Source organism: Pedobacter sp. ISL-64, from assembly GCF_018613605.1.
Classification (GTDB): domain Bacteria; phylum Bacteroidota; class Bacteroidia; order Sphingobacteriales; family Sphingobacteriaceae; genus Pedobacter.
The window spans coordinates 57672-115342 of record NZ_JAGGPU010000007.1; the positions used below are offsets into that span (position 1 = coordinate 57672).

Sequence of the window (57671 nt, forward strand, 5' to 3'; positions counted from 1 at the left end):
GAAAATTAAAAGACTAGGTTCATTAGGTCAGTTTAATGGCGAAGTTGGTCAACCATTGGTAGAAGTTGCGGTTGATAAAGAGGCAAAAACCATTACCATTAGCGATAATGGTTTGGGTATGACTGCCGAAGAGATAAAAAAATACATTAACCAGGTTGCATTTTCTGGCGCAAGTGAGTTTGTAGAGAAATTTAAAGATGCTAAAGATGCCAATGAAATCATTGGTAAATTCGGTTTAGGTTTCTACTCGGCATTTATGGTTGCAGATTTAGTTGAAATTCAAACTTTATCATATCAGGATGGCGCTGAACCTGCACGTTGGGTTTGCGATGGCAGTACAGAATTTGAAATTACTGAAGGTACTAAAACTACACGTGGTACTGATATTATCCTCCATGTAAACAAAGATTCGGAAGAGTTTTTGGAAGAAAGTAAACTGCAGGAAATTCTTGATAAATACGCTAAATTTTTACCGGTTCCAATTAAGTTTGGTACTAAAACAGAATCCGTTGAGGATGGCGTAGATGAAGAAGGTAAAGCGAAGTATAACGATGTTGAAGTTGAGAACATTATCAACACCACCAACCCGATCTGGACAAAAGCTCCTGCAGATTTGTCAGACGAGGATTATTTAAGCTTTTACCGCGAATTATATCCATTTAGTGAAGAGCCATTATTCTGGATCCACTTAAATGTTGATTATCCTTTTAATTTAACAGGCGTACTGTATTTCCCTAAATTGAAAAACGATTTCGAAATGCAGCGCAACAAAATTAAATTATACTCTCGTCAGGTATTTATTACCGATGAGGTTAAAGATATCGTTCCTGAATTTTTGATGTTATTGCACGGTGTAATCGACTCTCCGGATATTCCTTTAAATGTATCGCGTAGTTTCTTACAGGCCGACAGCAACGTTAAAAAGATCAACAACTACATTACTAAAAAGGTTGCTGATAAATTAGGGGAGTTATTTGCTAAAGACCGTAAAGCTTACGAAGATAAATGGAAAGATATTGGTCTTTTTGTAAAATACGGAATGATCAGTGAAGAGAAGTTTTATGATAAAGCCAAAGATTTTGCTTTAGTTGGAAACACTAAAAATGAGCTTTTCACACTTCCTGAGTATAAGGAGAAGGTAACCGCATTACAGACCGATAAAAACGGCACAGTGGTTTATTTATATACCAATGATGCTGCTAAACAAGATGCATTTATCCAATCGGCCAACAAAAAAGATTACGATGTTTTAGTATTGGATTCGCCGATCGACAATCACTTTGTTAATCAATTGGAGCAAAAACTAGAGAAAACATCAATCAAACGTGTTGACTCGAGTGTTGCAGATAAATTAATTGAGAAAAATGAGCAGAATGAGCATGTTTTAACTGAAGATCAGGTAAAAGAAGTAACTGCTATTTTTGAAAAAGCCATTACCAAACCGGGTATGCATGTAGAAATTGTGGCTTTACACCCTGAAGAATTACCAGTTACCATTACCATGGATGAATTTATGCGCAGAATGAAAGATATGGCTGCAATGGGTGGCGGAATGGGCTTTTATGGCCAGATGCCAGACAACTATAAGGTTGCCATTAATGGAAACCATAAATTGGTAAGTAAAATTTTAAAAGCTGAAGGAGAAGAGCAGCGCAACCTGGCTAAACAAGCGGTAGATTTAGCGCTTTTAGCACAGGGTATGTTAACTGGTGCAGAATTAACAGCTTTTGTAAGCAGAAGTGTAGAATTAATTTAATCAGGAAATCCTGTTATAGTTTAAAGGGAGAAATCGAATCGGTTTCTCCCTTTTTCTTTTGCGAGAGGACATAAAAAAAGTCCTGATCAGATCAGGACTTTTGGGTAAGAATTTTCGGGAACTCTTAGATTAAAAATTAATATTGTTAGCTTGTTGCTACTACATTGGTTTTATGATCTACATTGAAATAATCTTTGTGATCTTCGATCATTTTAGCAATGATAGCCGCTTTGGTATCGGTTATTTTAAATTCGAATAATGGCTCTTGATTTTTCTTTGATCTCACCATTTTCTCTGTGTAAAAGCGGTACACTAAACCATTGGTGAGCAAGCCATATTTAGCTTTTGTTTTACGGAAGTATTTAGATAAGCGTGAATCATGAATATCTAAATTATCGTCATGGTGTTTACATTCAACAAGAATTGTTGGTTCGCCATCTTTCATAATGGTATAATCAACTTTTTTACTTTTTTTAACACCGAAGTCTAGAACAGCTTCAGATTGAACCTCAGAAGGATCAAATCCTAAGATTTGGATAAAAGGCATAACTAACGCATTCCTTGTTAAATCTTCAGATTGAACTTGTGGAAGCATTTTCTTAATTCTTACGGCAAACTGCCCGATTTCGTCTTTCAATTCCATGATGTTATCTATTATGGGTAGTTAGTTTTTTAAATTGTATTGGTTAAATACCGAATTTGCAGTGATAATAATTTGATCTAAACTTTGTTTATCAAAAAAGTTTCTGTTCAACATATCAATCATATAAGTTAATTTATTGATATCAGTTGCTCGCATGGTAAACTGAAAATTTTTCATGCCATCTTTTATCGCTTGCTGAACGTAGTTACGTACAACCAGAAAAGATTTTCTGAATGCGTATTCGCCATCTAATTGGCCCTTAACAAGGTTTTGTCCATCAAGATTGCTATATTCATTTTGCATTCTCTGGTACATATCTGCGTTGATTCCTTGATTTTTCAGAATCCCCTTGTAGTAGATTTTATTAAGTAAATACTCGTATTCGTTGTGTTTCATGTGGAGGCTTGGTAGATGTAGGGGAATGTTTCTTTTGCTTTCGGTATTTTTGTTTTTTGGTTTTTAATAATCTTTAACCCAGTATTGTATGGCCTGTTTCTAATTTTATTATCTACAGGCTACACAAGATTGGGCAGGCAGATGTTTTTCACAATTAGTAGTTTTCACTGCTAATTATTTTGTTTTTGGCAAACAGTATAAAGATTATAAAAAGAAGGGGTCTAGATAATTTTTTTACATCAACCACCCAGAATATTACACGAAACCTAGGTTTTTTTTAGACGAAACCCTGAGATAAGTTTTTTTGGTGCAATTGTTAATTCAATTCATTTTTATTTAACTTGCATTCAAATCAAATAAAACAAACATATTTATACTCATGAATCTAAAATGCGTTGTTATAGACGACGAGCAACATGCAATTGAAGTGTTAACTGACCACATTGGAGAAATGCCTGGTTTAACAGTTTTTAAAACTTTTACCAGCCCTGTCCAAGCACTTACTGAGATCAGTATTGAGGACGAAATTGATTTATTGTTTATGGATATTGATATGCCAGGAATCAATGGATTGGAACTGGCTAAAAATATCAGAGAAAAAGCAAAATATTTGATTTTCACTACTGCTCATCCTGATTATGCCCTGCAGGCATTTGATGTACAATCAGATCAGTACTTATTAAAGCCTATTTCGTTTGCAAAATTTGCACTAGGTATTGATAGGATTTTAAAAAAGGAAGCAAATAATACCAAGGTTAGTACGAAAGAAGCTGATCAGGTAGCAGCCCTTTATATTAAAGGCGACCATAAATATGCTTTTTCTAACATCGCTATCGATGAAATACTTTACATCAAAGCGCTACAGAATTATATACAGATTATTACTAAATCTGAAACCCACACTACCTACCTTACACTTAAGGAAATTGAAAAGGCCTTAGAAAACCATGCATTTATACGTGTTAATAAATCGAACATTGTTGCTAAAGCGGCAATTAAAAAAGTAGATGGAAATATAATCCGTTTGGTAAATAACGAGATGATCCAAATTGGCGAAGGTTATAAAGAAGCTTTCTTCACCTATGTACAGAGCAGTTTGTTAAAATCTAATCGAAATCAATAGCACATTAAATTACAACTAACCAACTGGTAGTTACTACCGATTGGCCCATATCAGTTGGGTTAGTAGAAAAATTATTTCTTGCTGCTATATTTTTATAAATGAAAACAATTTTTTTGGTGAGTTTAGTGGTTTTCATAAAATATTAAGTTAAAAGTATAAATTATTGTTAATTAAATCGCATTAATCCAGCTAGTAGTTACTACTGATTGACCCATGTCTGTTGGATTAGTAGAAAAATTATTCTGACCTTTAATGTTTTTATATACAAAAACAGTTTTTTTAGCAAGTTTAGCAGTAGTTGTTGTGTGTTGAACTTTCATGGTGTATGTCTTTTATTGTTGTTAATTATTATTGTTATTAATTTCTGTAAAGGTGCAACAGAAAAACAGACAGCACTACTTTTTTACACAAACCCTAGCTTTTAGGAGATAAAAACCCCATTTTAATAGATTTAAGAATAAAAAATGACTCTTTTAAACATCAAAGCATTCTTTAATAAGTACAGATTACACTTCATCATTTGGGGCTTTTATATTATTTATGAGATCTTAAGTCTAGGTTTTTCGACAAAATTTCAGCCTCTAGGAATCTACTTACTGGTGTATATCGCCAATGTAAGTATCTTCTATTCTCAAGCATTTTTACTACAGAAAATTGCAAGCGAGAAAAATGACTACCTCAAATTTGTCAAGATTCCGCTTCTAATTATAATAATGCTTCTGGCGTATATTACTTTAAGTTATATTCTTGTATTAATATTTGGCAACATCGGCTTAATACCCCACGAATCGTGGAATTTTATTAGTGTCAGATTCATATTATCTTGTCTGTACCGGGCAATTTCGTACATAGTATTGGCTACCGGTTATGTTTACATTATCAAATCATTTCAGGATCAAAAGAAAGTAGAAGCATTAGAACGACAGAACCTGGTTACCCAAATAGAAAAACAGGCTTTAGAAAACGATCTTGTGCAATCGCAGAATAATTATCTGCGGAGTCAGATCAATCCACACTTTCTATTTAATACTTTAAACTTTATTTATAACGACGCCCGCAAAAAGGCACCTATGGCAGCAGATGCAATTATGAATCTGGCTGAAATGATGCGTTATGCCCTAAAACGTCCTGAAGCTTCAGAAATGGTTCCACTAAGTGAAGAAATTGAGCAAATTGAACACCTGATCAATCTACATAAACTCCGAACGGCTAACACAATTAATCTGGAACTTGAGGTAACGGGCGATATGTTCGGGTTAAGATTTCCACCGCTTATCTTATTAACTTTGGTAGAAAACATATTTAAGCATGGAAATGTTTCACACTCTACCCAGCAGGCCCTTATTAAAATTGCTTACCAAAATGACGACCTTAATATCAGTACTATAAATATGATTAATGATAATAAGGGCAAACAGACAGAAAGCCATCATGTAGGGATTGACAATATTAGCAAGCGCCTGAGTAATTTTTATGGCAATGATTATGTATTCAGGTATTACAAAGACCCGCTTAACCGGTATATTACTGAAATAAATGTAACTGTTGTTAACCCCTTGGCCAAGTTAAACCGTTAAGCTTTCATTGCATTTTGACGCTGGATATCTTTTAGCAGAAAATAATACATAACCATTTCATGTGTCCGCTGATCTTTGCTGAAAAGTCTGTTTACATGCATATGCATTAAATCAGTTAATAGCTTTAGTGCATTTCCGGGAGCACATTGTTTAAGAATTTTGATAAACGAATCCGAAAACTTATCGAACCCTTGCTCTTGTTCTGTTGTTAATGCCGCCCATTCTGTTTTACGAAACTCCTGATGGTGACTGTTTAATTGTTTAAAATCAGCAGCATCTAATTGATGTTCCTCATTAAAGGAATCAGACATTATTCTTATGGTTTTATCGACGGCCAGCTTATCTATAATTTTAGATTCGATAATCTTAGAAATTAAAAGGCTACACAATTTATATTTTTTGAAATCATCGGTCTGAGTTTCTAAAAGCGATAACACAAATTCACTATCTACAGCAAAATGCTGCTCAACATCTTCGATCATGTTGCTGCCATAACGCTCTAACTCCCGCTTATAGGTTTTAATCTGTAAATCAGACACCAAACCTGAATTTAAAAACAATTCCAGATCATCCATGAGTTTTGATGTTAACAGCTGCCCATCCCTTGGATTGTTTAGCTGAATCCTAAACCTGATGTGGTTTCCATTTTCATTGTAGCGGATAAAAAACCACGATTTGACCTGATCAGTATGAGTGAATATGAAAGGCGCAATTATATCTGTCAAAATCTGATCACCGCGTTGTTGGTGGCAATAAATTTCGAAATACAGCCATTCTTTACCTGGCACGAAAAATCGCGTTACTTCAGCATTTGTGGATGTTTTAGTCAAACCACGATAAATCTGATCGCCATGGCCTATACTTAAAACAAACTGGGCTAAATAGGGCTTATTTGCTTCATCAACCACGATACTGTTTTGAGGCAGTACCACTTCTTCTATATAGGTACTTCCATGTTTTTGCAGGTATTGCAGAAAAGCATTTATATCATCGTCGTTTTGTAGTGCAAAGCATAATGTCTGATCGGATATACCTGCTTTAAAATATTCACTAACACCTAAATTGCTCAAGTATGACCTACAGTTGGCAACGGATAGCGACTTTTGACCGGCACTTAAAAGGGCTTCTTTTTTAATCCTCCATTTATTACTGCTTAAAACTATATTTTGATATTGTAACCTTGGATAATAATCCAAATCAGGGAAAATAGTATCAAGTGGAAAGGAAAGACTTGTTTGTAAGCCTTGATGTTGCAAATCGCACAGTAACCTAAATACAGAAAGATCTGAACGGATGTAGTTGTACGCAGAAGCCATTCTTGGTACGAGCCGTTTATTTAAATGCTTAGAGCGAAGAATAATCTCTGTGCCCCGAATTGAAATCTGTATATCATTTAAGGCAAGTGGCGATGCTGAGGTATCAAAATTTAAGATTGATAATTGATGCCCATAAATCAGTTTTCGCCTGTTTACATTATCTACATTGGCCTCAACCATATAGGCCACATCAAAAAATAAAACCTCGGGGTTTGCTTGTTGTTCGGCGCCCGCAATGTCTTTAGCATATTGTGTTACATGATCGGCCGCCATTGTAAATCTTCCGCTTAATGCATTTGATGTTGCTCCACCTATCTGTTCGATAAAAATCAAATCGTCATGAACAGACATTACCATGCTAAATGAATTAGGTAAGGCTGCTAATTTCTGATTCGGTGTCAAGGTAAGTTTGTTCAGATAAACAGTTTTACCTTTTTCGAAGTTTTGTTCCGTCAGGGAGGTTTTTAAAGCCGTTTTAATATTTTCAGCCTCCGCTTTTTTCGGCGGCTTCGTATTGAAGCGTGTGATAAACTCGCTGTTTTGACCAGCTTGCTCCAGCTCATCGTAGCCTACACCCATTTCTGGATCTAGTGCTAGTAATAATGGTACTTCCTGATCTTCAAATTTCTTTTTAAACCTGATCTGAAACTGGCTAAGGGCATCACGATCTTTTGCGGGCATCACACCATGGAGTATATTGATCAAACCTGGAATAGCCTGAAGCAAACGTTCATTAATACCACCCGATAAAGCAGTGCGTTGCGCGATAAGATATTTTGGCAACTCAGCCGTAGCGGTGAGCCCTAAACGTTCAAAATAGTCATTTCCTATAATATTGGGATCGTAGTTGGTAAAAACAAGCTGTAAATCGTGCATATCCTGCAGCAAACCAAACAGATTTTCGGTTTCAGCATCATTTAAATTTAATTGTTTTACCAGATCGTTAAGCCTAATAGGTGTTAAGCAAGCAGCCAATATTTGCTTTACAAAGTCGTCTTGATCTAACTCAGCAAGTTCAAAAACACCATCGGTACAGGCTATATAACGGATACTGTTCGGCGTTAAATAGTAACTGCTGTTACTAAATATGAGGCAGTTCTTTCGCAGCACTTCTGCCAATGGCAATTGAATATTATTCTTATAAGGCCAATCTACCAGTTCGCGCACCTTTTGAGTTTCTTCAACTACTATTCTGCTTTCTGATGATTTAATAGCATCGTTTAACAAACTAAAACCAGCAAAAGTACCATATGGTGTTGACCGGAATTTCGCACGGTTAAAATATTTCCAGATGGTAAAATAAACTTTAGGTGGAAGATCTTTTAGTTCATTTGCCTTTACTTCTTTTATGGTTTCGTAAAATGTTGCAGAGGATATTGCTATTGCCGCTTTTAATTCCTCCCAACAATCTGCAAGTTCAGATTGATATGAAAATTTAGGTGTTCTAAAAATTACGGTCGGTTGAATATTAAGCTTCATTGAATTTAAATGATGGACGAAAATTACAAAGATTAATTTAAAAAGTTATCAATTGACAGTTTTCAGTTTGCAGTTCCATACTCACAATCCTTTAATAGCGTATTAAAAATTCAGGGGACATAGCTCCTAATTACAAATCCAGACCAACAATGTTAATTAAAAACAGACGATCAGTTTTCAATCGGCAGCTAACTGCGAATTGAAAACTGTTTACTATATAAACTAAAAAGCCATCTTCTTTTTAGGAAGATGGCTTACCGGGATGTTAATTGTAGTTTATTTTTTGGTTACTTTAAATTCTGTTCTTCTGTTTTTCGCTCTTCCTTCCGGATTATCTTTTTTCTTGCGTTTAACAGTAATTTCGTTTGGCGCAATTGGCATTGATTCTCCATAACCTTTTGAAGTTAACCTCGAAGCAGCAATACCTTTACTTTCTAAATAATCGGTACAGGATTTAGCTCTTCTGTTCGATAGATCTAAGTTATACTCATCTGTTCCAATGTTATCGGTATGAGAACCTAATTCGATTTCCATTTCAGGGTTATCTTCCATAATCGGGATCAGGAAGTCTAATACTTTTTTAGAAGGCTCAGTAAGTTCGGCACTGTTAAATTCGTAATAAACGTTATCCAAAGCCATTGGGATACCTAATCTAAAAGGACTTAAGCAATAATCCTTATATATCAAGGTATCTGCTTTTGCCAATTCTTCGTAAGGATAGTTTTTAGTAATTGCGAAATAATTATCTTTCGCAAAAAGCAATTTGATTGGCCTTTTCGAATCTACCTTAAATCTGTATACACCATCGGTACCAGTTGTAATTTTCTGAGCACCTTCTGCATTGGTAAGGGTTACATTTGCACCTGCCAAAGGCAATTTAGTTTTACAGTCAGTTAAAATACCTGCGATTGAGAAGTATTCTTTTTTCACTTCAAATACCTCTAAACAGCATGATGATTCGCGATCAGAACTGATATATCCTTTTGTTCCCTTATCATCTGTTGCAGTGAAATAAAGATCATCTTTTGATGAGTTAAATGGATAACCTGCATTTTTTGGTTTGGTCCAATCTACAAGATCGCCTTCTGACTCAAAGAAATCGAGACCACCAAAACCTATTCTACCATCGGTACTGAACAATAACTTTTTGGTTAATGGATTGTAGTATGGTGCACGTTCATCATCTTCGGTATTAATGGTTGGGCCAAAGTTTACTGCCTGACCTAAAGATCCATCTTCGCGCACAGTACAATACCAAAGATCGTACTTACCATAACCGCCGCTTCTATCAGATGAGAAAAGCAGGAATTTACCATCGCTGGTTACAAATGGTTGAGTTGAATTAAAATCTTTACTATTTACCTGTAAACCAACTGGTAGTGGGTCGGCCCATTTATCACCTGTTTTTTTAGAAGAATAAATGGCATATTTTTCTTTATCCTTCCAGGCTGTAAAGTATACTGTATTTCCATCTGGGGTAAAAGTAGAAGCAGCAACTTCCATGTTTTTAGGGAAACTGATATCGATCTTCCTCACTGCAATATCAGCTGAAGTTAATTCGCCTTTGGCTGCATAAATATTATTAAGGAATGGATTGGTTTTAGTTGATACCTGAACTTCTCCAGCATCTGTTTTAACCATGTCTTTTTTACTACCTACAGCAACCGGACGGGATGAAGTAAAATACAACTCGTTGTTGATTTTAACAGGAGCATAATTAGAGCCTAAACCATTTACATTACCAGGTACTTTTTTAACCTGCACCATGCGTGGAAAACGCATTTCTTCGATCGCAAACTTACACGATTCGATTTCCTTTTGAGCGTCCTTTACCAAAGCATCTCCAGGATTTTTTTGGATAAACTGTTGAAAAGCATCGATAGCCAGGTTAAATTTTTTATTTGCCCTTAAGCTTTCTGCATAATAAAATAGCGCCTTTCTAAAACGTGTATTGGTAAAGGTGATCGCTATTGCATAATACTTTTCAGCTTCGTTAAATTCCCTATACAATCTACTAGATTCTGCAAGGTTATAAATCGATCCTTCATAATCGTCTATCACTTTATCATCAGTCGCTGATTTCCTTTCCATACCGTACGGTAAAATGGCCTGGGTACTGTCTCCAGTAATTTTTAAGGCTTTTTTATAAAAAGTAGATGCTGCGTAGTAATCCTTATTTTCGAAATAAGTATCTGCAACCTTTTTATAATTCACCACATACTGTGCGTTTGCAAAACCGCCAAATGCCACTAACAAAAAGAGTAATATTTTTTTCATTTGATTAATTATAAACGTGGACAAAAGAAGTTTGGACCAATAAGACCGTTACGGCCAATTAAGGAAATTGAAAGCTCTAAACCACCGTTACTGTTAGAAGCACGGTTGAAAGTAGAGGTATTAATATCGTAACTTAACCCGAAAACCATATTCTTTAACTGTAGGCCAACAAAGGCAATTGCTGCATCTTTATTACGGTAGTTACCACCAAACAAAATGTTTGCTGATGGATTAACGTTAAGCTGTGCATAAGCACCTACTGATAGTTCGTTTGTGTTACCCTGGTACATAAACAATGCATTTGGCACAATATCCAATAATTCTGAAGCCTTGATCCGCGCACCGCCATGTGCAGTAAAACGAACAGGGATACGTGAATTTGAACCAGAGAAACGATCCATAGGACGGGTTAAGTGTGCTGCACTTGCGCCTAAGAAAACGTTCACACTTTTGTTGGGGTTACCATCAAAATACATGATACCTGCATTTACATCAGGAACCAAAGAGGATTGAGATGAAAGTGTTTCTCCGCTCATCATACCACCATCATAACCTGAAATTGGGTTAAACTGATTACCAAACCTGGCCTGAGAGAAATCGAAACTGCGGTTAATTACACCGGCCTGTAAACCAAAGCTCACCATCTGTAAACCTTCGGCACCAAACCTTAAACGGTACGAACCTGATACCAGGGCAGATAAGTAGTTAAAATCTAACTCCCCTGCCCTTTGGTTTAAAATGGTTGCGCCAAATGCGAAGTTCTTTTTTGGAGCCATATCGAACGATGCTCCACCTGTTAAGAAAGAACTGTTTAGTGCACTCCATTGTTGTTTAAAGTTTACAGTTGCACGGTAATCGCCGTCTATTACCCCGGTTAAGGCCGGGTTAAGATATAACGGGTTTGCATAATATTGTGAAAAATGCGGATCAGTTTGTGCAAAGGACTTAGCTGTACACAGCAGCAATCCTAGCACTGCAACATATATTTTTAAAGCCGATAGTATTTTCATGGTCTTTGATTTTATCTGTTTATTATTAATCCTCTTCTTATCTAATCAGCGTTACTGTACCTTTTCTTAATGATGTTGTTCCATTGGTGAATGTAATGTCAACCATGTACACATAAACTCCGATCGGTTGATTTACTCCTTTGAAAGTTCCATCCCATCCATTTGCTACGTTATCTGATTGGAATATCAATTGACCCCATTGTGTGAAAATACTCATTTTGGCGCTTGATATGGTATTACCATAGATTAAGAAGGTATCGTTCTTACCGTCGTTATTCGGTGTAAATGCATTTGGTATGTAAACCTGATCTCCAAAAGGATTAGCTGCTTTACCAGTTACAGGAGTAGAATTTGCGCTGGTTTGGCACTCAATCTGACCTCTGGCCCGTACAATAATGGTTACACTTTGATCTGGTTTTAAGCCTGCCACTAAGTAAGTTGTTCCTGTTGATCCGCCTGTTGGGTTTACCCATGTTAAGCCATTATCCTGAGAAACTTCGTAAGCGGTAGCACCTGCAACTGCAGCCCATGCAAAGGTTACACTGTTTGGTGTTGTGCTTTGCACCACTACTACTGGTTTTTCTAATACCGGCAGTACATTAACCGTAACGCCTGTTCTTGTTGGACTAGCACAACCACCCACAGCTATTGCCTCTACGTAGTAGATTGTGGTAGCAGTTAAGTTTGGTGTAGTAAAGGTTATGCCTTCTGCCAGTACAGGACCACCAGAGCTTGCAGCATACCATCTGTAAACCAATCCTGCTAAAGGATTATTAACCGTTAATATGGTTGAGCTACCTGCGCAAAGTGTTCCATTTGCTGCCGTTACCGATGCTGGTGCAACTGGTACTGGTAGTGCAATTACATTTACTGGTGTTCTAGATGATGAGATACAGGTTCCGTTTGCTCCTTCAACATAGTAAGTGATGTTTGCATTAACTGCAGGTGTTGTAAAGTTTACACCTGTTCCTGCTAACGTTCCACCTACTGCTGCAGTGTACCAATTGTATGTTACACCTGTTTGAGGACTTGTTACCGTTAATATAGCTGGACTTCCGGTACAAACATTAACCGATGTTGAAGCTACCGTTGGTACTGTTGGTTTTGCGTTAACAGTAACCGTTACTTTAACACGGCCACCGTTGTTGTTACAACCTCCAGTTCCGATTGCTAAAATATAGTAATCTGTTGTTGCAGCTAAGGCTGTTACATTGAATGTTGTGCCAGTGAATAATAAGTTACCACCAGTCGCTGCAGTGTACCATTCGTAAGTAACACCTGCCTGTGCATTCGTTACTGTTAGGGTGGCTCCATCACCTGCGCATATGCCTCCATTTGGAACAGATACTACCGGGTTGTTTGGTGCTGCATTTACGGTAATGGCTACTGCCCTTGCTGTTGCTGCAGTGTTTTCGCATTTATTATCGCCTTTAACCGTTACATAATAAGTTGCACTTGCAGTTAGTACTGGTGTATTAAACACTGGGCCAGTAAATACTACTGTATTTAAAGTAGCATCACTATACCAGGTAAATATTGGGTTGGTAACCGTTGTGCTTGTTGCTGCTAATGTTGCTGCTGTACTTGCACAAACTGAAGTTGATCCATTTACTGTAATATCTGTCGCCACAGCACTTGGATTAACAGTAACAGTTACTGTTTTTACATTAGCTGCAGTGTTTTCACATTTGTTGGTCCCTTTAACAGTTACATAATAAGTTTTAGTAGCTGTTAATACCGGTGTGGTAAATATTGGTCCGGTAAAGGCAACACTTGTTAATGAAGCATCGTTGTACCAGGTAAATACTGGACTGGTAACCGTTGCTGAACTTGCATTGATTACTGCTGTTCCAGAACCACATATTCTGGCTGGAGTTGATAATGTGATATCAGCAGCTGTTGCACCTGCATTTACATTAACGGTAACTACTTTTGCATTTGCAGCAGAACTTTCACATCTGTTATCACCTTTTACAGTTAGGTAATATTTAGTTGTTGCAGTTAGTGCTGGTGTGTTAAAGGTTGCTCCAGTAAATACCGGTGTTGTTAAAGCAGCATCACTGTACCAGGTAAATATTGGATTGGTTACTGTTGTAGTGCTAGCCACTAAGCTAGCTGACGATCCTGCACAAACGGTGGCATCTGCTGCAGTAACATCAGTTGCCGAAGCTACCGAGTTAACAACAATGTTAACAGATTTAGCTGTAGCAGCACTACTTTCGCACTTGTTATCGCCTTTTACAGTTACATAATAAGTTGTGTTGGTAGTTAATGTTGGTGTGGTAAATACTGCACCTACAAAAGCTACATCAGTTAACGTTGCGTTGGTATACCAGGTAAATACCGGGTTAGTAACTGTTGTGCTACTTGCCGTTAATACTGCTTTAGATCCTCCGCAAATATTTGTTGATCCATTTACAACAATATCACTTGCAACTGCTATCGGGTTAACTTTAATGGTTACTGCTGCTGCATTTGCTGCAGTGTTTTCACATCTGTTATCACCTTTTACAGTTACATAATAAGTAGTGGTGGTGGTTAATACCGGTGTGGTAAATATTGGTCCGGTAAAGGCTACACTTGTTAATGAAGCATCGTTGTACCAGGTAAATACCGGATTGGTTACTATTGTTGAGCTTGCATTGATTACTGCTGTACCCGATCCACATACCAATGTTGGTGTAGATAAGGTAATATCTGCAGCTGTTGCCCCCTGATTAACATTTACAGTTACCACTTTTGCAGTGATACCTGAGTTTTCACATTTGTTATCACCCTTAACCGTAACATAGTATTTAGTTGTTGCCGTTAATACAGGGGTAACGAATGATGTACCTACATACGCTACTGAAGTTAAAGCAGCATCGTTGTACCAGGTAAATGTTGGGTTGGTAACGGTTGTTGTACTTGCTACCAAGGTTGTACCAGAACCTGAGCAGATTGTTGCATCAGTAGCGGTTATATCGGCAGCGGTAGAAACCGGACTAACAGTTATGGCAATTACTCTGGCGGTACCAGGGGCATTCTCACATTTATTATCCCCTTTTACAGTTACATAATAAGTAGTGGTGCTGGTTAAGGCCGGTGTAGTATATGTCGCGCCAATGAAACTTACATTGGTTAATGCCGCATCACTATACCAGGTAAATACTGGATTGGTTACTGTTGGAGATGTTGCAGTTAATACGGCCGACGATCCTGCGCAAGCCACTGTGCTTCCGCTAAGAATAATATCGGTAGTAGTTGCCAAAGGATTAACGGTTATTGTTACCGCTTTGGCATCTGCAGCACTGTTTTCACATTTATTGGCACCTTTAACCGTTACATAATAAGTAGTAGTGGCAGTTAAACCAGTTACTGTGAAAGTTGGACCTGTAAATACAACACTTGTTAATGATGCATCACTATACCAGGTAAATACCGGTTGGGTAACCGTAGTGCTCGAAGCCATTAACATTACGGTAGAACCTGAACAGATTTGAGCATTGCTTACCGCAATATCTGCAGAAGTTGCAAACTCTTTAACTGTTACGGTAACAACCTTAGCATTTGCAGCTAAATTCTCACATTTATTATCGCCTTTAACAGTTACGTAGTAAGTAGTGGTTGCATTAAGTGCAGGTGTAGTAAAGCTGGCACCTACATGGGCCACTGTAGTTAAAGCTGCATTGCTGTACCAGGTAAATACTGGGTTAATTACTGTTGTTGTTGAAGCAGACAGTGCCGCTGTAGATCCTTTACAGATTGATGCAATTCCGTTAATGGCAATGTCTGAATCAGTAGCCGCAGGATTAACCGTAATGGTAATCGATTTTGCAGTAGCTGCTGTATTCTCACATTTATTATCGCCTTTAACCGTTACATAATATGTGGTGGTTGCATTAAGTGCAGGAGTAATAAAGTTAGCTCCTGTAAACGCTACAGTAGTTAAAGCCGCATCACTGTACCAGGTAAATACCGGATTGGTTACGGTTGTACTTGTTGCATTTAAAGTAACTGAAGAGCTTCCGCAAATGGTACTTGTTCCAGCTAAGTTAATATCTGCAGCGGTAGCAACAGGATTTACCGTTACAGTAACCTCTTTTGCATTACCTGCTGTGTTTGCACATTTATTTGTTCCGCTAACGGTAACATAGTATTTGGTAGTTACGGTAATGGCTGGTGTATTAAATACTGCACCAACAAAAGCAACCTGTGTTAAAGCAGCATCAGTGTACCAAGTAAATACCGGACTGGTTACTGTTGTACTGGCAGCAGTAAGCACCGCTGTACCAGAAGCACATAATGATGTTGTTCCGGTTACTGTTAAATCGGCAGCAACTGCTGATGGATTAACAGTGATAGAAACCTTAGTACGTGTTGAGTTTGAACAACCTGTTCCACTTACCGCTTCAACATAATAATCGTATGTTCCTGCTGCAAGTGATGCCGATGTAGTAAAGCTACTGTTGTTGGTTACCAACATATTTCCAGCTATAGCTGCATCGTACCAGTTATAAGTTACTCCTGCAACGGCCTGTACACTTAAAGTAGCAGGTGAGCCGATACAAGTTGTAGCCGGATTGGTAGTTGATGGAATCGGCGCTACTGGCGGAGCTAAAATAGTTACCGTTACTTTGGTTCCTACAGTCTCACAACCGTTAGCCGTAGCTGTTACCGAATAAGTATAAGTTCCAGCAGTTAAAGCTGGGTCTGTTGTGAAAATTGCTCCATCTTTTCCTGCTTGATAGGTGGTGCCTAAATACCATTTGTACACTACACCAGCTTGTGGGTTCTGAACACCTAAGGTTGCAGATGATCCTTGACAAGCGCTTGCTGTAGCTGCGGTAACTGTTGGCGTAGTGATTACCCTTTGAGCATAATCTAAATTAACAGATGTTAATGCCCCTAAAAGGCCCGAACTTAATCTTAACTCTGCTCCATCAAATTTACTGGTTGGTACGAAAGTTAATATGGCTGATGTTCCGCCGGTTAATAGTTTTAAGCTAATTAATGGGTTAGATATAGAAACCGCATCGTTATTGCTGGTTGTACCCTGGAAAGTGGTTACCGTTAAGTTGTTTAACACCCCTACCGAAAGCAATGCACCCGGAGTGGTAATTTTCACTCTTAAAGTATCGCCTACGTTTGATAATCCTGTAAAGCCAACATGGTGATAAACAGATGCGCCAAGTAATCCCACTGGGATAATCAAACTAGATCCTGTGTTGATATCGTTATCAACCGCAAAAGTAGGGTTGAAAACTCCAGCCAATAATGCCACTCCTGTTACACCACTTGCAACTGTTGTTGTAGCTGCTCCACAAGGTGTGGTTATAGGTGTACCGTTAGGAATTACAGTAACGGTTACAGTTGCCCTGCTTGTTGCAGTACAGCCGCCAGGAATAGTAGCTTCTACATAATATGTAGTGGTTGCACTTAATTGCGGTGTTACATAAGTTTCGCCAGTAAATACTGGAACTACACCATTTGCAGTAGTGTACCAGTTAATGGTTGCACCTGCTGTACTCGAAGTTGCTTTTAATACGGCAACCGAACCTTCGCTGATGGTAATTGATGGTGGCGTAATTACCGGAACATCAATGGTTCCTAATATAATTTTGCCCTCTGTTCTGGTTGATGAAGCACCACAGCCATTAACTGCTGCTACAAAATAACTCGTATTTGCAGTAATTAAAGGTGTTGTAAAGTTATCGCCTGTGAATACTAAGTTTCCACCTGTTGCAGCATCATACCAGTTATAGGTTGTGCCAACAATTGGGTTTTTAACTTGGAAAGTAACTGATGTATTCGGACAGGTATTTACAGATGCTGAAAGTAGATCTGGTGTTACCGGTGCAGGGTTTGTAGTTACATTAACTACTGTTTTATAGCTTACACAACCAGTTGCAGAAACTGCTGCAACGTAGAATTTAGTATCGCCTGTTAAAACTGGGGTAGTAAATATGATACCGTCTTTACCGGTTAAGTATGTACCTGTAGCATCGTACCATCTGTAGGTTAAACTTGCCGATGGGTTGCTTACTTCAAGCTGTGTAGTTTGGCCAACACAAGCAGTAACATTTGCTGATGTTACGGTAGGCGCAACCAAAATACGTTGTGCGTAATTTAAATTGATTGATGTTAAAGCACCTAATAAACCTGAGTTTAATCTAACCTCTACTCCGTCGAAAACATTCGTTGGAACAAAAGTGATTAAGGCCTGGGTATTACCGCTTAACAACTGAATATTGATTAGGTTATCATTTAACAATCTAGAATCACCATTGCTATTGGTTCCAACATAGGTAGTAATTGCAGCGTTTCCTAATAACGAAAGTGATAATAGTTTTCCTGGAGATGATACTAAAACGCGTACCGTATCGCCCACTTTAGATAATGATCCAAAACCAACTCTTTGATAAACTGAAGCACCAAGCGCTCCTACTGGCATTACCAATGAAGATGCGGTTTGGGTATCGTTATCAATAGCCAATGCCGGGTTAAACACACCGGATAATAAAGCTACACCGTTAACACCGTTAACTTGTGTTGTTGCCGCCTCGCAAGGAACTGGATTTGGAGATCCATTTCCATCAACTGTAACGGTAATCTGAACGCGGCTTGCTGATGTACAACCATTTGTAGAAACCGATTCTACATAATAAGTTGTAGTTGCCAATAGTGGCGGTGTAACATATGTTGCGCCTACATAAACTGGTGTGGTTGAAGTGTTTGAAGTGTACCAGTTGAAAGTATTGGTTGCATCTGCCGAACTAGCTGTTAAAATTGCAGTCTGACCTGCGCTAACTGTTGATGAACTTGCAGTTACTACTGGTAAAGCCGGACGAGGATTTACTGATACTGCTGCTGCAGCTCGTGTAGTGCTTGTACAGTTTCCTTGAGATGCTTCTACATAATAAGTAGTTGCCGCTGTTAATGCCGGAGTTGGGAATACCGCGCCAGTGAATACTAAGTTTCCACCTGTCGCAGCATCGTACCATTTATAAGTTACAGCAGCATCTGGATTGGCAACCGATAAAGTTGCTGATGATCCTTCACACACATTAGCTATTGTTGCCAATACTGGTGTTGGTAATGCAGGTGTAACCGTTACAGTTACCGGAACTCTTGTTGTGTTCGGACAACCACCTTTGCTTACCTGAATATAATAAGTAGTGGTAGCAGTTAAAGCTGGTGTAGTAAATGTTTCGCCAGTGGCCAATTGTGTACCACCAGTTGCTGCATCGTACCAGGCCAATGTTGTACCACCGTTTGCAGTTGCAGTTAATGTTGCTGTACTTCCGGCGCAAATGGTTTGTGCACCCGCTGTTACCGTTGGGTTAGGATAAATTACCGTTGCACCATAAACATCTAAACTGGTTAAAGCTGTAACTAATGCACCGAAGCTAACCTGTACCCTATCGTAAGCACCACCTGCCAATATAGTTGCAGCGAAGCGGTTACCTGATAACAGCTGGAGATTTAATAGTCCGCCATTTAATTGTACTGTTTTTACAACTGTAGTACCGTTTAATACGGTAACAGTTACATTGTTTAATAAACCAACATCAGCTAAACCGGTTGGTAATGCTAAGTCTAAACGAAGACTATCTGTAGCTGTTCCAACGTTAGGGAAAATTAATTGTTGGTAACCTGAGCCACCTACACCTACCGCAAGAGATATTCTGGTAAAGTTAGAAGGATCTGCATCAGTAGAATTTCCTGCACCAGTTATACCACACAATAAACAAATTCCGTTTATACCAGAGTTTTGTGAGTTAGCAGCGTTACATGCAGTACCACCACCGTTATTTAATACGGTAACAGTTACCGGAACGCGGGTTGCACTTTTACAACCACTGGCATTTGTTGTTTCTACATAATAAGTTGTAGTTGCCGATAATACCGGAGTAACAAATGAAGTACCTGTTCCTACCTGTGTTCCACCTGTTGCAGCATCGTACCATTGAATGGTATTGCCTGCATCAGCCGTTGCTAATAATGTAGTAGATTGGCCAGCATTAATTACCTGGTTATTCGTAGTTACGGTTGCAGCAGTTGCTGGTGGGTTAACTGAAACATTAACCGCAGTTCTCGAACTTACTGCAGTTCCAGATACCGCCTCTACATAAAAAACTGTTGGAGCGGTTACTGTTGGTGTTACAAAAACACCTGTATTATTGGTAACCAATGGTGTACTTCCGGTAGAAGCATACCAGTTATAGGTTACGCCAGCCTGCAAATTGCTTACGCTTAATGTAGCTGGGCTTCCTGAACAAACAGTTGCTGCAGCAACCACTGGCGCATTAACCGTTACGGTTAAGCTATAAGCTGTTGTTGCTTTGTTTCCGTTTGCATCTGTTGCAGTTAAAGAAATCGTAAAGGTTCCTCCTAAAGTTGGTGTTCCTGTAATTTCTCTTGTTGCAGTATTAAAACTTAATCCCGGAGGAAGGTTTGTTGCTAAATAAGTATATGGAGCTGTTCCGCCTGTTACCGCTGGTAAGGTTTGTGTTGGATAAGGTGTACCCACAATACCGTTTGGTAGTGTTGCACCTGGTAATGATAAAACACCAATTACTTTAAGTGCATAAGTATTACTTGCGGTTCTGCCTTCACTATCTGTTGCAGTTACACCGATCGAATAATTTCCGGCCTGTGTAGGTGTTCCTGAAACTTCTCTTGTTGCTGGATTAAAAGTTAATCCGGCCGGAAGGTTACTTGCTACATAAGTATATGGGCCAACACCACCAGTTGCCGATGGTAAGGTTTGCGTAGCGTAAACTGTTCCTTCTGTTCCATCAGGCAAGGTTGCTGCTGGTAACAATAAAGGATCAACCACTACGATTGTATAGTTATTGGTTGCTGTTTTTCCATCAGCATCGGTAACCGTAACCGGTACTGTGAAAGTTCCAGATTGTGTAGGTGTTCCTGTAATTTCCCTTGTTGCCGGATCAAAGGTTAATCCCGGAGGAAGACCCGTTGCCGCATAAGTATAAGGTGTTGATCCGCCTGTTGCAGATGGAATAGTTTGTGTTGGATAAACTGTTCCTGTTGTTCCGTTAGCTAAAGTCGCTGCCGGTAAAACCAATGGATCAGTTACTTTAATTGTATAGTTAGCAGTAATGGTATTGCCATTGGCATCTGTTACTGTAACAGGAATGGTAAAGGTTCCAATTTGAGTTGGTGTACCTGTAATTTCTCTTGTTGCCGGGTTAAAGGTTAATCCCGGAGGAACACCTGTTGCCGAATAAGTATATGGTCCGGTTCCACCTGTTGCGGCTGGAATTCCGTTTGTAGTATAGGCTGTACCTGTTACACCGTTTGGCAATGCTCCCGGAGCCAAAGCCAATGCTGGTGTTACGGTTAAAGTAAAGGTTGAAGTTGTGCTACAACCTTTAGTATCAGTTGCTACAACATCGAATGTTGGGTTACCTGCTGCTGTTGGCGTTCCACTTACCACACCACTTGGCGATAAAGTTAAACCAGCAGGCAAAGTACTACCTGCAGCTAAAGTATAAGTATAACCAGGTGTACCGCCAGTAGCAACCGGAAGTTGTTTACTGTAAGGAGATGCAATTGTTGCATTGGTTAAAGTTGTGCCTGCAAATACAATTGCTGGGTTAACGGTAATAACCACCGGAACTCTTGTTGTATTTGAACAGGTTCCTTTGCTTACCTGAACATAATAAGTAGTTGTTGCATTTAAGGCCGGAGTTGTAAAGTTTGCACCCGTGCCTACTTGGTTTCCGCCTGTTGGTGCATCGAACCAGGCTAAAGTAGTACCGCCATTTGCAGTTGCACTTAATGTTGCAGTGCTACCTGAACAGATAGATTGCGCACCAGCAATAAACGTTGGGTTAGGGTAAACTACGGTTGCACCATAAATATCTAAGCTGGTTAAAGCCGAAACTAATGCGCCAAAACTTACCTGCACCCTATCGTATACGCCACCTGCTAAAACAGTTGCAGCAAAGCGGTTACCCGATAAAAGTTGAAGGTTTAATAATCCACCGTTTAATTGTACTGTTCTTACAACCGTAGTACCATTTAATACGGTAACGGTTACATTGTTTAAAAGACCAACATCAGCTAAACCAGTTGGTAAAGCTAAATCTAAACGGATGCTATCAGTAGCAACACCTGTTGATGGGAAAATTAATTGTTGGTAACCTGTTGCTGCAACGCCCACAGCAAGAGAAATCCTGGTGAAGTTGTTGGCATCGGCATCAGTTGAGTTACCTGCGCCATTTACAGCACATAATAAACAGATACCATTAATACCTGTATTCTGACTATTTGCTGCATTACAAGCTGTTGCACCACCGCCGTTAATTACGGTTACAGTTACCGGAACGCGACTTGCACTTTTACAGCCATTGCTGCTTGTGGTTTCTATGTAATAAATTTTGGTTGCTGTTAAAGCTGGTGTAGTGAACGAAGTTCCGGTTCCAACCTGTGTTCCTGCTGTTGCGGCATCAAACCAGGCGATGGTATTTCCTGCATCAGCAGTAGCAGTTAAAGTTGTGGTTTGTCCAGAGTTGATTACCTGGTTATTAGTAGTAACTGTTGCTAAAGTTGCAGGTGGGTTAACCGAAACAGTAACCGATGTTCTCGAACTGATTGCTGTTCCAGAAACGGCTTCTACATAGAAAACAGTTGCCGAGTTTATTGCTGGCGTTACAAAAGTACCGTTATTGCCAGTTACCAAAGGGGTACTTCCTGTTGATGCATACCAGTTATAAGTTACACCAGCCTGAAGGTTGCTTACTGTTAAAGTAGCAGTGCTTCCCGTACATACTGTAGCGGAAGCCACAACTGGCGCATTTACCGTTACAGTTATTGCGTAAGTGGTAGTTGCTTTATTATTGTTCGCATCTGTAGCGGTTAAAGAAATATTATAGTTACCACCCTGTGTTGGCGTTCCGGTAATCTCTCTTGTAGTTGGGTTGAACGATAATCCCGGAGGAAGATCCGTTGCCACATATGTATATGGAGATGTTCCTCCTGTTACTGCCGGTAAAGTTTGTGGTAAATAAGAAGTACCAACAATTCCGTTAGGTAAAGTTTGTGTTGGTAAGGTTAACGTACCATTTACTTTAATTGGATAGGTGTTGCTTGCCGTTTTACCTTGGCTATCGGTAACTGTAACACCAATTGTATAATTACCTGCTTGGGTTGGCGTACCGGTAACCTCTCTTGTTGTTGGGTTAAATGATAATCCCGCAGGAAGACCAGTTGCAACATAAGTATAAGGACCAACACCACCTGTAGCAGCTGGTAAAGTTTGCGTTGCATAAACCGCACCCTCTGTTCCATCTGGCAAAGTTGCAGCTGGTAACAACAACGGGTCGGTTATGTTAATGGTATAATTGGTTGTTACCGTTTTTCCATCAGCATCTGTAACCGTAACTGGTACGGTATAAGTTCCTGGTGTTGTTGGTGTACCAGTAATGGCTTGGGTTGATGGATTAAAAGTTAAACCCGGAGGAAGACCTGTTGCCGAATAAGTATAAGGCGTAGTTCCACCAGTTGCACCCGGAATAATCTGCGTAGGATAAACTGTTCCTGTAGTACCATCGGCTAAAGTTGCTGTAGGTAATAATAAAGGATCAGTAATTTTTACAGTATAATTCGAAGTAATGGTATTACCGTTCGCATCAACTACCGTAACTGGTATAGTATATATTCCAGGTTGAGTTGGTGTTCCGCTAATTTCTCTGGTTATTGGATTAAAAGTTAAGCCTGGAGGTACACCGGTTGCAGTATAAGTATATGGTCCTGTTCCACCAGTTGCAGCCGGAATAGTCTGCGTTGGATAAACCGTTCCTGTTAAACCATCAGGCAATGCACCTGGAGTAAGTACCAATGCTGCTGTAACATTTAAATTATAAGTTGCAGTTGCTTTACAGCCTTTACTGTCTGTGGCCACAACATCGAAAGTTGAATTACCTGCTACAGTTGGTGTTCCGGTAATTGCACCAGCTGATGATAAAGTTAAACCGGTTGGCAATGTACTTCCTGCTGCTAAAGCATAAGTATAACCCGCTGTACCGCCAGTAGCTGCATCTAATTGTTTAGAATAAGCAAAGCCTGGTGTTGCGTTAGTTAATGTTGATCCGTTAAAAATAATTTGTGGGTTTACTGTAATTACAACAGGAATCCTTGTCGATTCAGCAGTACAACCTAATCTTCTGGCAGCAACATAATAAGTTTTAGTAGCGGTTAATGGAGGTGTAGTAAAAGTACCATTAAAAGCAACGGTGCTTACTGGTGCTCCACCTTCTATAGCCTCATACCATAGCAATTCGTTGGTATTTGGCGTAGTCGCATTTAAAGCAACTATACTATTATAACATGCCGCAACTGCAGTGCTTGCTGGTGTTGGCCTACCTGCTGAGCGGGTTACACCATACACATTAATGGTTTGTGTAAGGTTTACGGTAAGTAACGAACCGAGGGTTACTTTTACCCGATCGAAAGGTACACCAGGAGAGAATGGTATCGACACCGGTTGGCCACTATTTAATAAACCCAGTAAATCTAGATTTAAGGTAGTTGGAACTGATCCGGTATATACCTGAGTACCGCCGTTGTATGCTGTTACCGAAATATTCTGTAAAACACCCGCAGTTAACAATGCTGGGGTAGAACTAAATCTAAGGTTGAAATCATCACCAGCGTTTGATGGTGTTGTAAAATAAAAATTTTGGCTAATGGATGAAGCCACGCCAAGTATACCTAAACTGAGTTGAGAAAAATTATTAGGATCTGAATCAATTGCCCTTTCACTATTGGTTACCCCCGAACTGCCCAATTGCAAGGCATCGAGCGTAATACCAGTTCCTTCATAGCCAGTAGTAAATGCTTGTGCGCAAGGATCAGTACCCGAAGTATAAAATGAATAATAAACCTTTGTACTGTTAGAAGTCCCAAGTAAAAGTGCATTGGTTACATCTTTTACAAACACCCTATCATAAGCCTGTGTAGGTGTTATTGCAATGTAAAAGAAACCATTTGCATCTTTTACCAGTCGTAAATTATCTGAAGAAAACCCGTCTACACTATTCCCACCGGTTGGGGGTACCGCTGAAGCACCGTTTCTGGCCCCCACCTGGAATGAATGGTTTCCAAGAATTACTGTCCCACCTACATTAGCCAGTAAAGTCCCCAAACTTCCGCCTAGTAACCTGTTCAGGATATCTCCATCAAACTCTATTCTGACATAAGATGTTACTCCCGCAGCTACAGAAGCCGGATATTTTAATTCCAGTTCGCCGCTATAGGCACCAATGCCAAGAAGAGCCCCACCATAAGAATTAACGGAGGCAAAAGTGTTGTCGTTTAAAGTTGCATTTGTTGCATTATCAACATGATCCGACTTGGTTACTGTATTTGCAAAAATTTTAGTTTGCGCATACGATTTAGTGGAGAAGAGCGTTAATAGAATGATGATTGCAATTAATGTATTGCTAGTTATCCCTATGCGGGACGAGTAAGTATGAGTTTTCATCATGTCAGGCGTTATTTAGGAGACTTACTATGTACTAATGCTTGTTTGGTAAATGCTTTTTGGTGCATTATTTAATTATGACAAATCTAAATCTAGAATAGCATCCTATCCTATCCATTGCTATTCATTTTTATGCAATCCATTTCATTCATTTTATTCATCCTGGTCATTCTTAGAGAATAGATTTCTTCAGTTGTGAAATTATGATGACATTAGCGCTAGTCATCCCATCTGTTAATTAATGAATGCTAACGATCTCCTTATCGAACTCAGGAAGTTTGTCCTTATAAAATCTGGTTTGAGAAATATCGACCCAGCTCATTGTAAGATTCTTTCCGAGTATGTATTTCAGGAAACCAAAAATTACGTAAGTGAAACAACTATCAAGCGATTCTTTGGCTTTGCGAACACTTTACATAAATTCTCTTTATTTACTTTAAATAGCTTATCACAATATATAGGTTATAACGACTGGGACTCATTTTGTAAAGACAAGGAAAACCAAACTACCTCCGTTCAAAGTATCTGGCAAGATTTAAAGCTAAAAGCACATGCTGTTACAGAGATATCGCTAATTGCAAATAAAAATAACTCGGGCATTCCTTTTAGTGCTACCGCCAACAGAAGTTTTTTTTACCCTGATTTTGATTATTTCTTAAAAAACAACTATCAGTTTACAACCATAAGTGCTCAGCCTGGCCAGGGAAAATCGATACTGCTTGCACACATGATAGAGTATTTTTTCCTGTCAGAAAATGCCCTCTACAAAAACGACATCATTTTATTGGTTAACTCTACCAGTATTAATACCATTATTCAAACTGGAAACACTTTAAAAGACTGGTTTTTAAAAGAATTTAAATTTGGGAGCCTTTCCGAGTTAATCAGTTTTTTTAAAAAAAATCCCGAAAAGAGAGAAGGCCGTTTCATTATTATTGTTGATGGTATTGATGAACATTTAGCAAGAAGTAATTATTTTAAAACGTTTATCGACTTTTTATACAGTATTGAAGAAAACAACTTTGTTAAGCTCGCATTTGGTCTGCGAACGAATAGTTGGATTAATCTTCAACCCGCTATTTACGGTTCTGCATCTTTAACTAAAGCCTGGTATACGGGCTTATTTTATGATGAGGAAACCCTAAGTAATGTACCATCGTTAAATGTTGATGAGGTACTCTACACCTTAAGCAATATAGAAAACAAAATTATCAACCGGGCGGATGTAAGCCTGCCCCTATTAACTCAGTTTAAAACACCATTCTGGTTACAGGTTTATTTTAAGCTCAAAGATGAGAACCACCATCTTGAGCTGAGTAATCCTTTATTACGTTATGAATTAATTAGCTATTTCTTAGAGAAACGCGTATTTCTGGCAAAAAAAAGCACTGAAAAAGTATTTCTCCTTAAAAAAATAAGCGATAGCATTTCAGAAGGAAATAAGAAATTAAGGGTTTCTAAAGAAAAAATCCTGAGTTATATCAATTGTTATCCCGATGCATACGAAGAACTTCTGCATGCTGGGATCATCATCGAAGAAAAAAGATTAAGTACTGCCATCCCTACAGAAATTGTCCGCTTTTTAAACGACGATATTTATACCTATTTCCTATTTATACAGATCACTGATAAGTTTGAATACAAGCCTTGTAAGTCATTTTTCGAGCATATATTAAACAGTTTCCCTGGCCAAACCTCGCTGAGAGACTATATACTTAACTGGGCAATTAGGTTCTGTATCACCAGAAATGAGATTGCAGCCTTAAAAAACATTTTCAGGCTGCCATTTACCAACATTGAAAAAAACAGTGCTTTCGATTTTATCTGTTATGTGTCTAAATACGAACTTGGCAAACCCAATTCTAATTTCAATAAGTTAAGCATTGGCGTCGATTTTATCGACATTATGGCTACAGGGCGAACCATGAGCAACCTGTATAAAGAAACCATCAAAACCATTTCAGAGAACGTACTCAATGAAGACATTCAGATTATACTGCACATAATAGAATGCAACGTTAATCTAATTGATGTGGATAAAGTAGCTTTAGCCAATACCATGCAGCTGCTAAAGCGGAACTACAAGAGATTAAATGAATTGTTCCCAATTAATCCTTATGATTTAATTCTTTATTTCTACAATAACCTGGTTAATAAACCTAACGAGAGTAAAACCCTGGAAGATAAAATAATAAAACTTTGCCAGGAGATAGATCAGAGTAAACCACAGAAAAACGAAGAAATTACTTCTACCGAAATACTCTCTTACCGCTTGGTATTAATTACCTTATTTTCTCAAAAAAGCTATGCAGAATGCCACCGCTTTATTATGGCTATTTTGACTAAGTACCCCAATATCTTTTATGTAAGACATTCCGTTTTCTCTTCTTTTTTACTGCTTCACCTAGGTCAAACCTATATCAAGCTCAACTATTTTAAAAAAGCGCAGCGCATTATACAATTTGTTGATAAAATCATCAGCAGCGATTACACCTATTATACCAATTTTATTTTGGCCAGCTTCAGTATGTTTAAAGCCAACTTTTACAATGCTACACATAATTACGAACAAGCGCTTATAGAAACTAATATCGGCTTGGGCATTACGGGAAAGAATGATTTTAAGATGTTCGAGATTGCCCTGTTATTAAGTAAGATCGATACCCTAAAACATACCGAAGAATCAGAAGAAGTATCAAACGTAATTAAAGAACTGTTAAACTTTTTAACGGTACATAAAATCTCTATGCCCGATTATTCTAACCTAAGTAGTTACGAGTTCGAGCATACCTTTAAAATTTTAAAATCGTACCGCAGGCATCAAAACCTATAAAAAGCCCTGCAATTATCGCAATGCTTTTTCCAAACACATGTCATTCATCTCCTGAGTCTACAATCCCTTTTTTATTGAGCGCAGGGCCTGTATAAAAGATTAAGTTTCTTCCCGTTTTACGCTTCGCTTCCTCCTACCTCGTTGCTCCAGGGTAACGCTGCAACCGGGGCTAATGGCAAAAACAATTTTTCATTTTCGCGGTTGCAGTTTGCACAAACCTTTGTTCTTAAACCCGACAGCAGCGGCAGCCTCCGATTCTTCTATCGGAGCTACAGCGAATGGCGGGGCTGAGCGCCTCCAAGAACCACAAGCCATCCATTTCCTAAGTCTAAAATGCTTTTTTTTATGGAGCGCAGAGCCTGTACAAAATGCTATGTTTCTTCCCGTTTTACGCTTTTACGCTTCGCTGCCTCGTTCCTCGTTGCTGCAGGGTAACGCTTCAACCGGGGCTAAATGGCAAAAAAGTTTTTCATTTTTAGGGTTGCAGGGTGCACAAACTTTGTTCTTAAACCCGACAGCAGCGGCAGCCTCCGATTCGTCTATCGGAACTACAGCGAATGGCGGGCTGAGCGCCTCCAAGAACCACAGGCCATTCGTTTCCTAATTTGAAGAACAGTGAGTATGTTTATTTCGGTCGGTAAGACGCCAACCGATAGCGTAAAATATTTATTTAATCAGGTTATAAAGTTCATCCAGCTTAGGCGAAAGTACAATCTCTATCCTTCTGTTTTTGCTTCTTCCATCTGCATTTGCGTTGGTACCCAACGGTTGGAATTCGCCCTTACCTGTAGCTGTCATCCTTACACTTTCTACCTTCTCGTTCTCTGTTAAATAACGTACTACGGAGGTAGCTCTCAACACACTTAAATCCCAGTTATCTTTAATCTGCCCCAGGTTATTTATTTTCTGGTTATCGGTATGACCTTCAACAGCAATGTTTATCTCCGGTTGTTGTTTTAATACATTGGCCAATTGGGTTAGGGCCTGTTTTCCTTTTTCATCGATAATAATACTTCCCGAAGGGAACAATAGTTTATCTGTTAGCGAAACATAAACTTTACCATTTTTAATCTCTACGGTTAAACCACTTTTGGTAAAGCCTAACAAAGCCTGTTGAAGTTTTTCTTTCAATGCATTGGTTGCCTCATCACGTTTACGCAAAACTTCTTCTACTTCTTTTAAACGTTTTTCGCGGGCAGCTAAGTCTCCCGATAGTTTGGTAATTTCTGATGACGAATTATTTTTAAGCTTTTTATAACTTGCATCCATTTCATTGTAATTGTTCTGCAGATCGCGAAGTTCTTCAGCCATTAAGGTAGTATCCTTTTTAAGCTTACCTGCTTCTTTTTCTAGATTTTCGATTTTAATTAAGCCTTCGTTAAAAGCAGTATATAACGAATCTTTAGTGCCCAATAAGGCTTTGTACTTTTTAGGCGAAAGAACAACACAAGAGCTAATTGAAGAGATAAACAAGAGCAGCGCAAATGCAAAAAAGGTATTTTTCATATTTTATTTTAAAGATTTGAGTATCAAGTATCAAGACCTTACATAGTTTGAACATTGACTATTGGTTATCGGTTATTTCGGGTTATTGTTCATTGAAATTAAACGGTTGATTATTGCTCAATGGCATTCCGTAAAAATGCAACTAATGGTTGTACTGTTTTAAAAGAACTTATCAACTTATTAACGAGGTTTGGTTTTAAAAATTCTTCATTTCCGATTTTTGTGGTGGCCTCGAAGCTTTTCAATTTTAAAAATTCGATATTTGGATCTGCAGGATCATAACCCTTAGGTGCATTTTTAAGTGCATTATCAAAACCCAGTTTAAAGTTTTTCTTAAAGGCTGCGTTGTTAATAATTTCTTTAAAATCGCCTATATTATAATCAATCTCTTGCCTGATCAATTTTAAATGTGGTGCATCTGGCATCCAGTATCCACCGGCAATAAAACTTTTCCCTGGCTGAATATGCAGATAATAACCGGGTTCGTTTCCTCCTTTTTTGGTAGAGAACCATATGCCGAAGTTATTTTTATAAGGATCTTTATTCTTGCTGAAGCGCACATCACGATAAATGCGTAAAAGGCACTTTTTCGGATCCATCTCTGCCGAAAGTGTCGGGTCTACTTTGGCCAGCTCTGGGATGATATTCGCCACAAGTTCGAGTACATCGGCCTTTGCATTTTCATAAACTTCTTTGTTGGCGGCAAACCATTCGCGGTTGTTATTCTCCGCTACGTCTTTTATAAAACTAAGGGTTTCTTTTTTTAACATACGGCATTGGGTTAACTGGTTAATCGGTTAATTGTTCAATCGCAGAATTTAACAATTAACCAGTTTATACGATTTAAACGATTAACCAATACTACTACTTATCGTAATATGGCTTATACTTAATGTTCGGCGACAAAACATGGAGCAGTATAATTCTCGAATATCGATAGTTAAACGGATACAGAATGAAACAACCTGTAAAAATAACGATCAGGTAAGGCCAGAAAGTTGCATCGGTAAGCGGACCAAAAATTAAATAGGTGATGAAACTGGCGAACAGCATTTCGATTACATTCATCGCATAACTTACGTACATGGCTGCATAAAAGTAACCAGGTTCAATTTCTATGCGTTGTGCACAGTGTCCACAGATGTCTTTGGTATGCTGAATGTTCCAGCCATACATACTGCCTGTAAAAATATCTCCCCTACGGCAATGCGGACACTTACAGTGTACAATGGCATAAAGTTTTGAGGTAGTTTGCTCAGACATACTTTTAATTTAAATTAAAAGGTTCCTTTTTCATATTAAGGTGCACATTCTTTTTGCGGTATTTTTTATACCAAACCACACCTACAATAACAGCCATTAAATAAGGAAGAGATAAAAGATACAATACACCCGTATTTAAGCCTGCTGTTTGCGTATTCCCGTTTTTAACACCTTGCTCGGCATTAATGGTACACATAGAACATTGGGCGTTAACATGGGGGCTTACCGCGAATGTAAATACCAATACAAACAGGATAAAAATTGCTTTCTTCTTCATTCGTTACAAATATAAGCATAAAACGGTTGGAGGGGTTTAAAAATTATGTCATAAAAAAACCCTCCGAAAAATTGGCGGGCTTTAAGAGAGTTTTAATTTTAAATGCAATATACCTCATCAATATTGTAAGAATTTAGGCCGTATCTCTTTTCTAATTAACAATCAAAATAGCATCATTTCTCTATTGAGAATTCATTTAGTTCGATCCAAAAACTTACTACATGTGATCTAAGCCTCGTTATATATTTTTTGTTTTTTTTAAGATAAAAACTACATACTTTTCATTCAAAACATATTTTTAATGTAATCTTTTTCATCATAAAACATATTTATATAATACAAAAATTAAATATAACATCTATATAAATAGATTAATAATAATACATTTTTAATTCTTACTAAAGAACACATAATACAAACAATCTGACTAACAGTCAATTAAATATAAATTCAAGTATTTACTACCTTTTCAAAAAAAAATCAACTAATAGTTTGGTTATCATATTTTTTTCTAATAACTTACTCAAAAAAATAAAAATAATTTATGAAAAAACTATCTATTTTAATGCTTGCTCTTATTGCTCTTTTTTCTTGTAAGAAAAGCAACAACAATGTTGCTGATGATTTACAGCAATATAATTACAATCTTAAAAGGCTTACTGGAGTTGTTGGAAAACTTCACAACGAAGGGGTTGCCAGGGCACTCTTAATTAAAAACAAAGGACTAAGTATTCCAAAAATTCAATCGTTGTTCCCAGTATCGCCTGAAACCCCTACAACTCCTCAACCGGTAGGAGCATATAGCGCTCAAGATGTTCGCAACATTATAGCTTCCAGCTATGACTATGTTCTGAGCCAACCTGAGTTCAGTGGATCAGAAAGGGGTATACCTGCTCAAGTTATTCCATCTGTAATTTCTACAATTTACGCCCCTGATCCTGTGACTATAAATCTCAAGGTCGATTCTACAGTAACCTCACTAAGACAACAGAACTTAGTATCTATTAGAGAAGCGGGAATGATCCAAGAGCTCCAAGACATTTTTATTAATGGTTATGCCTTAAACATGACTCAAGCAAATGCTGGTGTATATTTTGCAAATAAGCTCAATGAATTACGTGCAAAATATGTGAATATTGTGTGGGAAATTAACGAGGGAGAAGGTTTCCTTGGAATGCTTGAAATTGCGACAAGTTCCAATCAGTATTGGCACGCTAATACTACACAACCAGCTATAGCATCAATCGGAAAATCTCCTCAAGCGAAATTAATGAGTATAAATAAGACAATGAATTTACTAGTGCCACCTGCTACTCCACTTGAACCCGAAACTCCAATTGTTCAGGTAGATTTAGCTGCATATGCACTTTCGTGGGGGTGGTCAGTTTGGAATGAGTATCAGGCTGGAACTTTAAATTCGAGTGGGCAATGGAACAGAATAAGCAAAGGATTGCAGGTAGCCATATCAGCCAGCACATTACGTTTAGTAAAATCTTCCTCAGCACTGATAACTATTGAACTTTTTCAGGAAGCAGGAGTTACACCTGGAGGAGGGGGCGAAGGGGGGAATGCCCCAGTATTGCTTTTTCCAGAACCATTAACAGAAGCCGTGTACTATACAAATCAATATACACACATTGGATCTAACCATAGGCCTCCTTTTTTAATGACTAGTATTTATAAACAGGGAAACTTATATTATTATGATCCAAATCACATCCACACACTTCCTGATGGATATTATATTCTTCAAGATGATTTATCCGAGAATAAATACTATCAAGTTGCGGGTGGTCGAGTGATAAAAATTGATATAGCGGACAATGATCCGAATGCCCCACTTGCCCCCTATGACACATACAATCCTTTTGGGACAATACTTATTAACTAATAGTTAGTAAATGACTTACATATTGATAACAAAGGCTGTCTAGATCTTAAGGCAGCTTTTGTTTACATAAACATAGGGATTAAATGGCAATAAGTAAAATGATTTGTCGTCTGGAATATTTCATCGAAAATGCCATAGCTTAACCAGATAGTGTGAACAAATTCCACTATTCTATTGTAAAAATACCTAATTCAGGTAGGTACTTTATCACCCCCAAACCTCCCCTTGCTTATATCGTTTGCTGCATCAAAATCGCTTTCAGTATCATTGTTATGTAAGTGTAATCGTGTTACATAAAAAACCCTCACTTTTTAGGGTAAGGGTTACGGGAGAGAAAGATTAAAATTAGATTTTAATTAGTTATAGCGTTCTGTATATAAAAGAACTCAAATCTGCTGTACGGTATAAGCCTCCTTATAATGGGCGATTAATATTGGTACAACTTATCCAAAATCAATTTTGAGATTCGAATTTAAAGTTTTTAAAGAAATCATTGCTATTTATCTTGGCCTCCAGCTAATCCAAGCTTGAGCGTCTGAAACCCTAACCATATCATAGTTTTTTCCAGTATCAGATGTAGGAATTAGATACCAGTCTTGAGCACTACCTACTATTGCTCCACCATACAAAATCGCTCTTGCAGCTGTCATTGCCTGAGCAATTGCATTAGTACCCGTAAACGTGCCTGTGTTGGTACCCAATGTAAATCTAGCTATCCCAGAATTGATACCAAATGGATTTCTTGATAATGTATAAGGAGCTCCTAATGCATTGTTAACAAAAGCAATCAATCCCTCACTTGTTCCGCCAAAAACCGTTGGGCCAGCATACCATAATGTTTGATAACCTGCTACATTTTTGAAATTACAAAAATCATCAACACCGTTTGCATGAAACGCTTTATCAGAAACCCAAGTACCATTAGAATTAGCGAACATCTGATTGTACCACCTTTGCGCGGCACCGATATCAAGCTTCAAAGGAGTTATCGCCTCTTTAATTTGAATAGCACTACCATTAATGTTTCCATTTACAGCTAATGCTGCTGCATCATATACAACATCACTTATTTGTTTAACTGTAGTTGTGCCAATTACTAATGGTTCATATAGCGTAACAAATGAACCGGAAACATAATAGTGTGAAGTTACAGTTTTAAGGTTTCCATTATCCAAATAAGAAAAAGCTAATATTTGCGCTGTGGGGTCCCATTTCACTTCACATTCTATTCCTCCAATAGTCGTCCTTTTAAAATATGTTCTAATTTTAGAAGCGGTAGTTGCAACATTATTAAGTACGGTAAATATTGCATCACTTTCTGCTGCGGATTTGGACCTAATTAGAATGAGTTTACTTTTATTAAATGTTCCTTCTAGCTTTATAGTATCTGTACTTGATGATAAGAAGGCAAATTCGAAATCTGAATAATAACCCGCAGCTGTTGTACCCCCAAAAACGCTCGAAGTTGGGTCAGCAATTAAATGCAAGGTAGAATAGGAATCAAATAATAATGTTGGTTTTTGCAAAGCCTTTAAGCGATACGAACTTTCAGCTGACGTAGTGCGGTAATCTGCAGTCATAGTTATTCTGTTCTTATCATTAAAATTGAATAAAAAGGTAGCTGGCGTTTCATTATCTGTTAATAAATATCCTTTCCAACCAAATTGCGCACTAACTAACTGTGCCTGATATTCTGCTAAGGTTGCAGATAGTCTTTCATCCGTATTTCCAATAAGCGGCTCTGTTGGATCTTTTTTACAAGAGCAGAAGGCTAATGAAAATAAGAGTATATATAATAGATTCTTTTTCATCACTTTAGTTTTAAATTATTATAATGTTCCAAATAAGTAAGAAGTTGGATCTGTAGTTTTTACAAGACCGCCCAATATGCTTTTCGATTGCGGGGTGATATCATCAACCCAACGAATGTTAAATTGTTGATTATTAAAATATGCCAACAAAGTTGGAATATAGGTTTCTATAACTCTTGCATTACCATAGGTTACGGTAGTTGGTTGTGGGTTTGCATAAGTCATTGTTATAGTTCCATTAACATTGTTGATGTTATAATCAAAATCACCATTAAAACCAACACCCAAAGCTGCGGTAGGATCCATAAAGTTGACTCTTAGGGTAACTTTGTTCGCCGTAGTAAAAATCAATGAAATATTATCTATGTAATATCCTTTATTGGTTTGTGGATTACCTGCTTGTAAAGTTGTATTTGCAGTATTATAAGCTGTTAAGAATTTGGCTGACAAACCTGTCAATTTTTGAGGGTTTATGGTAATTGTACCATAAGTTTTTCCTGGCCCTAATAAGCTATTAAAATCTGCGGTTGGAGATTGTGCTTCAATTGCAGCCTGTGTTTTATTCTGTAAATCCGTCAAATCAATACCCCAACTATCTTTCATATAAGAAATTACGATAGCTTTTTTTCTTAGCAACTTAGATCTAGCGTCTGTATTTTGTTCATAAACACCTTTACCATTCCTTTTAATATACAAACCGTCGTAAATAAAAAGATTGTTAATAATATTATCGAAATTAGCCGCACCACCTTCTAATAATGTTGATAGCGTCTCAACAAAATCGTCATCTTTATTTGATCTTGAATATGGTGTTACAAAGCCCTTACCCCAGAAATCATTTTCATACAGTATTTTATCTAATGCAGCTGTAGATGAATAAGCACCTCTAAAAATATTAAACCATGTAGCAGTATAATCTGACGGCGTTATTCTTTGATAATCAGGTGTTACAGCAATGTTCTGATTTAAAATATGCCCAAACTCATGGTGCATAGTATGTAAAATCTGTTTAACCGCAGGTTTATTTGCAGGATTAAAAGTGTTTAAATCAAGTAATACAATTTTTCTGCCTGCTTCCGCTGTTCCCAAAGTGATTGTCCCATTACTATTGTAAGATGGACTCCCCGCTAAATAAAACTGTTTTTGCGTATAAGTTTTCATAAAGTTTGCGCCTTTTACAGCAACATAAGGATCAATCCAGGTTTTCTTTATGATATCCATTATAGGCACTACTAACTCCTCTTTAACTGGAACAACATTTTTATAGATTTCACCCAATTCAGATCGATCCCATTTATACTTAACTTCAATATTATATGGAGTTGTATAATTTGTACTGATCCACTCATCTATTGGGCCCTTTGTCCAGGTATCTCCTCCAAGGCCAACTAGGTTGGCACTTAAATCGTCTTTTTTGCTACATCCTGCTAAAAAGATTGTTGCCAAAGCAACTATGGATAATAATAATTTCTTTTTCATAATATTCTTATATTATAACTAACGCGGATTAGCAGTCAAACCAGCCGCTATAGCATCCTGTGGAATTTGAATTAATCTTTTTGGATCATTTGCACCTAATGAAATTGTAGTCTGACCATTTGCCGAAACATGTGATATTGGAATTTTTAATCTTACAATATCTAACCACCTTAAACCCTCATGCATATATTCTTGGCGTTTAAAATTCAGAACAGTTCCTACTAACGCATCTTTTACGGTTAACGTTGGGAAGAATGACGTTGCTTTAGTTTCGGTGAATTTGTCAGCAGTAGCAGAATAACCAACAATTCGTTTTGATAAATAAATATCAAGATCAGCAATTGCTTGACTATTATTACCTAACATGATATTTGCCTCTGCTCTGTTAAATAATACTTCTTCTGCCGTTAATAAAGGTACCATGTTATAAGCATCTCCAAAATTGGCGCTGATGGTTTGTTTTACAAAATGTTCTCTAAATTTTGGAATATTATAAACGGTTTCATTACCCCCAAAGATTTTAGTTGTCATGGCTAAGGCTTTTCCAGTTGGGTTATTACCTGCATTAAAAACCGTTGCTCTTACACCAGAACTTAATCCAAAATTGTAGCCAGCATAGTTTCTCCCCCAATAAGAATTAGCCTCTTGCAACAATAAATTTGATGGTTCTGTAGAATTCGTATATAGCGCTTGTAATTCATAATATCCTAATGCACTATAGGTAGTATTCCATGCTCTCAAATTGTCTGCAATCGTCGTTCCGGGAAAAACCGCATTTGCGTGGTCAATTACCTTTTGGTAATCTTTCTTAAATAAATAAAACCGGGTTGCAAATGCATGAGCTGCTTGCATAGTAAAGTGATACTTAGGAATTCTATATGAATTGTTTTTAATTAAAGGCAAGCCCTCCAATAAGTCCTTTTCTATATTAGCATAAACGCTAGCAACAGTTCCCCTTGTGTAATTACCTTCAACTACTTTCTGTGGCAACGTTACATATGGAACTCCAGGATCAGACTCTGCGGTTGCCGGGTCGTAGGCTTTAGCAAAAAAGGTTACTAACATAAAATGTACATAAGCCCTTGCAACTAATGCCTCGCCTCTACTTGCAGAATATTCTGCAGTATTGCCAGCCTTATCAATGGCCTCTAATGCATAATTTGCCGCCGCAATAGCTTTATAACAAGAATTCCAATAAAATGGCGGTGTGTCTTCCGATGTAGCATCTATCTGATCTATATAATTCCATGGAGATGAATTTGGTAAATCTCTACCTGTTGTACCTTTATCACCAGCATTGTCGCTCATTGCCTCTGCAAAGGCAAGATAATTGCCATGTGGATATGCGTTTGCTAATAATTCGGCTACTTTAACAGAACTGTTTAACTCGGTCCGATCATCTGGCTGATGCTCCAAAAATTTCTTACAGCTGGTAGATAGCAGTATGAATGAGCATGCGATGTATATAAATATTATATTCTTTTTCATTTTTCTTTTCAATTTAAATTAGAATCCAATCTTTAGAGAAAGTGTATACTGCTTTGGAATTGGCAATGCAACACCACCAGATGCAAAAAATTCAGGGTCTTGTCCTTTTAATTTTTTATCTGAATAGACTAACCAGAAATTATTGGCAACAGCACTTATTGATGCATTATTTGCTCCAATAGTTTTCAATATTTTTGCTGGTAATGCATATGAAAGAGATATTTGTTTTAATCTGATAAATCCACCATCTGCAACTCTTGCAGTTGAATAATTATAAGTGTTATAAGGATACGTGCCACCAATATTAGCTGCTGCTTCTATATCAAGAATAGACGGGATGTTTGTTTTCAATTCATCACCTGGTAAGGTCCATCTATCTTTAAACTCATTAGGTAAAGCATCTAAATCTGAATAAGAAGTGGCAAAAACAGGATTTAACCTGATTTTATTTCCTGCAGAAAAAGTAAATAAGGAACCAAAAGTAAATCCTTTATAACTCACACTATTGTAAAAACCACCTGTCAATTTTGGATCTGTTGGACCTTCATACTTTAAGTATTTAGTTTCAAGGCTCTGCATATAAACATCACCACTTTTCTCACCCTTTTCATTGATAAATTCAGGGATTCCCGTATCATGATTTAAGCCAGTAAAATCAACAGAGTACAGCCCACGGTAGGGGAAGCCTTGCAGAGGTCCACCATCAGCAGTTACCAAACTGAATATACTTTGAGGGCTTGAAAGTTTAGTAACCTTATTTTTGTTATAACCAAAGTTAAAATTACTTCTCCAGCTCCATTCAGCAGTTTTAATAATTGGTCCACTTAAAGTTACCTCGATACCTTTAGTGTTCATATCAGCATAATTCGCAGTAGTTAAATACTGTCCGCCAATTCCTGAAGTTCTTAATGGACTGATTAAATCGAATCCGTTCCTGTTATACAAATCAACAGTTACGTTTAGCTTATCTTTAAAAAAGCCCAGATCAACACCAATGTTAGTCTCATATTGTTTCTCCCATGTTAAATCGCTGTTCTCTATGTACTCGATATTCATAACAGATTCAGTTTCACTCGTATATGGCCTTAATGCACTTCCATTTCTTAAAACCAGCGCCGAGTTGGTAGCACTACCCAAACTTGCTGTTAAACCATATGTCGCTCTAATGGTAGCACGATTTAAGATTTTCATCAGTCTTTCATTTTCGAAAAATTTCTCCTTATCTATATTCCAAGCACCAGAAATATTCCAGGTAGGTAACCACCTAGCGGTAGCCGAACTTCCCAACTGATTCGAGCCATCGTATCTGCCAGTTGCATTAAATGAATACTTACCATCATAAGAATAGGCGGCCCTAGTCATAAATGCGGCAAAACGATCGTATCTATGATTCATCGAATAATAGTTCAAATTATTCAAAGTAGCCTGTTTCACAATATTTGGATCAATAAATGGAACTCCACCTTTATCGTATTGATAACCATAACCTATCATGCTCCTGGTTTGGCGATCAGCCATTCTCATTTCCTGAAAAGCATAAACATTAATTAGGTGTTTCTCATTGATCGTGTTATCATACTCTATAGAGTTTCTAACCATATACGATTTAAGAAAATCATCAGTAGTATTATAAAACCCACCATAAGGAAGCACAACAACAGGCTGTAATTCCGGATGTAGTGGATCACGGAACAAGAATCGATTATTGTCTTGAATATAAGAATCACCATTTGCTCTATAGGCGTTTGCCATATTAGAGTTCTCTTTTACTTTATGCTCATTACCACTTTTTACATATCGCATCGATGCTAAGAAATCGTACTTAAAGTGCTTCACAAATTTATAGCCCAAGCCACCTTGGAGTTTAAAATCCAACATACTTAAGTCCAACGAATTATTATCCAACTCATTCAGGATATTAAAATTGGCAAAGTTTCTTGTAAAGCTTTCCCTGTTTCCGTTTTGATCAAATGCAGTTAAAGTTCTACTTGTATTTAAGGCATAACTAAAAGGATTAATATCAAAATCTCTAGAGTAGGTTCCTTCAACAGGATTACTAACACGCCCAACAGTGCCAGGTGCCTTTTGATTACGGATTGATCCTGTGGTAATAAAATTAACTGAAAGTTTATCTGAAAGATTAAATACAGCATTAACATTTGCAGTATAACGTTCTACATCATTTCCAATAGCCCAACCATTATCGTTTAAATAACTTGTTGAAAAATATAGTTGAGATTTTTCAGTTCCTGATGAAACACTAATAGCATGCTCTTGCATTAAGGAGTTTTTGAATAGTACATCAAACCAATCAGTATTTGCCGTTGCATAGCGAGATAAGAATGAATTTCTTGCTTCAGGGGTATTTGCTAGAGCGAATGTACCCGATCCTGCGTCGTATGTATTAATTAATTGATACATTTTAGTAAAAACACCTCCATCTGCTGCTCTCGAGGCGCTAGAATGATTTAACCATCCTTTGCGCGCCAGCTCCGAATAAACAGACATTTGATCAGAAGAATTCATAATGTTATAACTGTCGTACGTAGGCTTTAAATAGGTAGAAAAGTTACCTGTATAAGAGATTAATGGCTTACCAATACGTCCTTTCTTTGTTGTTATAACCACAACACCGTTCATTGCGCGTGCACCATATTGTGCAGTTGCAGCCGCATCTTTTAAGATATTGAATGATTCAATGTCGTCAGCGTTTATACCAGCTACAGAAGATCCAATCAACGTACTTACATCTCCTGATGATAATTGCTCATTGGAAATATTAACAACATCTTCCAAAATAACACCATCAACTACCCATAGTGGTTTATTATCTCCAGTAATTGAGGTTGCACCGCGAACACGGATTTTTGGTGCCGCACCAAAAGTACCCGAAACATTTTGTACTGAAACCCCAGCTACCCGACCTTCGAGCATACGACTTACGTCAGTAATACCGTCTTGTTTAACATCAGCTCCTTTTAATGCGGTGGCAGCCCCTGTAAATAATTTCTTGTTTAAATTCTGATAACCTGTTGAAATGATATTTACATCTTTGAGTTCATTTGCATCTTCTTCTAATACGACATTTATAGAAGTTTTATATCCAACTTCAACCTCTATTGTTCTATATCCAATATAGCTAAAAACTAACGTAGCTCCTTCTTTGACCGAAATTGAGTAATCACCATTGGCACTTGTAGATACAGCGTTAGCTACTCCCTTTTCTCTAACGCTTACACCAGGAAGTATTGCGCCGTTTTTATCTTTTACTTTTCCGGTTACTTTAACAGCAACAAAATAACCTAAAACCTGATCAAAAACTGACTTTTCTTTTAATTTAATTAGAATTGTTCTGTCTTCTACTGTATAGCTTAAATCTCTACCTGAAACAATTTTGTTCATCACCTCTTCAACAGTAGAATTATTAAAATCTACATTTAAAGTGGTTGAGGTTTTAATTTTATTAGTTGATAAAAGAACATCATAACCAGATTGTTTTCTAATCTCTCTAAAAACCTTTTCGAATGTTACATTCTTTTCTTTCAATGTAACTAGCTGGCCAAATGAAGCTGCACTAACCTGTACGAGCGAAGCAAGCATTATGACCGTAATTAACTTCATCATTCGTAAAAATTTAGGTATGTAGCCTGGCGGCGTACATAAATTTTTAATATAAATTTTGTACATTTATTAGTCTGTTTTTGTGCGAAGCGCAATTAAGTTTAGACGCCAAATAGCGTTTCGCGGTTAATCCAAGAAATAATTAATTAATCGGTTCCGGTGTACCGGAACGAATGAACAGATAAACAGAAGGGGTGTTAGTAGCACTCCTTTTTTGTTATCCTTGTTCTTAATAAGGCTAGGTGTTTGGTCGAGGTATCTTCATAGTTTTGATTAGGTTAATTAGTTGATTAATTTGAGGATCTTTTATTTTAAGACAACGGTTAGTTACTCCTCTGTCTGTTACTGTTATTCTTTATAAACTATCACCTTACCGGCCTTAATATCAAAGCGAACCTGACCAGTTTGTTCTAGTTTTGTTAAAACTTTCGAAATTTTTTCAAAACGGCTTACCGTTCCGTAATACATTACATCTTTGGCATCCTGATCGGCGTATTCTATTTCTACATTATACCAACGGGCAACTTTACGTAAAATACTTTCTTGCCGTTCGTTATTGAACATAAAATAGCCGTTTTTCCATGCTATTGCTTCATCAACATTTACTTCTTTTACATCCATACCAGAAACAGATACCAAAGATTGCTCGCCAGGTTTAAGCACCTCGCTCTCATTCGTAGTATTATGTGAAACTCGTACACTTCCTTCCAACAACGTAGTTTTAGTTACCCTTTCATCTTTATAGCTATTAATATTAAAGTGCGTACCTAATACCTCAACAGACTGCTTATCGGTTTCTACAATAAAAGGATGTACTGCATTTTTAGCTACTTCAAAATAAGCCTCCCCATCCAATTTCACCAAGCGCTGTTTAGCCGTTCCGATATTTAACGAATACTGAATTGAAGATGCTGCATTTAGCCAAACAGTAGAACCATCGGGTAACTGGATTTGCCATTCGCCACCATTTGGGGTCGAAATGGTATTTAATCTTGCATCATTTACATTTTCTGATCCAGCCATGTTATACACTAATTGACCATCGGCAGTTTTGGTGATAGAGAAGCCGGCTTCTTTGGCAACATCGCCATTCATCGCATCTGAAAGCGAAATTTTCTTTCCATCGGCCAGGGTGAGAATGGCTTTGTTTTTTCCCGGCGCCACGTCAGTAGCAAAAACATGCTCTTTCTTTTTCTGTAAAGAAAGGTAAGCGGTGAATGAAAACACAATAAAAACAACTGCAGCAGCAGCCCATTTTAAGCGCTTCATTAAAATCCGTTTAGGCGATCGGATTGGTTTGTCTACAGCCAAAATTTTATTTAGAACCGGATTCCATTTTTCACCAACAACATTAGGCGCATGTTCTTCTTCTGCGATAATCATTTTCACGATTTCGTCAGAAAGCAATGATTTACTGTTTTCTGCTAAAATTAAAAGTTCTTCCCTTTCGGCCTCGCTTAAGGTCTTAGCTGTAAACTGTTGTAAGAGATAATGTATACGTTCTTCCATAAAGATTCTGATACTAAGAAGCAGCAAAAGAAAATTAGGACTATCGGGATATTAGTTTTTTTCTATTTTATTTTCAAAAAGAAAAAAATCATTGGGTAAAAGAACACAATTCCGTGTTGATCAAGGTGTATGCGTATTGATTTTAACGCAATTACTAGGGCGTTTTTAACCGTATTAGGGGAAATATTGAGTATTTCTGCAATTTCAGGTATAGTTTTACCATCGCGTCTGCTCAATTGGTATATATTTTTGCGTTGATCAGGTAATTTCTCGACGGCAATGGCAATAATTTTCGTTACCTCGTTTAAATTAATTGTTTCTACAGTATTGTTATGGCTATTTTGTTGTTTAGCCACAAATGCATCAACAATTCTATCTTCTTTTAGCTTTTTACGCAGATAACTTAAACATTCATTAGAAACATATTTATACAGGTAGGCCCTCACATTCTCTACATCAGCTAACTTATCGCGATTTAGCCAAACCCTTAAAAACGAATCTTGAATAATTTCTTCTGCCGCATCATCAGATTTAGTAAACTTAGTGGCAAAAATTTGGAGTACAGGAAGGTATTTGAAGAAAAGAACAGAAAAGGCTTGTTCATCTCCTCCTACGATTTTTTCTATAAGCTTACGTTCATCTTCTATCCTTCCTAGCGCCATAAATTAGTCGATCTGCCTGCTCACCTACAAATTTATAAGTGTTTTTTATGGATGTAATATACATAAAAGTGAAAAAAAATTTGGGTTAAAAAAAATGATTGTCAAGATCAAACCTAGCTATAACTAAAAAAGCCTTACATTTTTAGTGTAAGGCTTTTTCGATATCTTCTAACTAGGAGGTTTAATGCTGATAATATGGCGAAATCATCAGATAAACGACCACTCCGGTTAAGGCAACATACAGCCATAATGGAAATGTAATCCGTGCAATTTTTCTGTGACGATCGAAACGCTCAGCCAATGCCCTTACATAAGTAACCAAAACCAGTGGAATAATGGCTATCGACAATAGGATATGCGTTAACAAGATAAAGAAGTAGGCATATTTAATAGCACCATCACCACCAAATCTGGTAGATGGGGTAGTCATATGATAAGCGATATACATTACCAAAAATAATAAAGAACAACCGATAGCGGTTTTCATCAAGTTTTGGTGCAATTGTATTTTACCGTTTTTTATGGCCCATACAGCCACCACCAACAGTACAGCTGTAATTCCGTTAATGGTTGCATATATCGGTGGTAAAAAAGGAAGTGTAGGTGCATTGATACCTAAATCTTTTAGTTTTACTACGAATAAAAATGCTACTGCTACAGGTATAAAAATAGAAAGAATGATGATCCACTTGCTATACTTTTTCTCGATCGGGCTATTTTCCATGAGTTTCTTAAATATTTTCTAATTATTAAGTCTTTTAAATCAACGAAGCAGGCTTCCGACTTATGACTTAGGACTAATTACCTGCCATCTTTAACATTCCTTAAATACTCCGCAATAAGTACTTTTATTTCGTCCTCCAACCTGGCGTTTGCCTCGGCGTTATCTGCATCATAAATACCACGTATACGGTGTAGATTATCGATAAGTACTATTTTATTGCTGAAAATAAAATTGGTTTTCTCTTCCGTTTCATCTGCCACTACATCAAGTAACAAACCTCTCCTGATCAGCGGATAAGTTTGAATGGTATCGCCAACCAAAAAATCCCATTTTCCAGCTTTTGCCTTAAAATGCCCGGCAAAATCTTTTATTCTACTTTTATCAAGTGGATCAACAGACAGGCTTAAAAACTTAACCAAAGGTTTTTGCTCATACCCATCAGATAATTTCTTAATATATTTACTTGTTACCTGATTGTTGGCACCGGTATAAAATAAATTTAGCACCACAATTTTGTTCGCGAGCGATTTCCAGGTAATGGTATCGTTATGTTGGTTTATGAGTTTTAAATCAGGAACCAAGTGGTAAATAGTATCTGGTATTTTTTCCCCTTTTACGCTATGAAAGGTTGATGCGACAACTTTCTCACCAAAGATGGGTAAACTCTTATACCTGTTCTTTGCAAAGTGTGGCAATAAGTAAAAAAACAAAAATCCCGGTATAGCTAAAATGCTTACCAGGATTATTACCTTTTTTATAGGACTTCTTTTCATTAATGGTTCATCATGTGGATGTTTAAAAACCCACCTTCTATCAGCATTAAAACAATAAAGTAAATAATGAAAATAAATGATACTGTTAATGCAAGCTGTAAGCCTAGCTTTTCATATTTTAAGTGCATAAAATAGGCTACAATATAAAATGCTTTTAACAGGGTTAACGCGATATAAATGTAATTACCGATGTGCTGGGTCATATATCCTTTAGGGATTAATACCAGCGCTATGATAAATTCAATTACGGTAATCAATAAAAGGATTCCAAAAACTTTCCAGATTTTACCTTTTGATAAACCTGCATGATCCCCGTGTCCGTGCTCTTCTGTTGTATGTGTATGCTCTGACATAAAAATATTTTTATAATATGATAAATTAAACCAAATAGAAGAATGTAAATACAAACACCCAAACTAAATCAACAAAGTGCCAGTATAAACCAACTTTCTCTACCATTAGATAATGTCCTTTTTTCTCAAAAGTTCCATTAATTGTCATGATCAGGATGATGATGTTAATGATTACCCCACTAAATACGTGGAAACCGTGGAAACCTGTGATGGTAAAAAATAAGTTTGCAAATTGTTGTGAAGCAACTAATGATACATCTTCTGGTTTAAGGAAGAAATGTTTTAATTCTTCTGCTGACGGAATATGTCCCCACCAGAAACCATCGTGGTGTAAGTGAGTCCACTCAATTGCCTGACAGCCTAAGAACATGAAACCACCAATGATGGTTGCAATCATCCAGCCGATAACTTCTTTTTTAGAACGTCTGTGACCTGCCTCTACCGCTAAAACCATGGTTACCGAACTCATGATTAAGATAAAGGTCATGATACCTACGAAAACTAATGGAGCGCCATGTTCTGCAATGCCTGGAATAGATTGAAAAACCTTATCTGGAGCTGGCCATGTTAATTTAGAAAAACGCTGAGCGCCGTAGTAGATCAATAAAGATGAAAAGGTAAAAGCATCTGACAAAAGGAAAAACCACATCATGATTTTACCATATTCTACCGACCACGGAGAACGACCACCATTCCATGGTCCGGTTTTAACTTGATCTAATTGTGATACTGCATTCATTTGGAAATAGTATAATAGTTTGTTAACAAATTTAACGGTTCAAAAGTAAAAAAACATACAGATATATCCATAATATATCTATAAAATGCCAAAAAATAGAAGCAATTTCCATTCTATACTGGACTTTGGCAACAGGCAGGCTTTTATAACTTCCTGTTAAAGCATTAATAATAAGGCCAACACCGCCAATAATGTGTAATAAGTGCATGCCAGATACCACATAAATAAATGATATTGCTGCGTTATTTCCTACCAGGGTTGCACCGGTCCGCACCATACTTCCCCAGGCATTAAACTGCATAACACCAAAAGCGATGGCCAATATTACAGTAATCCACAGCATGTTGCGCTGTAAGCTAAAGTTCAGTTTCTTTAAAGCCTTTGATGCAAGCACCAAAGTAATGCTACTGGCAATAATTACCAAACTAGAGTAAATAAAAGCATCAGGTAAAACTAAACCATGTCCCTTTCCCTTCGAAGCGGCAAATACCAGATAATAACTGGTAAAACCACCAAACATAATTGTTGATGATACGACAAATAACCAAACAATAAATTTCCTTGGTTTAGGGTCAAACGTATCCTGCATCTTTTCCATTGTTAGCACCATAAATTATTTTGCTATAAAATTTAATAATAAGCCCAACTGTACTGCTGGGATGTAAAAAAATGAACAAAACATTACTTTCTTGGCATCAGCCAATTCTCTGCTCATTAAAAGTTTAAAAGCCAGCCAGCTAAAAATAAGCCCGGCTATTAATGATAAACCTGCAATGTAGTATCCACCAAAACCATATAGCGTTGGCAGTAAACTTACCGGAATTAAAATTAATGTACTTAAAAAGGTAAGCAAAGCAGAGGTTTTATCTCTTTTCTTAGTAGGTAACAACCTAAAACCTGCTTTCTTATAATCATCATCCAAAACCCAGGCAATTGCCCAAAAATGTGGAAACTGCCATACAAACTGAATTAAAAACAGAATGCCTGCAATGTAATAATCAATTTCGTGGAACATTTCGGCTTTTAAACTGCCAAATGCTGCTAAATACCCAATAAGCGGTGGTAAAGCACCTGGAATAGCACCTACAAAAACTGCTATTGGCGATTTTCTTTTCAATGGTGTATAGGCAAAGGCATACAAAAGGATCGAAAATACAGAGAGCAAACCTGTTTCCAGATTTAATTTCCCTAATAACCAAGTACCTAAAAACGCCATAAAAACCCCCAGGATCAATCCTTGTCCGGTAGTCATTCTGCCTGCTGGCATAGGGCGATCTTTAGTTCTAGACATTAACTTATCTAAGTCCTTCTCAATAATTTCGTTAAAACAGTTTGCAGCAGCGGTTACTAAAAAACCACCGGCAATCAATATTAACCAGTTTCCCCAATCGATACTAGGGATATGGCCTCTACCCACCTGCATTTTCTGTCCGATCAAAAAAGAGATCGACGCCGAAAACACCACCGTAAACGATAGCCTGAATTTGATAAGTTTAGAAAAATCTGAAAGATATTGCTTCAATTTTCTTAAATATTATTGTTTATATGTACTTGTTCGGTAAACCAATAAGTACAGGTAAAACTGTAAACTAAATAACAGCGTAGAGAATAAAATATGCAATGCCTGCGCTGCCGGTGGGAAAGCTATATATGCTAATGCAAAACCACTTAATAATTGTATGAGGAGCGTTATTAACATAAACCTCGCTGTTAACAACGGGGCTGCCTTACCGCTAAAACGATCGATAACCATTTTATACACTACGGCATTGGCAATTACTACGAGTATAGCTAAATCGCGATGATAAGAGAATACCTCCCCTACTTTCGAAATCCACGTATTTTTGCTTCCGTAAGAAAGCGACTTTGCAATAACATCGACCGCTTCCCTAACCTCGGTTCCTAAAACAATCTGAACGATACTAATTACGAGGGTAAAGAACAAAAATCCTTTTAGCCATGCTATCCGGTACATAATTACAGATGGCGCTTTATTTAATTGCTTTGCGTAATTATAGGTATAAATAGATATCGCTAAAATAACCAGTGCCAACAACATGTGTACCGTTACCACCCATTGTGCCAAATTCGTAGAAACCACTATCGAACCTAACCAACCTTGGTATCCTACTACAAAAAGATTTAGGGTACTAAGTATAATAATTCGTTTAGCCGTTTTTCGGTAGGCAAATGAGTATACAACTGTTAAAAACAGGAATATCCCCACGGCTACCCCAGCCAATCTGTTCAGATATTCTGTCCAGGTTTTAGTTGGATTAAATTCTTCAGGTATGGTGATGCTCTTATCATGCCTAATACTATCAGCTAAGGCTACTTTGCCCATGCTTTCAAGATATTTGGCAAACTTTTCATTCTTCTTTAACCTACCTGCCACATATTTCTCTTTATAATTGGAAGGAAGTTGCGATACATCAGTTGGCGGAATGTAACGATCGAAACATTTTGGCCAATCCGGACAACCCATGCCAGATCCGGTACTGCGTACAATACCACCGGCAAGTATAACCAATAGCGTAACTATGATGGTTATAAGATTAATTCTAATGAAACGTTGTTCTGATCTGCTGACCATATATCTATTAAGATGAAAAGGGTATCCGGATAAGCAGAAACTTAATCAGATACCCCTTTTAAAATTTTATTTTAAGCCTAAACTAGCCCTTGCTTTCTGCAACAGGGTTAGCCAATTCCCAATCTTGCTGTATTTTTTCTGCTTCTGCATTTCCTTCAAAATCGTGAGGCAAGTTAGAACTCATGGTTTGAGAGAAAGGAACAGTTTGAGGAATAAAATCGGCATCATGACCAGGTTTACTATAGTCATATGGCCATCTGTAAACCGTAGGAATTTCTCCTGGCCAGTTACCGTGTAGATGTTCTACAGGAGCTGTCCACTCTAATGTATTCGATTCCCAAGGATTTTGAGGAGATACTTTTCCTTTAAAGATTGAATAAAAGAAGTTAAACAAGAACGCTACCTGAGCTAGTGCTGCCATAATAGCTGCCCATGTTACAAATACGTTAACCGTTAACCATTTCTTCATAAATTCGAACTCGGTAAATGCATAGTAACGACGTGGTACACCATCTAAACCTAAGAAGTGAAGCGGGAAGAATACCAGGTAAGCTGCAATGAAAGTTAACCAGAAGTGTAAATATCCTAATTTAGCATTCATCATTCTACCGAACATTTTAGGGAACCAGTGATACACACCTGCAAGCATACCAAATATTGCTGCAGATCCCATTACCAAGTGGAAGTGGGCAACAACAAAGTAGGTATCGTGTAAGTTAATATCTAATGAAGCATTTCCTAAGAAGATACCGGTTAAACCACCAGAGATAAAGAATGAAACTAAACCAATAGCAAATAACATTGCTGGGGTGAAACGGATGTTACCACGCCATAATGTAGCTAAATAGTTAAAAGTTTTTACTGCCGATGGTACTGCGATGATTAACGTTGTAATCATAAACACACCACCCAACAATGGATTCATACCGGTTACAAACATATGGTGACCCCATACGATGAACGATAATACGGTAATACCAATTAAAGAGTAAACCATTGCATGGTAACCAAAGATTGGTTTACGTGAGTTTACAGAGATAACCTCAGATGAGATACCCAATGCTGGCATAATTACGATATATACCTCAGGGTGACCTAAGAACCAGAATAAGTGTTGCCATAAAATTGGCGAGCCACCTTCATTTGGTAAAATATCAGTACCCATTACAATATCAGATAAGTAGAAACTTGTTCCAAAACTACGATCGAATACCATTAATACTACCCCAGCTACAAGAACAGGGAAAGATAAGATACCTAAAATAGCAGTCAAAAAGAAAGCCCAGATGGTTAATGGCATTTTCCAAAGGTCCATACCTTTAGTACGCATGTTTAAAATTGTACTTACGTAGTTAATACCACCCATTAAAGATGATGCTACAAAAAGTACCATACTGATTAGCCACAAAGTCATACCTAAACCAGAACCAGGCATAGCTTTAGCCACAACCGATAATGGCGGATAAACCGTCCAACCACCGGATGCAGGACCTGTTTGGATAAAGAATGATGACATCATAATCACACAGGCCATAAAAAAGAACCAGTATGAAAGCATGTTTAAGAATGGCGATGCCATATCTCTTGCTCCTATTTGAAGCGGAATAAGTAGGTTACTAAATGTTCCGCTCAATCCGGCAGTTAGTACAAAGAATACCATGATGGTACCGTGAATGGTTACCAAAGCCAGATAAAAGTCGGGTTTAATACGACCATCTGCAGCCCATTTACCTAAAAATGTTTCTAAGAAAGGGAAGTTTTGATCTGGCCATGCCAATTGAATACGGAATAAAATTGATAAGCCCATTGCTATTACCGCCATAATAATACCGGTAATCAAAAATTGCTTAGCAATCATTTTATGATCCATACTAAAGATGTACTTTGAAATCAAAGTCTCTTTATGATGCCCATGATCAGCGTGATCGTGATTGTGTTCGTCGTGTAATGCTATTGTTGACATAATTCGTTCGCTCCTGCTTAATATTATTTATTTAAAGCCATTTGGTTAGTTTTTACAGCTGCTGAATCTTTAGCTGCTGAATCTGCTACTGATTTTACAGGTGCAGGTGCCACTGGCAAATTAAATTGTTTTCTTAAATCGTCGTTTAAGTATGTTTTCTGTTCGGCTATCCAAGTTTTGTATTCGGCCTCAGAAACTACACGTACCACTTTTTGCATGTTGTAATGACCGGCACCGCAAATTTTAGCACATAAGAAAAGGTACTTAAAGTTTGGATCGTTAGTTTCTTGCTGCATTTCTGCAGTAGTTTTTGTAGGCGTAAACTCAAATATAGTTCTCATACCTGGTACGGTATTTAACTGTACCCTGAAGTGTGGCATATAAAAACTGTGAATTACATCTTTACTGGTTAAGATCAATTTAATTGGTTTACCAACAGGAAGAACCATTTCATCAGCCATCTCATCATCGCGAGAGTTGATATCTTTGAAATCGATACCCAATGTATTGGTAGCTGTAGTTAACTTGTAGTTTTTGTTCCCTACTATTCCATCAGCTCCAGGATAACGGATAGACCATTTAAACTGCTCAGAAGTAACTTCTATCTGCAATGGTTTGTTGTTTGGATCTTCAACTTTGAAGAAAATAGATCTCCAGGTTAAGAAACCCATTAATACCAAAACAGTTAATACTAAAGCCGGAACGATTGTCCAGATTTTTTCGATGGTATTATTGTGTGGGTAGTAGTAAGCTTTTCTTTTAGCTGAGTATTTATAGATGTAAGAAAATCCGAATAATAAGATGTGCGTAACTACAAATACAATGGTGGTAATGATTAATGTTAAATTAAACATCTCATCAATTTTCTTTCCGTGCTCAGATGCCGCATCAGGAAGTAACATTGCCCCGTGTACTGTATATTCCCAATATACACCATATAAACCGATCACTAAAAACAGCGCAAATAAACTTGCGTGTACCCTGTTCCAGTTAATGCCAACAGATTTACCTTGTGCTTCGCGGCTTAATTCATATACTCTTATTGCTTTACCAATAATTGCAATGAATAAGCATACGGCAAGGAAAACCAGAATATAAAATATTACCGATTTATAAACCTCGCCCATATCAACTTTCGGTGCCGCGGCAGCACCTGCTGCTGCATCTTGCGCAAATACGCTAGTGTTTGCAAAAACAGTAATCAATACTGCTAAAGCTGCGGTCGTTTTATTCGTTATAAACTTTCTTAAACTCATTTTCTTAAAAGTAGTACGCTGTACTGCTAATTATAATAATAATTAAATATTTGCTTTATCTTATCACCACTACAATTGATGATGCAAACTTTCTTGTAATAATGGGTGATTCTTTGCAATTAACGGTTTTTTGCTTAATGATGTTAAAACCGTAAAGGTAAACAATCCGACGAAACCAATTGCTGTACCAATTTCAACGATACCGAAACCATTATGTCCTTCTTCTACTGCTCCTGGCATAATCATTTGATAGTAATCTACCCAGTGACCTAAAAGTACCACAATAGAAACGAACAATAATTTCGCATCTGTTCTTTTGTTATCTCTATCCATTAATAATAATACTGGCGCTAAGAAGTTCATGGCCAGGTTTAAGAAAAACCAGAACTTGTAATACTCGAAGCGTTTGTAGAAATATACAGTCTCTTCAGGCATGTTTGCATAGTAGATCAATAAGAATTGAGCAAACCATACATAAGTCCAGAAGATAGAGAAACCAAAGATAAACTGACCTAAATTGTGTAAGTGGCTATTGTTAACCCATTGCATATAACCTGCTCTTCTTAATAAGATAAGAATAATAGCAATAGTAGCTAAACTGCTTACCCACATAGCGGCGAAGTTATACCAACCGAACATGGTTGAGAACCAGTGCGCCTCTAATGACATTACGGTATCGAAAGCAAAAATCGGCGTTGTAAAACCGTAAATTACCAAGAAGATACAAGCATTTTTAAAGCTTTTTCTGTAAGAATTTAAACCACCTGCTAAATCTTCGTTGTAAGAAAACTTAACAAACATGATCGAGAAAATACTGTAAATACCTAAAAACACTACCTGGCGACCTAAAAAGAAAGGTACGTTTAAGAAAACTGATTTACCAGCAATTAGTGAATCATAATTAGGGCTGTTTGGATCTGTTAATCCATCAGCATGCCAGTGGTGGTATAAGTTATGTGTATATAAACCTGCCGAAATTACAACGACAAGTATTACAGCCGCAATAGGCAATGTTTTTGCCATAGCCTGTGGTACACGTAAAATTGATGCAGACCAACCTGCTTGAGCTACATATTGAACAGCCAGGAAAAATGTACCCGACATACAAACGCATGCAAAGTAATATGCCATAAGCAACAGGTTAGCAAAAGTACGCTCGTGCATTACTTTATCGCCGGCTAAGAAACCGAACAATACAGCCGCAATACCGATAACGATACCAACAATGCTTAAGGTTTTTACTTTACCTGTAAACTCAAACTGTTCACTAAAATTAATATTGTGAGTTCCCATTTATATTCTGCTTTACTATTGTCCTTTTTGTAATTGTTGAACATACATCACCACTTTCCAACGATCTGTTGGTGAGATTTGCGAAGCATGCGAGCCCATGTTATTTACACCGTATGTAATGGTGTGGTAAATTTTACCTGCAGTAAGATCAACCATGTTACCACCTCTAGACGATGCGCCTGTTTGATAAGCAGGTACACCACTAAATTTCTCAATTTTAACTAAGTGTCCTTGTCCATCGCCTTTTTCTCCATGGCAAGGGCTACAGAAAACTTTAAACAAATGTTGGCCCTGAGCTAAATTAACAGTATCTACTGGTAAAGGGTTAACCATGCTCACACCTGCTGCTTCATATCCTTCTTTTGTATTAGGATATTCATCATATTCAGTAAAACCTACTGGTTTAGTATGTGCAGGTGGCAATTGGGCAGTTTTACCATCTTTAAAATTTTTGTTTGGTTGATCCGGATTGTAAGCAATCGGATCATACATGTTTCTGGCATATTCTAAGCCAGTACTGTGTTTATCTTTACAAGCTGAAAAGGTAGCTGCAAAAGCGATAGCTAAAAACGCCGCGTAAACAAATTTATTCTTATTCATAGCTAATGTACTTCCTTTCATTATACTTTACTTCTAAAGCACCTGCATCTTTTAATAATCCATCAATTACAGTATGTTCTATATTGTCTTTTGCATCAACTGCAATAACAAAACGATCATCAGTAGCACGTAAATCCATCACTCTTGGTGCTCTTCCTGGAAATAAGTGTGTAGATGCATAGTAAGTTAACACCATACCGAAAGCACAGAATAATACTGTAAGCTCGAACATTATCGGAATAAAATCCGGCAATGCAAATGATGGTTTACCACCTATGTTTACTTTCCAATCGATTACTGCGCAGAAATAAATTAAAGCAAAAGCTGCACAAGTTCCTGTTATACCAAAGCAAAAAGCTGCGATATCGATTCTAGATCTTTTAATTCCTAATTTGGCCTCTATTCCGTGTATAGGCATCGGTGTATACACATCAAAAATGCTGATGTTATTTTCCTGAAGCTTTTCGATGCCGTGCATCATTTCGTCAGGATCGCCAAAGCTGCCTAAAATATATTTGATATCACTCATTGTTATATTTTTGCGTAATCTTCTTGTTTAACACTATCAAATTTTTCTAAAGACTCTACGTATTCTGCAACGTATTCTTTATTCTCATGCCCTTCTTTAATCTGTTTCATTTTAGCTTGCTCACTTGCAGTTTTTAATAATAATTTAACCTCTGCTATAGCGATTGATGGCAATACTCTTAAGAATAATAAGAATAAAGTAAAGAATAAACCAATTGAACCTACGAATACACTGATATCAACCCATGTTGGATAGAACATTGCCCAACTTGAGGGAATATAATCGCGGTGTAATGAAGTAACGATAATTACGAAACGCTCGAACCACATACCCACGTTTACTACGATTGATAAAATCCAGGTAGCTTTAATACTTAAACGGATCTTTTTGAACCATAACAACTGTGGAGAGATTACATTACAAGTCATCATCATCCAGTACGACCACCAGTAAGGACCAGTAGATCTGTTGATAAATGCATACTGCTCATACTCTGAACCCGAATACCAAGCGATGAAAAACTCAGTTAAATAAGCTACACCTACGATTGATCCGGTTAGGATGATGATTTTATTCATCGACTCGATGTGGAACATGGTGATGTAGTTTTCTAAGCCCAATACTTTACGTGCAACCAATAATAAGGTTAATACCATCGCAAAGCCTGAGAAAATCGCTCCGGCAACGAAGTATGGAGGGAAGATGGTGGTGTGCCATCCCGGAATTACTGATGTTGCAAAGTCCATTGATACAATGGTGTGTACCGAAAGTACAAGTGGTGTAGAGATACCTGCTAAGATTAACGACACCGCTTCGAAACGCTGCCAAGTTTTAACACTTCCACTCCATCCAAAAGAGAAGATAGAATAGATTTTTCTACGTGTACCCACTGCACGGTCGCGGATGGTAGCGATATCTGGTAATAAACCTGTGTACCAGAATAATAATGATACAGAGAAGTAAGTAGAGATCGCAAACATATCCCATACCAATGGTGAGTTAAAGTTTACCCAAAGTGATCCGAATTGGTTCGGTAAAGGTAAAACCCAATAAGCTAACCAAGGACGGCCCATGTGCGATACAACATAAGTTGCGGCACAGATTACGGCGAAAATAGTCATCGCCTCTGCCGAACGGTTGATGGAGTTACGCCAGTTCTGACGGAAAAGTAATAGTACTGCTGAAATTAGTGTTCCAGCGTGACCAATACCTACCCACCATACGAAACCGGTGATATCCCAAGCCCAACCAACTGTTTTATTTAAACCCCATGCGCCGATACCGTTCCAGAAAGTGTAGCTTACTGCTACTACCCAAAGTAAAGCACCTAATGAGGCAACGATGAAACCAATCCACCAAGCCTTATTCGGCTTGTTCTCTACCGGGCCTAAAATATCATCCGTAATTTTTGCATACGTGATGTTATCTCCGGTGATTAATGGTTCTCTAAGTATTGATTCGTTATGTCCTGACATAATTTGTATTTTCTTTATACTAAAGCTTACGCTTGTACTGTTGTATCTGTGTTTCTAATTTTTGTCATGTATCCGATACCCGGTTTCACATTAATCTCCTCTAATACGTAGTAGATACGCTCAGAACGTAATGCTTTTGAAACCTCTGAATTTGGATCGTTTGCATCACCAAATACAATCGCATTTGCTGAACAAGCTTCCTGACAAGCCATTTTAATATCGCCATCTTTTAATGGACGTTTCTCCAGTTTAGCTTGTAATTTGCCACCTTGTATACGTTGAATACACATAGAGCATTTTTCCATTACCCCTCTCGAACGTGTAGTTACATCAGGGTTTAAAACTAATTGGGTAAACTCGTTATTTAAATAGTTATCGAAACGTGAATCGTTCCAGTAGTTAAACCAGTTGAAACGACGTACTTTGTACGGACAGTTATTTGCACAATAACGTGTACCTACGCAACGGTTATAAGCCATGTGGTTTAAACCATCACTTGAGTGTACAGTTGCCAATACCGGACAAACTGTTTCGCAAGGTGCGTGATCGCAGTGTTGGCACAACATTGGCTGGTGAACCACAGAAACATGATCTAGGTCTTCTAACTTAGCAATTTCTTTCTCTCTGGTTACATCACCAGCTGCAGTTTCGTAGCTGTAATAACGATCGATACGGATCCAGTGCATTTCACGACGACGGCGAACCTCATCACGGCCTACAACAGGAATGTTGTTTTCTACGTTACAAGCAACAATACAAGAACCACAACCTGTACAGGCATTCAAATCGATTGCCATAACCCAGTTGTTACCTGGTTTTTCGTATTGATCCCAAAGATCGTAATCTTTATGCTCGCCTTTTTCGTTACCTGCTCCAGGATTTTTTAAGTACTCCTTAAAAGTAGCTTCTTTAATCACTGCACGGCCTTCGAAAGAGTGGTGAGTTTGTGTTTGAGCCAATTCGTAATAACCGCCTGTTGGGGTAATGGTTACCGAAGTAGCATATTGGAACGTTCCATTTACAAAAGAAACAAAAGGGAAAGCATTTTTACCCACATCATTACCAGCTTTACCAACTTTGGTACGGCCATAACCTAATGCGATAGATGCAGTTTGTTGTGCTTGTCCTGGCTGGATCAATACCGGAAGATCTACTGAATATCCGTTGCTGGCCTTAACCGTTACAACATCAAATTCTTTAACTTTTAATTTCTCGGCAAATTTCGGCGCAAGTGCAACATAGTTATCCCAGGTTACTTTAGAAACCGGATCAGGTAATTCTTGTAAGAATGCGTTGTTTGCATTTTTACCATCACGCATCGGGATGCTTTCGTAAACCTGTAACTCTACTTCTTTAGCTAAACCTTTGCTACTGCTAACAATTGAAGTTGCAACTTGTGCTAAAGATTGAGTGAATGAATATGCTCCAGCAGTTTTTGCTGCTACAGTAACCACACCTTTTTCTAAAACTTCTTCCCATTTCAAACCAACAGCTGGTAACATTTTAGCTTCCCAGTTGCTGCGTACAAACTGATAGTAATCTTTAACCGGAGCATCAGCCCAGGTTAATAAACTCTCTTCAGCCTGGCGACTATTGAAAACAGGATTGATAGTTGGCTGAACGATAGAATAATATCCTTCGTAAGCGTTTGCATCACCCCACGATTCTAAATAATTATGGTTAATTGCAATAGCATCACAAGCGGTAGCGGTTTCATCAGCACGATCAGAGAATGAAATTTTAGCAGGAACCTTTGCTAATGCATCAGTAAATGCTTTGGCATTTGCAGCATCGTAAACTGGGTTACTGTTTAAGAATAAAACAGCACCAACTTCGCCACGGTTCATTTCAGCAACTAAGCCATTGAATTCGGCATCGTTACCTGCATATAAATAACAAGGGTTATCCAAATCGATAGTAGTACCATAACTTCCGATAGCGGCGTTAATGGCATTTACTAAAAT

Annotated in this window: 38 protein-coding genes (2 of these 38 cut by a window edge); 6 read left to right on the forward strand and 32 right to left on the reverse strand. The window is 37.7% G+C overall.

Annotated elements, in window-relative coordinates:
* Positions 1–1756: the 3' portion of a molecular chaperone HtpG gene (htpG, locus tag J7E57_RS11615; protein WP_215130570.1), read on the forward strand. 131 nt of this gene lie to the left of the window's left edge; the window shows 1756 of its 1887 coding nt (coding positions 132–1887); its start codon lies beyond the left edge, outside the window; the stop codon is at positions 1754–1756.
* A 145-nt stretch (positions 1757–1901) separates the two neighbouring features.
* Here htpG and J7E57_RS11620 read toward each other — a convergent pair whose 3' ends face one another.
* Positions 1902–2399: a type I restriction enzyme HsdR N-terminal domain-containing protein gene (locus J7E57_RS11620; RefSeq protein WP_215130572.1), complete on the reverse strand. Its 498-nt coding sequence runs from the start codon at positions 2397–2399 to the stop codon at positions 1902–1904.
* Positions 2400–2420: 21 nt separating this feature from the next.
* Entirely contained in the window at positions 2421–2795 is a 375-nt protein-coding gene (locus J7E57_RS11625; protein ID WP_215130574.1) for a hypothetical protein, read from the reverse strand.
* Between the two features lie 379 nt (positions 2796–3174).
* Here J7E57_RS11625 and J7E57_RS11630 point away from each other — a divergent pair, with 379 nt between their 5' ends.
* Positions 3175–3918, forward strand: coding sequence for a LytR/AlgR family response regulator transcription factor (locus J7E57_RS11630; RefSeq protein WP_215130576.1), 744 nt, complete (start codon positions 3175–3177; stop codon positions 3916–3918).
* 4 nt (positions 3919–3922) lie between these two features.
* On the opposite strand, the gene J7E57_RS27265 is transcribed toward J7E57_RS11630, so the two are convergent.
* Positions 3923–4054: a hypothetical protein gene (locus tag J7E57_RS27265; RefSeq protein ID WP_262897901.1), complete on the reverse strand. Its 132-nt coding sequence runs from the start codon at positions 4052–4054 to the stop codon at positions 3923–3925.
* A gap of 34 nt (positions 4055–4088) precedes the next feature.
* Complete coding sequence (locus J7E57_RS11635) at positions 4089–4238, reverse strand: hypothetical protein (protein ID WP_215130578.1); 150 nt, start codon at positions 4236–4238, stop codon at positions 4089–4091.
* Positions 4239–4631: 393 nt separating this feature from the next.
* On the opposite strand from J7E57_RS11635, the gene J7E57_RS11640 reads away from it, so the two are divergent.
* Positions 4632–5495, forward strand: coding sequence for a sensor histidine kinase (locus J7E57_RS11640; protein ID WP_215130580.1), 864 nt, complete (start codon positions 4632–4634; stop codon positions 5493–5495).
* Here the strand turns inward: J7E57_RS11640 and J7E57_RS11645 are convergent.
* From J7E57_RS11645 to J7E57_RS11660, 4 genes are all read right to left on the reverse strand, one after another.
* Positions 5492–8290, reverse strand: coding sequence for a lantibiotic dehydratase (locus J7E57_RS11645; protein WP_215130582.1), 2799 nt, complete (start codon positions 8288–8290; stop codon positions 5492–5494). The two genes, J7E57_RS11640 and J7E57_RS11645, sit on opposite strands and share 4 nt — an antisense overlap.
* A 276-nt stretch (positions 8291–8566) precedes the next feature.
* Positions 8567–10567, reverse strand: coding sequence for an OmpA family protein (locus tag J7E57_RS11650; protein ID WP_215130584.1), 2001 nt, complete (start codon positions 10565–10567; stop codon positions 8567–8569).
* An 8-nt stretch (positions 10568–10575) separates the two neighbouring features.
* The gene (locus J7E57_RS11655) at positions 10576–11577 is read right to left on the reverse strand and encodes a PorP/SprF family type IX secretion system membrane protein (protein ID WP_215130585.1); all 1002 of its coding nucleotides are present in this window, start codon (positions 11575–11577) and stop codon (positions 10576–10578) included.
* 37 nt (positions 11578–11614) lie between these two features.
* Positions 11615–25072, reverse strand: a complete 13458-nt coding sequence (locus J7E57_RS11660) for a putative Ig domain-containing protein (RefSeq protein ID WP_215130587.1) — start codon at positions 25070–25072, stop codon at positions 11615–11617.
* Positions 25073–25310: 238 nt separating this feature from the next.
* On the opposite strand from J7E57_RS11660, the gene J7E57_RS11665 reads away from it, so the two are divergent.
* Both J7E57_RS11665 and J7E57_RS11670 read left to right on the forward strand, forming a co-directional pair.
* Positions 25311–27902, forward strand: a complete 2592-nt coding sequence (locus tag J7E57_RS11665) for a hypothetical protein (protein WP_215130590.1) — start codon at positions 25311–25313, stop codon at positions 27900–27902.
* 172 nt (positions 27903–28074) lie between these two features.
* The gene (locus J7E57_RS11670) at positions 28075–28506 is read left to right on the forward strand and encodes a hypothetical protein (protein WP_215130592.1); all 432 of its coding nucleotides are present in this window, start codon (positions 28075–28077) and stop codon (positions 28504–28506) included.
* 62 nt (positions 28507–28568) lie between these two features.
* On the opposite strand, the gene J7E57_RS11675 is transcribed toward J7E57_RS11670, so the two are convergent.
* The 4 genes from J7E57_RS11675 to J7E57_RS11690 form a co-directional block, all read right to left on the reverse strand.
* Positions 28569–29408, reverse strand: coding sequence for a flagellar motor protein MotB (locus J7E57_RS11675; RefSeq protein WP_215130594.1), 840 nt, complete (start codon positions 29406–29408; stop codon positions 28569–28571).
* Between the two features lie 110 nt (positions 29409–29518).
* On the reverse strand, positions 29519–30178 hold the full coding sequence (locus J7E57_RS11680) for a DUF2461 domain-containing protein (RefSeq protein ID WP_215130596.1): 660 nt from the start codon (positions 30176–30178) through the stop codon (positions 29519–29521).
* Positions 30179–30272: 94 nt separating this feature from the next.
* Positions 30273–30671, reverse strand: a complete 399-nt coding sequence (locus J7E57_RS11685; protein ID WP_215130598.1) for a DUF983 domain-containing protein — start codon at positions 30669–30671, stop codon at positions 30273–30275.
* 4 nt (positions 30672–30675) lie between these two features.
* On the reverse strand, positions 30676–30948 hold the full coding sequence (locus J7E57_RS11690; RefSeq protein WP_215130600.1) for a hypothetical protein: 273 nt from the start codon (positions 30946–30948) through the stop codon (positions 30676–30678).
* Between the two features lie 544 nt (positions 30949–31492).
* Between J7E57_RS11690 and J7E57_RS11695 the strand changes: the two genes are divergently transcribed.
* The gene (locus J7E57_RS11695) at positions 31493–32839 is read left to right on the forward strand and encodes a hypothetical protein (protein ID WP_215130602.1); all 1347 of its coding nucleotides are present in this window, start codon (positions 31493–31495) and stop codon (positions 32837–32839) included.
* A gap of 500 nt (positions 32840–33339) precedes the next feature.
* On the opposite strand, the gene J7E57_RS11700 is transcribed toward J7E57_RS11695, so the two are convergent.
* The 20 genes from J7E57_RS11700 to J7E57_RS11795 form a co-directional block, all read right to left on the reverse strand.
* Positions 33340–34650 (reverse strand): DUF4302 domain-containing protein, encoded by a 1311-nt coding sequence (locus J7E57_RS11700; RefSeq protein WP_215130604.1) that lies wholly within the window; start codon positions 34648–34650, stop codon positions 33340–33342.
* Between the two features lie 18 nt (positions 34651–34668).
* The gene (locus J7E57_RS11705; RefSeq protein WP_215130605.1) at positions 34669–36129 is read right to left on the reverse strand and encodes a putative zinc-binding metallopeptidase; all 1461 of its coding nucleotides are present in this window, start codon (positions 36127–36129) and stop codon (positions 34669–34671) included.
* 18 nt (positions 36130–36147) lie between these two features.
* The gene (locus J7E57_RS11710; protein ID WP_215130607.1) at positions 36148–37617 is read right to left on the reverse strand and encodes a RagB/SusD family nutrient uptake outer membrane protein; all 1470 of its coding nucleotides are present in this window, start codon (positions 37615–37617) and stop codon (positions 36148–36150) included.
* Positions 37618–37635: 18 nt separating this feature from the next.
* Positions 37636–41241, reverse strand: coding sequence for a SusC/RagA family TonB-linked outer membrane protein (locus tag J7E57_RS11715; RefSeq protein ID WP_215130609.1), 3606 nt, complete (start codon positions 41239–41241; stop codon positions 37636–37638).
* 345 nt (positions 41242–41586) lie between these two features.
* A complete protein-coding gene (locus J7E57_RS11720; RefSeq protein ID WP_215130611.1) occupies positions 41587–42747 on the reverse strand; it encodes a FecR family protein in 1161 nt (386 codons plus the stop codon).
* A gap of 62 nt (positions 42748–42809) precedes the next feature.
* Positions 42810–43409, reverse strand: coding sequence for an RNA polymerase sigma-70 factor (locus J7E57_RS11725; RefSeq protein WP_215130613.1), 600 nt, complete (start codon positions 43407–43409; stop codon positions 42810–42812).
* Between the two features lie 181 nt (positions 43410–43590).
* Positions 43591–44133, reverse strand: coding sequence for a DUF420 domain-containing protein (locus tag J7E57_RS11730; protein ID WP_215130615.1), 543 nt, complete (start codon positions 44131–44133; stop codon positions 43591–43593).
* Positions 44134–44210: 77 nt separating this feature from the next.
* The gene (locus J7E57_RS11735; RefSeq protein ID WP_215130617.1) at positions 44211–44906 is read right to left on the reverse strand and encodes an SCO family protein; all 696 of its coding nucleotides are present in this window, start codon (positions 44904–44906) and stop codon (positions 44211–44213) included.
* Complete coding sequence (locus J7E57_RS11740; RefSeq protein ID WP_215130619.1) at positions 44906–45259, reverse strand: cytochrome C oxidase subunit IV family protein; 354 nt, start codon at positions 45257–45259, stop codon at positions 44906–44908. Before J7E57_RS11740 ends, J7E57_RS11735 begins: the two co-directional genes overlap by 1 nt.
* 25 nt (positions 45260–45284) lie before the next feature.
* A complete protein-coding gene (locus J7E57_RS11745; RefSeq protein WP_215130621.1) occupies positions 45285–45998 on the reverse strand; it encodes a cytochrome c oxidase subunit 3 in 714 nt (237 codons plus the stop codon).
* A gap of 31 nt (positions 45999–46029) precedes the next feature.
* Positions 46030–46596, reverse strand: a complete 567-nt coding sequence (locus tag J7E57_RS11750) for a heme-copper oxidase subunit III (protein WP_215130622.1) — start codon at positions 46594–46596, stop codon at positions 46030–46032.
* Positions 46597–46611: 15 nt separating this feature from the next.
* A complete protein-coding gene (gene cyoE / locus J7E57_RS11755) occupies positions 46612–47520 on the reverse strand; it encodes a heme o synthase (RefSeq protein ID WP_029275893.1) in 909 nt (302 codons plus the stop codon).
* A 12-nt stretch (positions 47521–47532) separates the two neighbouring features.
* Positions 47533–48591 carry a COX15/CtaA family protein gene (locus J7E57_RS11760; RefSeq protein ID WP_215130624.1) on the reverse strand — a complete coding sequence of 353 codons (1059 nt, stop codon included), beginning with the start codon at positions 48589–48591 and terminating at the stop codon, positions 47533–47535.
* An 82-nt stretch (positions 48592–48673) separates the two neighbouring features.
* Positions 48674–50554, reverse strand: coding sequence for a cbb3-type cytochrome c oxidase subunit I (locus J7E57_RS11765; RefSeq protein ID WP_215130626.1), 1881 nt, complete (start codon positions 50552–50554; stop codon positions 48674–48676).
* Between the two features lie 23 nt (positions 50555–50577).
* Entirely contained in the window at positions 50578–51810 is a 1233-nt protein-coding gene (locus J7E57_RS11770) for a cytochrome c oxidase subunit II (RefSeq protein ID WP_215130628.1), read from the reverse strand.
* A gap of 69 nt (positions 51811–51879) precedes the next feature.
* On the reverse strand, positions 51880–53103 hold the full coding sequence (locus tag J7E57_RS11775) for a quinol:cytochrome C oxidoreductase (RefSeq protein ID WP_215130630.1): 1224 nt from the start codon (positions 53101–53103) through the stop codon (positions 51880–51882).
* A gap of 15 nt (positions 53104–53118) precedes the next feature.
* Entirely contained in the window at positions 53119–53724 is a 606-nt protein-coding gene (locus J7E57_RS11780) for a c-type cytochrome (RefSeq protein WP_215130632.1), read from the reverse strand.
* Positions 53696–54232: a DUF3341 domain-containing protein gene (locus tag J7E57_RS11785; RefSeq protein WP_215130634.1), complete on the reverse strand. Its 537-nt coding sequence runs from the start codon at positions 54230–54232 to the stop codon at positions 53696–53698. The genes J7E57_RS11780 and J7E57_RS11785 overlap by 29 nt, the downstream gene beginning before the upstream one ends.
* A 2-nt stretch (positions 54233–54234) precedes the next feature.
* A complete protein-coding gene (gene nrfD / locus J7E57_RS11790; RefSeq protein WP_108198006.1) occupies positions 54235–55707 on the reverse strand; it encodes an NrfD/PsrC family molybdoenzyme membrane anchor subunit in 1473 nt (490 codons plus the stop codon).
* A 26-nt stretch (positions 55708–55733) separates the two neighbouring features.
* Positions 55734–57671 carry the 3' portion of a TAT-variant-translocated molybdopterin oxidoreductase gene (locus J7E57_RS11795; RefSeq protein ID WP_215130636.1) on the reverse strand. 1095 nt of this gene lie beyond the right edge of the window, so the window shows 1938 of its 3033 coding nt (coding positions 1096–3033); its start codon lies off the right edge, out of view; the stop codon is at positions 55734–55736.

Excerpts from the sequence above, each read along its gene's own strand:
- J7E57_RS11750 (WP_215130622.1), bottom strand. The coding sequence starts at position 46,596 with ATGGAAAAGATGCAGGATACGTTTGACCCTAAACCAAGGAAATTTATT.
- J7E57_RS27265 (WP_262897901.1), bottom strand. The coding sequence starts at position 4,054 with ATGAAAACCACTAAACTCACCAAAAAAATTGTTTTCATTTATAAAAAT.
- J7E57_RS11705 (WP_215130605.1), bottom strand. The coding sequence starts at position 36,129 with ATGAAAAAGAAATTATTATTATCCATAGTTGCTTTGGCAACAATCTTT.
- J7E57_RS11740 (WP_215130619.1), bottom strand. The coding sequence starts at position 45,259 with ATGTCAGAGCATACACATACAACAGAAGAGCACGGACACGGGGATCAT.
- J7E57_RS11775 (WP_215130630.1), bottom strand. The coding sequence starts at position 53,103 with ATGGGAACTCACAATATTAATTTTAGTGAACAGTTTGAGTTTACAGGT.
- J7E57_RS11665 (WP_215130590.1), top strand. The coding sequence starts at position 25,311 with ATGAATGCTAACGATCTCCTTATCGAACTCAGGAAGTTTGTCCTTATA.
- J7E57_RS11635 (WP_215130578.1), bottom strand. The coding sequence starts at position 4,238 with ATGAAAGTTCAACACACAACAACTACTGCTAAACTTGCTAAAAAAACT.
- J7E57_RS11690 (WP_215130600.1), bottom strand. The coding sequence starts at position 30,948 with ATGAAGAAGAAAGCAATTTTTATCCTGTTTGTATTGGTATTTACATTC.
- J7E57_RS11725 (WP_215130613.1), bottom strand. The coding sequence starts at position 43,409 with ATGGCGCTAGGAAGGATAGAAGATGAACGTAAGCTTATAGAAAAAATC.
- J7E57_RS11785 (WP_215130634.1), bottom strand. The coding sequence starts at position 54,232 with ATGAGTGATATCAAATATATTTTAGGCAGCTTTGGCGATCCTGACGAA.
- J7E57_RS11620 (WP_215130572.1), bottom strand. The coding sequence starts at position 2,399 with ATGGAATTGAAAGACGAAATCGGGCAGTTTGCCGTAAGAATTAAGAAA.
- J7E57_RS11730 (WP_215130615.1), bottom strand. The coding sequence starts at position 44,133 with ATGGAAAATAGCCCGATCGAGAAAAAGTATAGCAAGTGGATCATCATT.
- J7E57_RS11680 (WP_215130596.1), bottom strand. The coding sequence starts at position 30,178 with ATGTTAAAAAAAGAAACCCTTAGTTTTATAAAAGACGTAGCGGAGAAT.
- J7E57_RS11695 (WP_215130602.1), top strand. The coding sequence starts at position 31,493 with ATGAAAAAACTATCTATTTTAATGCTTGCTCTTATTGCTCTTTTTTCT.
- J7E57_RS11720 (WP_215130611.1), bottom strand. The coding sequence starts at position 42,747 with ATGGAAGAACGTATACATTATCTCTTACAACAGTTTACAGCTAAGACC.
- J7E57_RS11660 (WP_215130587.1), bottom strand. The coding sequence starts at position 25,072 with ATGATGAAAACTCATACTTACTCGTCCCGCATAGGGATAACTAGCAAT.
- J7E57_RS11650 (WP_215130584.1), bottom strand. The coding sequence starts at position 10,567 with ATGAAAAAAATATTACTCTTTTTGTTAGTGGCATTTGGCGGTTTTGCA.
- J7E57_RS11645 (WP_215130582.1), bottom strand. The coding sequence starts at position 8,290 with ATGAAGCTTAATATTCAACCGACCGTAATTTTTAGAACACCTAAATTT.
- J7E57_RS11780 (WP_215130632.1), bottom strand. The coding sequence starts at position 53,724 with ATGAAAGGAAGTACATTAGCTATGAATAAGAATAAATTTGTTTACGCG.
- J7E57_RS11655 (WP_215130585.1), bottom strand. The coding sequence starts at position 11,577 with ATGAAAATACTATCGGCTTTAAAAATATATGTTGCAGTGCTAGGATTG.
- J7E57_RS11700 (WP_215130604.1), bottom strand. The coding sequence starts at position 34,650 with ATGAAAAAGAATCTATTATATATACTCTTATTTTCATTAGCCTTCTGC.
- J7E57_RS11675 (WP_215130594.1), bottom strand. The coding sequence starts at position 29,408 with ATGAAAAATACCTTTTTTGCATTTGCGCTGCTCTTGTTTATCTCTTCA.
- J7E57_RS11630 (WP_215130576.1), top strand. The coding sequence starts at position 3,175 with ATGAATCTAAAATGCGTTGTTATAGACGACGAGCAACATGCAATTGAA.
- J7E57_RS11745 (WP_215130621.1), bottom strand. The coding sequence starts at position 45,998 with ATGAATGCAGTATCACAATTAGATCAAGTTAAAACCGGACCATGGAAT.
- J7E57_RS11640 (WP_215130580.1), top strand. The coding sequence starts at position 4,632 with ATGCTTCTGGCGTATATTACTTTAAGTTATATTCTTGTATTAATATTT.
- J7E57_RS11685 (WP_215130598.1), bottom strand. The coding sequence starts at position 30,671 with ATGTCTGAGCAAACTACCTCAAAACTTTATGCCATTGTACACTGTAAG.
- J7E57_RS11670 (WP_215130592.1), top strand. The coding sequence starts at position 28,075 with ATGGCAAAAACAATTTTTCATTTTCGCGGTTGCAGTTTGCACAAACCT.
- J7E57_RS11625 (WP_215130574.1), bottom strand. The coding sequence starts at position 2,795 with ATGAAACACAACGAATACGAGTATTTACTTAATAAAATCTACTACAAG.
- J7E57_RS11735 (WP_215130617.1), bottom strand. The coding sequence starts at position 44,906 with ATGAAAAGAAGTCCTATAAAAAAGGTAATAATCCTGGTAAGCATTTTA.
- J7E57_RS11715 (WP_215130609.1), bottom strand. The coding sequence starts at position 41,241 with ATGATGAAGTTAATTACGGTCATAATGCTTGCTTCGCTCGTACAGGTT.
- J7E57_RS11760 (WP_215130624.1), bottom strand. The coding sequence starts at position 48,591 with ATGGTCAGCAGATCAGAACAACGTTTCATTAGAATTAATCTTATAACC.
- J7E57_RS11770 (WP_215130628.1), bottom strand. The coding sequence starts at position 51,810 with ATGAGTTTAAGAAAGTTTATAACGAATAAAACGACCGCAGCTTTAGCA.
- J7E57_RS11765 (WP_215130626.1), bottom strand. The coding sequence starts at position 50,554 with ATGTCAACAATAGCATTACACGACGAACACAATCACGATCACGCTGAT.
- J7E57_RS11710 (WP_215130607.1), bottom strand. The coding sequence starts at position 37,617 with ATGAAAAAGAATATAATATTTATATACATCGCATGCTCATTCATACTG.
- nrfD (WP_108198006.1), bottom strand. The coding sequence starts at position 55,707 with ATGTCAGGACATAACGAATCAATACTTAGAGAACCATTAATCACCGGA.